The sequence below is a fragment of the Stenotrophomonas sp. BR163 genome (assembly GCF_047520985.2).
GTDB lineage: Bacteria > Pseudomonadota > Gammaproteobacteria > Xanthomonadales > Xanthomonadaceae > Stenotrophomonas > Stenotrophomonas sepilia.
Genome location: NZ_JAXBRE020000016.1, coordinates 53,713 through 97,016 on the forward strand (window position 1 = coordinate 53,713; position 43,304 = coordinate 97,016).

36 protein-coding genes and 1 riboswitch (1 of these 37 running past the window's edge) are annotated in these 43,304 nt (G+C 67.5%); of the genes, 20 read left to right on the forward strand and 16 right to left on the reverse strand.

Annotation, left to right across the window (positions count from 1 at the left end):
* A protein-coding gene (dcp, locus tag ACM0PY_RS14070) for a peptidyl-dipeptidase Dcp (RefSeq protein ID WP_134971942.1) crosses the window boundary here: on the forward strand, positions 1–1,916 show its 3' portion. Its footprint begins 241 nt before the window's first position; only the last 1,916 of its 2,157 coding nucleotides appear in the window; its start codon lies off the left edge, out of view; its stop codon occupies positions 1,914–1,916.
* A 117-nt stretch (positions 1,917–2,033) separates the two neighbouring features.
* Here dcp and ACM0PY_RS14075 read toward each other — a convergent pair whose 3' ends face one another.
* Together ACM0PY_RS14075 and ACM0PY_RS14080 are read right to left on the reverse strand one after the other, a co-directional pair.
* Positions 2,034–2,480, reverse strand: a complete 447-nt coding sequence (locus ACM0PY_RS14075; protein WP_004153636.1) for a 3-dehydroquinate dehydratase — start codon at positions 2,478–2,480, stop codon at positions 2,034–2,036.
* 3 nt (positions 2,481–2,483) lie between these two features.
* The gene (locus ACM0PY_RS14080) at positions 2,484–2,885 is read right to left on the reverse strand and encodes a hypothetical protein (protein ID WP_180884857.1); all 402 of its coding nucleotides are present in this window, start codon (positions 2,883–2,885) and stop codon (positions 2,484–2,486) included.
* Positions 2,886–3,160: 275 nt separating this feature from the next.
* Here ACM0PY_RS14080 and lepB point away from each other — a divergent pair, with 275 nt between their 5' ends.
* Together lepB and ACM0PY_RS14090 are read left to right on the forward strand one after the other, a co-directional pair.
* The gene (gene lepB, locus ACM0PY_RS14085) at positions 3,161–3,787 is read left to right on the forward strand and encodes a signal peptidase I (protein ID WP_005420745.1); all 627 of its coding nucleotides are present in this window, start codon (positions 3,161–3,163) and stop codon (positions 3,785–3,787) included.
* A gap of 125 nt (positions 3,788–3,912) precedes the next feature.
* Positions 3,913–5,169, forward strand: a complete 1,257-nt coding sequence (locus tag ACM0PY_RS14090; RefSeq protein WP_180884855.1) for an MFS transporter — start codon at positions 3,913–3,915, stop codon at positions 5,167–5,169.
* A 75-nt stretch (positions 5,170–5,244) separates the two neighbouring features.
* Here the strand turns inward: ACM0PY_RS14090 and ACM0PY_RS14095 are convergent, their stop codons facing one another.
* The gene (locus ACM0PY_RS14095) at positions 5,245–6,153 is read right to left on the reverse strand and encodes a LysR family transcriptional regulator (RefSeq protein WP_061480259.1); all 909 of its coding nucleotides are present in this window, start codon (positions 6,151–6,153) and stop codon (positions 5,245–5,247) included.
* A 315-nt stretch (positions 6,154–6,468) separates the two neighbouring features.
* Positions 6,469–7,437 carry a LysR family transcriptional regulator gene (locus ACM0PY_RS14100; protein ID WP_134971934.1) on the reverse strand — a complete coding sequence of 323 codons (969 nt, stop codon included), beginning with the start codon at positions 7,435–7,437 and terminating at the stop codon, positions 6,469–6,471.
* 110 nt (positions 7,438–7,547) lie between these two features.
* On the opposite strand from ACM0PY_RS14100, the gene aceB reads away from it, so the two are divergent.
* The 4 genes from aceB (at position 7,548) to ACM0PY_RS14120 (ending at position 14,520) form a co-directional block, all read left to right on the forward strand.
* On the forward strand, positions 7,548–9,170 hold the full coding sequence (gene aceB, locus ACM0PY_RS14105) for a malate synthase A (protein WP_180895501.1): 1,623 nt from the start codon (positions 7,548–7,550) through the stop codon (positions 9,168–9,170).
* A 64-nt stretch (positions 9,171–9,234) separates the two neighbouring features.
* Positions 9,235–10,536, forward strand: a complete 1,302-nt coding sequence (aceA, locus tag ACM0PY_RS14110) for an isocitrate lyase (RefSeq protein ID WP_065178398.1) — start codon at positions 9,235–9,237, stop codon at positions 10,534–10,536.
* Positions 10,537–10,973: 437 nt separating this feature from the next.
* Positions 10,974–12,014, forward strand: a complete 1,041-nt coding sequence (locus tag ACM0PY_RS14115; RefSeq protein WP_032954692.1) for a GGDEF domain-containing protein — start codon at positions 10,974–10,976, stop codon at positions 12,012–12,014.
* Between the two features lie 13 nt (positions 12,015–12,027).
* Positions 12,028–14,520, forward strand: a complete 2,493-nt coding sequence (locus ACM0PY_RS14120; RefSeq protein ID WP_235646825.1) for a putative peptide modification system cyclase — start codon at positions 12,028–12,030, stop codon at positions 14,518–14,520.
* Between the two features lie 7 nt (positions 14,521–14,527).
* On the opposite strand, the gene ACM0PY_RS14125 is transcribed toward ACM0PY_RS14120, so the two are convergent.
* Entirely contained in the window at positions 14,528–14,824 is a 297-nt protein-coding gene (locus tag ACM0PY_RS14125; protein WP_005420725.1) for an NHLP-related RiPP peptide, read from the reverse strand.
* 138 nt (positions 14,825–14,962) lie between these two features.
* Here ACM0PY_RS14125 and ACM0PY_RS14130 point away from each other — a divergent pair, with 138 nt between their 5' ends.
* Positions 14,963–16,129 carry a putative peptide maturation dehydrogenase gene (locus ACM0PY_RS14130; protein WP_005420721.1) on the forward strand — a complete coding sequence of 389 codons (1,167 nt, stop codon included), beginning with the start codon at positions 14,963–14,965 and terminating at the stop codon, positions 16,127–16,129.
* Between the two features lie 19 nt (positions 16,130–16,148).
* Here the strand turns inward: ACM0PY_RS14130 and ACM0PY_RS14135 are convergent, their stop codons facing one another.
* The 3 genes from ACM0PY_RS14135 to ACM0PY_RS14145 are packed head-to-tail and all read right to left on the reverse strand — an operon-like array spanning position 16,149 to position 20,957.
* The gene (locus ACM0PY_RS14135) at positions 16,149–18,164 is read right to left on the reverse strand and encodes an acetyl-CoA carboxylase biotin carboxylase subunit (RefSeq protein WP_414609435.1); all 2,016 of its coding nucleotides are present in this window, start codon (positions 18,162–18,164) and stop codon (positions 16,149–16,151) included.
* An 8-nt stretch (positions 18,165–18,172) separates the two neighbouring features.
* Positions 18,173–19,783, reverse strand: a complete 1,611-nt coding sequence (locus ACM0PY_RS14140) for a carboxyl transferase domain-containing protein (RefSeq protein ID WP_134969390.1) — start codon at positions 19,781–19,783, stop codon at positions 18,173–18,175.
* 10 nt (positions 19,784–19,793) lie between these two features.
* Complete coding sequence (locus tag ACM0PY_RS14145) at positions 19,794–20,957, reverse strand: isovaleryl-CoA dehydrogenase (protein WP_005420715.1); 1,164 nt, start codon at positions 20,955–20,957, stop codon at positions 19,794–19,796.
* A 158-nt stretch (positions 20,958–21,115) separates the two neighbouring features.
* Between ACM0PY_RS14145 and ACM0PY_RS14150 the strand changes: the two genes are divergently transcribed.
* The 3 genes from ACM0PY_RS14150 (at position 21,116) to ACM0PY_RS14160 (ending at position 24,104) form a co-directional block, all read left to right on the forward strand.
* A complete protein-coding gene (locus ACM0PY_RS14150; RefSeq protein ID WP_180884847.1) occupies positions 21,116–21,733 on the forward strand; it encodes a TetR/AcrR family transcriptional regulator in 618 nt (205 codons plus the stop codon).
* A 196-nt stretch (positions 21,734–21,929) separates the two neighbouring features.
* On the forward strand, positions 21,930–22,448 hold the full coding sequence (locus ACM0PY_RS14155; RefSeq protein ID WP_005407662.1) for a c-type cytochrome: 519 nt from the start codon (positions 21,930–21,932) through the stop codon (positions 22,446–22,448).
* Between the two features lie 210 nt (positions 22,449–22,658).
* The gene (locus ACM0PY_RS14160) at positions 22,659–24,104 is read left to right on the forward strand and encodes an ExeM/NucH family extracellular endonuclease (protein WP_180884845.1); all 1,446 of its coding nucleotides are present in this window, start codon (positions 22,659–22,661) and stop codon (positions 24,102–24,104) included.
* A 118-nt stretch (positions 24,105–24,222) separates the two neighbouring features.
* Here the strand turns inward: ACM0PY_RS14160 and ACM0PY_RS14165 are convergent, their stop codons facing one another.
* Complete coding sequence (locus tag ACM0PY_RS14165) at positions 24,223–25,080, reverse strand: EamA family transporter (RefSeq protein WP_180884843.1); 858 nt, start codon at positions 25,078–25,080, stop codon at positions 24,223–24,225.
* A gap of 43 nt (positions 25,081–25,123) precedes the next feature.
* Between ACM0PY_RS14165 and ACM0PY_RS14170 the strand changes: the two genes are divergently transcribed.
* The 4 genes from ACM0PY_RS14170 (at position 25,124) to ACM0PY_RS14185 (ending at position 31,073) form a co-directional block, all read left to right on the forward strand.
* On the forward strand, positions 25,124–25,795 hold the full coding sequence (locus ACM0PY_RS14170) for an alpha/beta hydrolase (protein ID WP_180884841.1): 672 nt from the start codon (positions 25,124–25,126) through the stop codon (positions 25,793–25,795).
* Positions 25,792–26,892, forward strand: coding sequence for a cell division protein ZapE (zapE, locus tag ACM0PY_RS14175; protein WP_065178408.1), 1,101 nt, complete (start codon positions 25,792–25,794; stop codon positions 26,890–26,892). Before ACM0PY_RS14170 ends, zapE begins: the two co-directional genes overlap by 4 nt.
* Positions 26,893–27,532: 640 nt before the next feature.
* Entirely contained in the window at positions 27,533–29,935 is a 2,403-nt protein-coding gene (locus ACM0PY_RS14180) for a ribonucleoside-diphosphate reductase subunit alpha (protein WP_111201773.1), read from the forward strand.
* A 118-nt stretch (positions 29,936–30,053) separates the two neighbouring features.
* Entirely contained in the window at positions 30,054–31,073 is a 1,020-nt protein-coding gene (locus tag ACM0PY_RS14185) for a ribonucleotide-diphosphate reductase subunit beta (RefSeq protein WP_005420683.1), read from the forward strand.
* Between the two features lie 139 nt (positions 31,074–31,212).
* Here ACM0PY_RS14185 and ACM0PY_RS14190 read toward each other — a convergent pair whose 3' ends face one another.
* Positions 31,213–31,848: a LysE family translocator gene (locus tag ACM0PY_RS14190; RefSeq protein ID WP_111201774.1), complete on the reverse strand. Its 636-nt coding sequence runs from the start codon at positions 31,846–31,848 to the stop codon at positions 31,213–31,215.
* Between the two features lie 89 nt (positions 31,849–31,937).
* On the opposite strand from ACM0PY_RS14190, the gene ACM0PY_RS14195 reads away from it, so the two are divergent.
* The 3 genes from ACM0PY_RS14195 (at position 31,938) to ACM0PY_RS14205 (ending at position 34,449) form a co-directional block, all read left to right on the forward strand.
* Positions 31,938–32,339 carry an acyl-CoA thioesterase gene (locus ACM0PY_RS14195; RefSeq protein ID WP_021203756.1) on the forward strand — a complete coding sequence of 134 codons (402 nt, stop codon included), beginning with the start codon at positions 31,938–31,940 and terminating at the stop codon, positions 32,337–32,339.
* Between the two features lie 43 nt (positions 32,340–32,382).
* Positions 32,383–33,189 (forward strand): NAD-dependent protein deacetylase, encoded by an 807-nt coding sequence (locus ACM0PY_RS14200; RefSeq protein ID WP_111201775.1) that lies wholly within the window; start codon positions 32,383–32,385, stop codon positions 33,187–33,189.
* Between the two features lie 159 nt (positions 33,190–33,348).
* Entirely contained in the window at positions 33,349–34,449 is a 1,101-nt protein-coding gene (locus tag ACM0PY_RS14205; RefSeq protein ID WP_111201776.1) for an NADH:flavin oxidoreductase/NADH oxidase, read from the forward strand.
* 3 nt (positions 34,450–34,452) lie between these two features.
* Here ACM0PY_RS14205 and ACM0PY_RS14210 read toward each other — a convergent pair whose 3' ends face one another.
* Positions 34,453–35,364: a LysR family transcriptional regulator gene (locus ACM0PY_RS14210; RefSeq protein WP_180884840.1), complete on the reverse strand. Its 912-nt coding sequence runs from the start codon at positions 35,362–35,364 to the stop codon at positions 34,453–34,455.
* A gap of 114 nt (positions 35,365–35,478) precedes the next feature.
* Here ACM0PY_RS14210 and purU point away from each other — a divergent pair, with 114 nt between their 5' ends.
* On the forward strand, positions 35,479–36,330 hold the full coding sequence (gene purU, locus ACM0PY_RS14215) for a formyltetrahydrofolate deformylase (protein WP_134972872.1): 852 nt from the start codon (positions 35,479–35,481) through the stop codon (positions 36,328–36,330).
* Positions 36,331–36,538: 208 nt separating this feature from the next.
* Here the strand turns inward: purU and pncA are convergent, their stop codons facing one another.
* From pncA to ACM0PY_RS14235, 4 genes are all read right to left on the reverse strand, one after another.
* Entirely contained in the window at positions 36,539–37,165 is a 627-nt protein-coding gene (gene pncA / locus ACM0PY_RS14220) for a bifunctional nicotinamidase/pyrazinamidase (RefSeq protein WP_180884838.1), read from the reverse strand.
* Between the two features lie 55 nt (positions 37,166–37,220).
* A complete protein-coding gene (locus ACM0PY_RS14225) occupies positions 37,221–37,892 on the reverse strand; it encodes an epoxyqueuosine reductase QueH (RefSeq protein ID WP_134956029.1) in 672 nt (223 codons plus the stop codon).
* A 139-nt stretch (positions 37,893–38,031) separates the two neighbouring features.
* Positions 38,032–38,245: riboswitch (cobalamin riboswitch) on the reverse strand.
* 93 nt (positions 38,246–38,338) lie between these two features.
* Positions 38,339–39,748, reverse strand: coding sequence for a nicotinate phosphoribosyltransferase (locus ACM0PY_RS14230; RefSeq protein ID WP_180884837.1), 1,410 nt, complete (start codon positions 39,746–39,748; stop codon positions 38,339–38,341).
* Positions 39,749–39,813: 65 nt separating this feature from the next.
* Positions 39,814–40,863, reverse strand: coding sequence for a bifunctional nicotinamide-nucleotide adenylyltransferase/Nudix hydroxylase (locus ACM0PY_RS14235; RefSeq protein ID WP_065178416.1), 1,050 nt, complete (start codon positions 40,861–40,863; stop codon positions 39,814–39,816).
* Positions 40,864–41,102: 239 nt separating this feature from the next.
* Between ACM0PY_RS14235 and ACM0PY_RS14240 the strand changes: the two genes are divergently transcribed.
* Positions 41,103–42,950 carry a patatin-like phospholipase family protein gene (locus ACM0PY_RS14240; RefSeq protein WP_180884835.1) on the forward strand — a complete coding sequence of 616 codons (1,848 nt, stop codon included), beginning with the start codon at positions 41,103–41,105 and terminating at the stop codon, positions 42,948–42,950.
* A 255-nt stretch (positions 42,951–43,205) separates the two neighbouring features.
* Here ACM0PY_RS14240 and ACM0PY_RS14245 read toward each other — a convergent pair.
* Positions 43,206–43,304: IS3 family transposase (locus ACM0PY_RS14245; protein ID WP_423171149.1), on the reverse strand; the 99-nt coding region annotated here is incomplete at its 5' end.

The following is a 43,304-nucleotide window of genomic DNA, read 5'->3' on the forward strand; positions in this document are numbered from 1 at the left end:
TGCGCAAGATCGCCGACAGCAGCGAGCCGGCCACCTTCGACAACACCATCGTGGCGATGGAGCGCAGCGGCGAGACCCTGACCCGCGTGTCGCGCATCTTCTTCGGCCTGGTCCAGGCCGACACCAACGATGCGCGCCAGAAGATCCAGGAAGAAGTGGCGCCGAAGCTGGCCGCGCACCAGGATGAGATCAACCTCGATCCGAAGCTGTTCGCGCGCGTGAAGTCGCTGTACGACCAGCGTGACACGCTGGAGCTGGACCCGGTGCAGAAGCGCCTGGTCGAGCACTATTACGATGGCCTGGTGCGCGCCGGTGCGCAGCTGTCCGACGCTGACAAGGCGACCCTGCGCAAGCTCAACGTGGAAGAGACCACGCTCTCCACCCAGTTCCACACCCGCCTGGTGGCCGCGACCGCCGCTGCGGCTGTTGTCGTTGACGACAAGGCCAGGCTGGCCGGCCTGGACGAGGGCGCGATCAACAATGCTGCGGCCGCCGCCAAGGACCGCAAGCTGGATGGCAAATTCCTGCTGCCGCTGCAGAACACCACCCAGCAGCCGGTGCTCGGCTCGCTGAGCGATCGCGACCAGCGTGCCGCCGTGCTGAAGGCCTCTGAAACCCGCGCCGAGCGCGGTGATGCCAACGACACCCGGCAGACCGTGCAGCGCCTGGCCCAGCTGCGTGCGCAGAAGGCCAAGCTGCTCGGCTTCGACACCTTCGCCGACTACCAGCTGGGCGACCAGATGGCCAAGACTCCGGCGGCCGCGCTCAAGCTGCTGACCGACACCGTGCCGGCCGCCACCGCCAAGGCGCGCGCCGAGGCCGGTGAGATCCAGAAGGTCATCGATGCGCAGAAGGGCGGATTCCAGGTCGCCGCTTCGGACTGGGACTTCTACGCCGAGCAGGTGCGCAAGGCCAAGTACGATCTGGACGAGTCGCAGATCAAGCCGTACTTCGAACTGGACAACGTGCTGCAGAACGGCGTCTTCTACGCCGCCACCCAGCTGTACGGCATCACCTTCAAGCCGCGCACCGACATTCCGACCTACAACCCGGACATGAAGGTGTACGAAGTGTTCGACAAGGACGGCACCTCGCTGGCCCTGTTCTACACCGACTACTTCAAGCGTGACAGCAAGTCCGGCGGCGCCTGGATGGACGTGTTCGTCGAGCAGGACGGCCTGACCGGTGCCAAGCCGGTGGTCTACAACGTCTGCAACTTCACCAAGCCGGCCGCCGGCCAGCCGGCGCTGATCAGCTTCGACGACGTCACCACCATGTTCCATGAGTTCGGCCATGCGCTGCACGGCATGTTCTCGAACGTGAAGTACCCGTCGATCGCCGGCACCGCCACCTCGCGTGACTTCGTCGAGTTCCCGTCGCAGTTCAACGAGCACTGGGCACTGGACCCGAAGGTGTTCGCCAACTACGCCAAGCACTACAAGACCGGCGAGGCGATGCCGCAGGAACTGGTCGACAAGATTCTCAAGGCGCGCAGCTTCAACCAGGGCTATGCGACCACCGAATACCTGTCGGCCGCGCTGCTCGACCTGGCCTGGCACACGCAGAAGGCCGACGCACCGCTGCAGGATGTCGGCGCCTTTGAAGCCAGCGCGCTGAAGAAGTTCAAGGTCGACCTGCCGCAGGTGCCGCCGCGTTACCGCACCACCTACTTCGACCATATCTGGGGTGGTGGTTACTCGGCCGGTTACTACGCCTACTTCTGGGCCGAAGTGCTGGACCATGACGCCTACCAGTGGTTCACCGAACACGGTGGCCTGACGGCGGCCAACGGCCAGGAGTTCCGCGACAAGATCCTCTCGCGCGGCAACAGCGTGGAGTTGTCGACCCTGTACCGCGATTTCCGCGGCAAGGACCCGTCGGTGGAACCGCTGCTGAAGTTCCGCGGGCTGAAATAAGAAAGCGAAAACGGCGGGGGCGACCCCGCCGTTTTTCTTTGTGTAGAGCCGAGCCCATGCTCGGCTGGCTTTTTCTGGAGACGCAGCCGAGCATGGGCTCGGCTCTACACAAGCGGATCACGTCCCCACGTGCACCCGGTTGGCCTGCTCGGCCAGGCCCAGGTGATCGAGCGCGATATCCAGCGCCAGCACATAACTCTGCGCGCCATACCCAGCAGCAATGCCCAGGCGCTGGCCGACACCGGCCGGCAGGCACGGTTCGGCCACTGCGCCGTCGTCATGCACCTCTACGTACGCGTTGTGCAGATAGGGCAGCAGCCGCTGCAGGCGCAGACTGTTGGCACACGCACCCGGATCGAGCAGCGTCACCTCGCCACGGCTGTGGTCGGCCACGCGCAGCGCATCGAGTAGTTCCTGTTCCGAACCGCAGGCGCGGATCGCCACGCTGGTGCCGGCGTCGATCGCGCGATGCACCAGCGACTTCAGGACCGGTGCCGGCAGCGGCATCGCGGTGCGGATCAGGGCGCCGGCCGCTTCCGGGCCGCGGATGATGAAGATCGACATGACTCAGCTCTCCTGCGCCAGGCGGCGGCCGACAATGGCCAGCGACAACGGGTAACCGGCCTGCTGGCTGCGCTGGTCGACCACCACGGCGGCGGGGCCGTGCTGCAGGCGCAGGCGTGCATCCAGACCAGGTTCGCTGGGCGCCTGCAACTCGATGTACTGCGCCGGCAGCCGTTCCAGCGCCGCCTGCAGCGCGCCACCTTCGGCCAGCCATTGCGCCTCGTCGGCGGCACCGACATCCAGCAGTACCCAGTCGGCCGAGCGCGCCTGCGGCTGGCACAGGCACCGGCGTACCTCGGACAGGCTGGCGCAGTCACTGCACAGCACGCGATGGCCGGCCAGCTGTGCCGGCAGTTGGGGACGCGGTGCCGACGAAGAGGCGTGGCGGATCACCAGGAGGGTCATACAACACCTTGCGGAATGCGCCGTGTGGCGCGGTGGGCACACGATGCGCGTGCTGCCCGTAAAGGTGCGATGCCCGCGGCCGCACCGGGGCGTAAAACCTGCGTAACCCTTCATGTAGAGCCGAGCCTACGCTCGGCTGCTCTGCGCCCCAGTCGGGCAACCTCGACGCTACAAAGAACAAGCCGAGCGTAGGCTCGGCTCTACAGGAGCGCGGCGCGGGAACCTCTTGCGCCCGGATGAGGTCTGATGCAGCCACCACCCAACCGAAGCCTGTCATGGATGCTGTTGCCCGTCCCCCCTTTTCCCAACGCGCCGTGGCCTGGCTGAAGAAGGAGGCATTGCCGCTGTTGGTGATGCTCGGCCTGCTCGCCGCCGCCCGCGATACCCTGGCCAACCATTACGTGGTGCCGAGTGGTTCGATGCAGCCGACCCTGCAGCCCGGCGACCGGGTGGTGGTGGACATGCGCGCCTACGGCCTGCGCCTGCCGTTCACCAACACGGAACTGATGGCGACCGGCACCCCGCAGCGTGGCGAGGTGGCGGTCTTCGACTCACCGGCCGACGGCACCCGCCTGATCAAGCGCGTCGCGGCGGTGGCCGGTGACCATGTGCAGATGCGCGAGGGCCATCTGAGCATCAACGGGCAGCCGCTGCAGATGGCCGACCTGCAGGACGTGGAAGCCTTCGGCGAGCGACGCGCCCGCCTTGATCTGGACATGGGCGGCGGTCCGGACATCGCCGACCTGGTGGTGCCGGCCGGCAAGGTGCTGGTGCTGGGTGACCACCGCGGCAACAGCTTCGATGGCCGCTTCTTCGGCTTCGTCGACGCCGACAAGCTCTACGGCCGCGCGGTGGCGGTGTACTACCGCCGGGGCGACGGCTTCGAGTGGCAGCGCCTGTAAGCTGAATTGATACTTTTCGTATATCAATCATGACCTATCAGGTTATGGATCGACTGGATAGACGGGCCTAGTCTGAGGCCCGTTCCCTCCCACGCTTGGCCGCACCCCACCGGCCCATCGATCCCATGACTGGCGAAACCGCGGCGGCCGTCGAACGCCGCCCCCCCACTGTCGATCCCAGCGCCGAGACCCGCATCCAGCAGGGCACACCGGCCTTTCGTCGCACCGCGCTGGCGCTGTTCCTGGCCGGCTTTTCCACCTTCGGTCTGCTGTACACGGTGCAGCCGCTGCTGCCTGAGTTCAGCCGTCACTTCGGCGTGTCCGCCGCCGGCAGCGCCATGTCGTTATCGCTGACCACCGGTACCCTGGCCGTAGCGATGCTGCTGGCCGGGTTGCTGTCCGATGCGGTCGGCCGCCGCCCATTGATGATCGTCGCGTTGCTGGCCTCGGCCATGCTGTCGCTGAGCTCGGCGCTGGTGGATGACTGGACCACGCTGCTGGTATTGCGCACGCTGCTCGGCCTGGCGCTGAGCGGCGTGCCGGCGGTGGCGATGACCTACCTGGTCGAGGAAATGGACAGCCGCGCGCTGGGCCTGGCGATGGGCCTGTACATCGGCGGCAACGCCATCGGTGGCATGAGCGGGCGCCTGCTGGCCGGCATCATCGCCGACCACTGGGGCTGGCGCTGGGGTATCGGCGTGGTCTCGATCATCGCGGTGGCCAGTACCGTGCTGCTGTGGCTGCAGCTGCCGCCGTCGCGCCACTTCCATCCCCGTCGTGACGGCCTGCGCCGGTTGCCGTCGCGCTGGCGCCTGCTGTTCGCCGACCCGGGCCTGCCGTGGCTGTTCGCCACCTCGTTCGTGCTGATGGGCGTGTTCGTCACCCTCTACAACTACCTGGGCTACCACCTGCTGGCGCCGCCGTACCACCTCAGCCAGACCGTGGTCGGCCTGATCTTCAGCGTCTATCTGGTGGGCACCTTCAGTTCGGCGTGGATGGGCCAGCAGGCAACGCGCTACGGGCGCGGCCGCATCCTGTCGATCTCGTTCGCGTTGATCGGCGCCGGCATCGCACTGCTGGCAATGCCGTGGCTGAGTGCGATGGCACTGGGTATCGCGCTGGTCACGTTCGGCTTCTTCGGCGGCCACTCGGTGGCCAGCAGCTGGGTTGGCAGCCGCGCCGGTACGATGCGCGCCGAAGCCTCGGCGATGTACCTGTTCGCCTACTACCTGGGATCCAGCGTGCTGGGCGGGGTCGGTGGCCTGGCCTATGCGGCCTGGGACTGGCGGGGGGTATGCGTGTTCGCTGCGGTGCTGACCCTGATCGGTGGTGGCATTGTCTGGGCGCTGCAGCAGCGCGCGCCGCAGCCGGTGACGGCGTGAACCAACGTGTACGGTAGTGCCGGCCCCTGTGGGGTTGCCGGCCAGCGGCCGGCACTACCCGGGTGGAGTGCACGCCTACCCCTCGGCGAACGCTCCGCGCAGCAGCGTGGCGAAATTGCGGATCAGCGGCGTTACCCGTTCGCGGTGCCAGGCCAGCTGCACTTCCGAATGCGCGCCAGCATCGGCCAGTGCCACGAAGCGCGATCCTTCCACGCGTATGTGATCGCATGAAGACGGCAGGATCGCCGCACCCAGGCCCGCAGCGGCCAGGCTGATCAAGGTCGATGCTTCACCGGCTTCCTGCACGATGCGCGGCGTGAAGCCCGCCGCTGCGCACAACGCGATCATGTGGTCGTGGATGCCCGCGCCGGCGCTGCGGCGGAACGCTACGAACGGCTCCTGCGCGAAGTCGCGCAGCGACAGCGTGCCCTGCTTCGACAGCCTGCGCAGGGCAGGGTGGTCGGCGTGCACGATCAGCGCCAGCGGGTCGACGAACAGGCTGTGCGCCACCAGTTCCGGCGGCAGCGCGCGCTTGCGGATGATGCCCACGTCCAGTGAACCGTCGAGCAGCGCGTCGATCTGCTGCAGCGTGTTCATCTCGCTCAGCTGCAGCCGCACCTGCGGGTACTGCTGACGGTAGCGCAGGATCGAACGCGGAATCTGCGGTGACAGTGGCGTGGCGCGAGTCAGACCGATATGCAGTTCACCCTGCTCACCACGCTGTGCACGCTGTACCTCGTCCACGGCCGTTTCCACCTGCTGCACGATGGCGCGTGCACGTTCCTGCAGCAGCTCGCCCGCAGGCGTCAGCTGCACGCGGCGATGGCTGCGCACGAACAGACGCGCGCCAATCAGTTCTTCCAGCTGGCGGATCTGCTGGCTGAGCGGCGGCTGTGACATGCCCAGCCGCTCCGCCGCCTGGCCGAAGTGCAGCGTATCGGCGACAGCGAGGAAGTAACGCAGGTGGCGCAGTTCGATGGACATGGGGCCAGTTTATTCATCGTCAGCCGGAAATGGGGTCAGAGCCCGTTGCGCAGCAACGGGATCCGACCCCGTGCCGACCAACGGTCGGCACCCACCATGGGAAGCATTTCCCACAGTTCGCAGAAAACGGTCGAAGGCGGGGTGGGTCCGGTTGCGGGGGCGTGAGCGCCATGGATGGCGCGACCGAGCCTCCATGGACGGATTTACGGCGTCCCCCGTAACCGGACCCACCCCGCCATCCCACGGAAAGCCCGCTGTCGCCGTTGCCGTTGCTTCGGCCTCTGCAGGTGCAGGGCGCAGCCCTGCCGAACACCCCTACCGCTCGGAATGCCCGCTCTGGTCGTAATCGCGCGGGCTGAACAACTCCGGCTGGATCAGCTCGATGAACGCCCGCGCCTGCGCCGACAACGCCTTGCCCCGGCGCACGATCACCCCGTAGCTGCGCTCGGGGAACCAGCGCTTCATCGATCGCGCCGCCAGCCGCTCGTGGTCGGCCTCGTTCAGGCACAGCGCCGGCACGATGGAAATGCCCATGCCCATCGCCACGTACTGCTTGATCACTTCCCAGCCGCCCACCTCCAGCGCCACGGTGTAGGCGATGCGGTGGCGCTGGAACACCTGGTCCACCAGCCGGTAGGTGATCTGCCGCTTCGGCGGCAGCACCAGTGGATAGCGCGCGATGTCGGCCAGCTCCAGCTCGCCGCCCTTGGCCAGCGGATGATCGTGCGGTGCGATCAGCACCTGCTCGAAGCGGTAGGCCGGGGCGTAGGTCAGGTCGGCCGGCACATCGGTCATCGAACCTATCGCCAGGTCGGCGGCATCCTCGCGCAGCAGGTCGGTGCCGTCGGCGCTGATCGCGTTGTGCAGGGTCAGGCGCACGTCCGGATGGTGCAGGCGGAAGCGTTCGACGATCTTCGGCAGCAGGTACAGGATGGTCGAACTGTTGGCGGCGATGTTGAGCTCGCCCGCGTCCAGGCCGCGCACCTTGTCGCGGAAGCGCGCCTCCAGCCCGTCCAGATTCTCCACCAGCGGCTGTGCCATCTCGTACAGCAGCTGGCCCTCGCGGCTGGGCACCAGGCGCCGCCCGCTGCGCTCGAACAATGGCACCCCCAGCTCCCGTTCCAACGCCTGCAACTGCAGGCTGATGGCCGGCTGGCTGACGAAAAGCGCCTCAGCCGCCCGTGAGACCGAGCCCAGGCGCACGGTCTGGCAGAACGCGCGCAGCGGCTTCAGCCGGTCGGATTTGTAGGAAAAACGCGGACTTGGCGGGGAGCGTGTGCTCATCGTGTAACGAGTATTAGCATAATTTATGTAAAACATTGCAAAAACTGTTTTGCCAAATACTGAGGCCGGGCGGCACCGTGGAGACGTTCCCCCACCGCTGGAGTCGCCCCATGTCCGCCCTCGCTTCCGCCGTTCCCACCCCCGCCACCAAGGCCACCCCCGGCATCGCCCTGGCGACCCGCGTGGCCGGCCAGGACACCGTGCTGCCGGCGCCGCTGCTGGCCCTGCTGGTGTCGCTGCACCGCGCGGTGGAACCGGGCCGGCAGGCGAGGCTGCAGGCCCGCCGTGAACGCCAGGCGTTCTTCGACCAGGGCGGCCTGCCGGACTTCCGTGAAGACACCACTGCGATCCGCAGCGGCGACTGGCGCGTTGCGCCGCTGCCGGCCGCGCTGCAGGACCGCCGCGTCGAGATCACCGGCCCGACCGACCCGAAGATGGTCATCAACGCGCTGAACTCCGGCGCCAAGGTGTTCATGGCCGACTTCGAGGATTCGACCTCGCCGACCTGGCGCAACCTGCTGGCCGGGCAGCAGTCGCTGGCTGCGGCGGTGCGCGGCGATCTGGAATACACCGCCCCAAATGGCAAGCACTACACGCTGCGCCCGTACGACGAACAGGCGGTGCTGATCGTGCGTCCGCGTGGCTGGCACCTGGACGAGAAGCACGTACGCGTCGACGGCCAGTTCCTCGCCGGTGGCCTGTTCGACGCAGCGGTGTTCGCCTTCCACAACGCCCGCTCCCTGCAGGCCAAGGATCGTGGCCCGTACTTCTACCTGCCCAAGCTGCAGAGCATGGAAGAGGCGGCGCTGTGGGAAACCGCGCTGTCGCACATCGAAGGGATGCTCGGCCTGCCGCACGGCCAGATCAAGGTGACCGTGCTGATCGAAACGCTGCCGGCGGTGTTCGAGATGGACGAGATCCTGCACGCGCTGCGTGATCGCATCGTCGGCCTGAACTGCGGGCGCTGGGACTACATCTTCTCGTACCTGAAGACCTTCCGCCGCCACGCCGACCGCGTGCTGCCCGAACGCGGCCAGGTGACCATGACCCAGCCGTTCCTGAAGGCCTATTCGGAACTGCTGATCCAGACCTGCCACCGCCGCGGTGCGCATGCGATGGGCGGCATGGCCGCGCAGATTCCGATCAACAACGATGCCGCCGCCAACGAACAGGCCATGGCCCGCGTTCGCGCCGACAAGCTGCGTGAAGTCAGCGCCGGCCACGACGGCACCTGGGTCGCGCATCCGGCGCTGATTCCGGTGGCGATGGCGATCTTCGACGAACACATGCCCGGTGCGAACCAGCACAGCGTGCTGCGCCAGGACGTGCGCGTCGGCCGCGATGAACTGATCGCGCGGCCGCCGGGCACCATCACCCGCGCCGGCTTCGAAGGCAACGTGGAAGTCTGCGTGCGTTACTTGGCGGCGTGGCTGGATGGCAACGGCTGTGTGCCGATCCATCACCTGATGGAGGACGCGGCCACCGCCGAGATCAGCCGCAGCCAGTTGTGGCAGTGGCTGCATACGCCGGGCCAGCAGCTGGACGATGGCACCGCGATCGACATGGCCCTGCTGGATTCCACCCTGTCGCAGCTGCCGGCACGGCTGGGCGATACCGCCGCGCTGCCCGGTGGCGCGCGCATCAGCGAGGCCATCGCCCTGCTCGGCGAACTGAGCCGCAGCGAAGAACTGACCGATTTCCTGACCCTGCCGGCCTACGCGCGCATCGATTGACTGCCGCGCGCTTCTACCGCCGTTTCCCTCCCCGCTGCACGCACGAACCGAACTGGAGAAAGACATGAGCAAGCTGCCCACTGCCGAACAGATCCAGCACGACTGGGATACCAACCCGCGTTGGGAAGGCATCCAGCGCAACTACAGCGCCACCGACGTGGTGCGCCTGCGCGGCACCGTCCACATCGAGCATTCGCTGGCCCGCCTGGGTGCCGAGAAGCTGTGGGCGTCGCTGCACGAGCGCGAGTTCGTCAACGCGCTGGGTGCACTGACCGGCAATCAGGCCATGCAGCAGGTCAAGGCCGGCCTGAAGGCGATCTACCTGTCCGGTTGGCAGGTGGCGGCCGACGCCAACCTGGCCGGCCAGATGTATCCGGACCAGTCGCTGTACCCGGCAGATTCGGTGCCGGCGGTGGTCAAGCGCATCAACAACACGCTGCTGCGCGCCGACCAGCTGCACCACGCCGAAGGCAAGGATGACATCGACTTCCTGCAGCCGATCGTGGCCGATGCTGAGGCCGGCTTCGGCGGCGTACTCAACGCCTTTGAACTGATGAAGGCGATGATCGAGGCCGGCGCCGCCGGCGTGCACTTCGAGGACCAGCTGGCCTCGGTCAAGAAGTGCGGGCACATGGGCGGCAAGGTGCTGGTGCCGACCCGCGAGGCGATCGAGAAGCTCAACGCCGCACGCCTGGCCGCCGACGTGATGGGCGTGCCGACCCTGCTGGTCGCGCGCACCGATGCCGAAGCTGCGGATCTGCTGACCAGTGACATCGACGGCAACGACAAGCCGTTCACCACCGGTGAGCGCACCGTCGAAGGTTTCTACAAGACCCGCAACGGCCTGGACCAGGCGATCAGCCGCGGCCTGGCCTATGCACCCTATGCCGACCTGGTGTGGTGCGAGACCGGCAAGCCGGACCTGGAGTTTGCACGCAAATTCGCCGAGGCGATCCACGCGAAGTTCCCGGGCAAGCTGCTGGCCTACAACTGCTCGCCCAGCTTCAACTGGAAGAAGAACCTGGACGACGCCACCATTGCCAAGTTCCAGCGCGAACTGGGCAGCTACGGCTACAAGTTCCAGTTCATCACCCTGGCCGGGTTCCATGCGTTGAACTACGGCATGTTCAATCTGGCCCACGGCTACGCGCGCCGCCAGATGAGTGCGTTCGTGGAACTGCAGGAAGCCGAGTTCGAAGCGGCCGAGCGCGGTTTCACTGCGGTCAAGCACCAGCGTGAGGTCGGTACCGGCTATTTCGATGCGGTGACCCAGGCGATCCAGCAGGGCCAGTCGTCGACCACCGCGCTGACCGGATCGACCGAGGAAGAGCAGTTCCACGGCGGGCGCAGCGAACGCGCGGCGTGATCCGGTGCGCGGCGTGATCCGGTAGTGCCGGCCGCTGGCCGGCAATCACAGGATGCTCCGGGCGCTGCGTGGCAGCCGGCCAGCGGCCGGCTCTACCGGGGCCTGGAAATCCGATCAGGGTGGCCAGGGAAGGGCCAGGCAACGCCGGCCGGTCGGGGGACCTGCCGGCGTTGTTGTATCGATGCAAGGGGGGCAGCCAGCGGGCAGCGTCAATCAGGCGCACCCCGGGTTCCGGCAACTTGGCCGAAACCCTGTGAAACCCGGCATCGAATTGATCCAGCAGGGGTTTTGCCCGGGCACCCGTGACCAGAACGGGCCACCACCGATCTTCACATCAATCAAGATCGGCAGAACGGTCAAAATGAGATAGGGCGCACACTTTAAAGCGGTGCTATGCTCCGCGGCTCACCAGGGGACGCTGGCGGCGGGTGCAGGGAATGACCGGCAGGGGTGCGGCCGAGAACAGTGATGTGACGACAGGTATCGCCCGGGTGGCGATGGCCGAGATCGTGCACGCGCTGTTGTCAGATGCCGAGGTGGCATTGTTTGCCAGATTCGCCCGCGCATGCAAGCTCCGTGCCGGACAGTGGCTGTTCCAGCGTGGCCACCGCGGCGAGCGCATGTATGTGATCCTCGAAGGCCAGATCGAACTGGACTTCGGCGAGGACCTGGTGATCAAGACACTCGGGCAGCATGAGTTCTTCGGAGAACTGGGCCTGCTGGTCGGCGACCACCTGCGCAGCGCCAGCGCGCGCGCGCTGGTCGACTGCGATGTGCTGGAACTGGGGCCGGCTGATTTCCACCGGCTGGTCGAATCCGATCCGGGCCTGGTGGCCTACTTCCTGCGCCGCACGATCATGCGCGTGCTGGCCAACGAACAGGCCCTGATCAGCCAGTTGCGCCGGCGCAACCACGATCTGGAAACCGCGCTGGACAACCTCTACATCACCACCCACCAGCTGACCCACACCCGCGAGCTGGTGCGTACCGATGAACTGACCGGTCTGCACAACCGCCGTGGCCTCACCCTGTACCTGCAGGAGTGCCGCGAGCGTGCCGAGGGGCCGCCGCAGGCGCTGCTGCTGATCGATTGCGACCGTTTCAAGCAGATCAACGACCGCCACGGCCACCAGGCCGGCGACCGCGTGCTGCAGAGCATGGGCAACATCCTGCGCTCGATGGCTGGCGAACAGGACCTGGCCTGCCGGCTTGGCGGTGATGAGTTCTGCCTGATGCTGCGCCGTGGCAACCGCGAGATCGTGCAGCACGCTGCCGAGTTCATCCTCAGCGCGGTGCACGGCCTGCTCGAGCGCAGCCATGGCACGCCGCATGTAAGCCTGGTCAGCATCGGAGCCAGCCTGCTGGATGCCGACGCGGACTGGAGCGAGTGGTATGCCAGCGCCGATCGGGCGCTGTACCGGGCCAAGCGTGATGGCGGCAACTGCCTGCGCTGGGTGGATGATCCGGACGGCCAATAGGGAGATGCAGGCGATGAATGGCGACAACGGAACGTCAGCCCCGCATAGCCCACAGCTACGCGCCCTGCTGTTCACTGATCTGTGTGATTCGCTGCAGCTGGTCGAGCGGATCGGCGACGTGGCGGCGGCGAGCCTGTTCCAGGAACACGACCGCCTGGTGCTGGTGCTGCAGCACCGCTGGAATGGCCAGCTGATCGATCGTTCGGACGGCCTGTTCATGCTGTTCGAGCGCGCCACCGATGCCCTGGGCTTCGCCCTGGACTACCAGCGCGAACTGCATGCGCTGGGCCAGCAGCGTGCGATTGAACTGCGCGCGCGTGCCGGCCTGCATGTGGGTGACGTGCTGACCTGGGAAAACAGTGCAGAGGCGGTCCGCGCCGGCGCCAAGTCGATGGAAGTGGAAGGCTTGGCCAAGCCGATGGCGGCGCGCCTGATGATGCTGGCGCGGCCCGGCCAGATCCTGTTGTCGGCGGTAGCCGAATCGCTGACCCGCCGTGCCACCGATGCGTTGGGCGAGCGCGGCACGCGCCTGTTGTGGAAGTCGCACGGGCGCTGGCGCTTCAAGGGCGTGCCGGTGGTACAGGAAGTGATCGAAGTGGGCGAGATCGGCTCCGCACCGCTGCGCATGCCGCGTGCCAATGCCAAGGCCCGCCGCGACCTGCCGTTGTGGCGGCAGCCGCTGGTGCTGGCCGCCGAAGGCCTGGTGCTGGCGGTGGCGGTGCTGGGCGGCTGGCTGCTGCTGCGGCCGGAACCGGCGATCGCGTTCGCCGAGCGCGACTGGGTGGTGCTCGGTGATGTCGACAATCTCACCGGCGACCCGATCTTCGACGACTCGATGCGGCACGCGATCCGGATCGCGCTGGAGCAGTCGCGCTACGTGAACGTGCTGTCGGAGGGCAAGATCCGCGAAAGCCTGGAAATGGCGCGGCTCTCGGGCGATACCCGGCTCAGCCGCGATACCGCAGCCAACGTGGCGGTGCGGGAAGGCGCGCGCGCCGTGCTGCTGCCGACGGTGCGGCAGAAGGTCGGTGGCTACGAGCTGGCCATCGATGTCGCCGCACCCGGCAGCGGCCAGGTGATCCAGACGTTCACCGCCACCGTGGATCGATCCGACCAGATGGTGTTCGCGGTGGACGACGTGGTCGGGCGCCTGCGTCGCGGACTGGGCGAATCGGTGGCGAGCCTGGAACAGTCGTTGCCGCTGCCGCGGGCATCGACCCAGGACCTGCGCGCACTGCGTGCATTCGCACTGGCAGAAAGTGCACTGGGCCAGCGGCGCTTCGAGGAGGCGCGCAACCTGTACCAGGCGGCGATCGATATCGATCCCGGTTTCGCACTGGCCTACATGGGCGTGGCCAAACTGCATGCGCGCGTCGAGGAAGGGCGGCGTGCACGCGAAGCCATGCAGCATGCGCTGGACCTGCAGGATCGGCTGCCGCCACGCGAGCGGCTGTACCTGAAGGCCTGGATGGCCGAGCTGGAGCCGGGTGGCTGGGCGCTGGAGCAATGGCGCACGCTGGCCAAGGTCTATCCGGATTCGTTCGCGGGGCTGTCCAACACCTCCTGGTACCTGCTGCAGGCCAACCAGTTCAGCGAGGCGGAACCCTATGCGCGTGCGGCCGCAGTACCGCAGGATCCGCTGCGGCTGTATCCGCTGGTCCACCTGGTGCGGATACAGATCGCTGCCAACCAACCGCAGCTCGCTGCCGAAACGCTGGCCCAGGCGCAGGTCCTGCGCGGCCGTGATGACGCCGATGAGACCGGTGTGGATGTGCTGGTGGCCCAGGGGCAGTACGCCAAGGCAGCGAAGCTGTTACCGCAGATCCATGCCAGCGATGCCCTGCAGCAGCGGATGAAGCTGCGTGCGCAGTTGTTGCTGGCGGCCGCGCAGCGCGATTGCGCGGCCATGCAGCAGGCGATACGCGAAGATGCAGCGGCGCCGACGCTGATCGATCTTCAGGTGCAGCAGCGCCTGCAGCACGCCAGCGTGGCGGCGCTGTGCCCGAGCGCTGACCGTGCCGGGCTGCAGGCCATTGCGGCGCTGCTGCAGCCGACGCTGCAGGAGCGTGATGATCCCATGCTGCATGCCCGTGGCCTGCAGTGGCTGGCACTGGTCCACCTGGCGCAGCGGCAGGGCCAGTTCGAACTGGCCAGGCGTTGGCTGGACGAGCAGCGGCCCCTGCTGCGCAGCCTGCGCAGTCCGGTCGCGGACCGCTGGCTACGCATCGTCAGCGCCATGGATGAGCTGCAGATGCAGCGCCCCGAGGCTGCCCGCGCCCTGATCGAGCCGATGCTGGATGGCAGCGAGCCGGTGCAGGCGCGCGTCGTGCTGCTGCTCGCGCTGCGTGCGCAGGGCGATGAAGCCGCCGTGCGCCGCCAGCAGGCCTGGCTGGCCCAGCATCGCGGCCAGGCCATTGCCGAGGTCACCGCCCTGCAGGTGTGGCAACCGCTGAACGTGTATGACGTCTCCACGTGGGCTACGCCGGCCACGGCCGGCGCGCCCTGATGGCGGGTCAGCCGTCGATGCGCTCGCCGACCTTGCCGGCTTCGAAGCAGAACACCACGGTCATGGCCGCCACCGACCCGGACAGGTGGGCCTGCAGCCCGTCACGCACTTGGCTCAGCTCCTCGACCGAGGCCAGGGTGCCGATCTTCATGCAGTCGTTCTCGCCAACGGCACCGTCCAGCCCGATCGAGGCCAGCGCCTTGGCTGGCGACGCGGTGAAGTGGCTGCGGAAGTCGTCATTGCCGATCAGGTGGTCAAGCAGGAGGCTGGCGTCTGCGGCGGAAAGGCGGGGATGGGTGCTCATGGGGATCGTCCGTAAGTGGAGTTTCTCGTATCGGCCGCGACAGCCTGCCATTGAGGGCCGCGCTGTGCACATCGCTAAAGTTGGCCGCGCCGCGGTCGTTGCTGCTATGCCGGTTGTGCGGCAGAAGGAAGGAAACCGATGCGCCTGCGCCGCTGCGCCAGCCTGATGTTCGAGCCCCGCGAGGCGGTCACCCTGGACCTGCGCGCGATGCTGGCCGGCCACGCCGAGATGGACAGCCAGATCAGCTGGGTGGCGCTGGCCGCGCATCTGGACCAGCCACTGCCGGTGGACGCCGAGGAGCGCCAGCTGCTGGGCGAGCTCAGCGCGCACCGCTGGAGCGAACCGCCCGCCGATGCTTCCCCGGCGATGCTGGCCCGCCTGGTCGAGCAGGGCCTGCTGCTGACCGACCCGCCGAGCGAGGTGGGGCACCAGCTGCGCGACGAGGCGCTGCGGCGCAGCCAGTGGTGGCCGCTGGCTGCACTGGCCCATCGCCATGCACGCTGGCAGGCCGTGGACAGCGTGGAGGACATGCGCCGGCAGGGGTTGGACACCGCTGCCGGCCTGCGCCAGCGCCTCGGGCCGCCGCCGCCGGTGGTGCAGCCCATGCAGGGCGACTACCAGCCGCTGCCGCGCAGCGAAGAGGCCGCGTTCGACGCACTGCTGGCGCGCCGCACCACCTGCCGCAATTTCGACCCGCAGCGCGCGCTGCCGCTGCCGTTGCTGGCCCAGGTGCTGCAGCGCACGCTGATGGCGCACGCGGTGCAGAAGGTCGAGCGCGATACCGAGTTCCTGAAGAAGAACGTGCCTTCCGGTGGCGGCCTGCATCCCACCGAAGGCTTCCTGCTGGTGCAGAACGTGGAAGGACTGGCACCGGGCCTGTACCACTACCACCCGGTGCAGCACGCCGTGCTGCCGCTGCCCTCGCCACCGCCGCAGGCACTGCCGGCGCTGGCGCGGCGGATGCTGTCCGGGCAGGCGTGGTTCGCCGATGCGCCGGCGCTGCTGGTGCTGGCGCCGCGCTATGACCGCTGCTTCTGGAAGTACCGCAACCACGCCAAGGCGCATCGTGCGGTGACGCTGGACGTCGGCCACATCTCGCAGCTGCTGTACCTGTGCGCGACCGAGCGCGGCCTGGCCGCCTTCGTCACCGCAGCCATCAACGATGCCGATGTCGATCGTGCCTTCGGCTTCGATGGCATCGGCCAGAGCGCGATGGCCATCTGCGGCCTGGGCTGGCGCAGTGCCACACTGGACACGGCAGAATTCGATCCCGCTGGTCGGGTGACGGCGGGCGACGACCGCTGAGCGACCGTCGCCCCGGCGTTCACGCCGCTTCGAAGTCCACCAGCACCGCGCCGTCGTTGACCTGGTCACCGGCCTTGGCGCGGTAGCCCTTCACCGTGCCGTCGGCCGGCGCCTGCAGGGTGTGCTCCATCTTCATCGCTTCCAGCACCACCAGCGGCGTGCCGCGCTTGACCTCGGTACCGGCGGCGACCAGCGTGGCCACGATCTTCCCGGGCATCGGTGCCAGCAGGCTGCCGGCATCGGCCACGGCGTGGTCCGATTCGCTCACCGGATCATGCAGGGTGAAACGGTGCTGGCCGTCGGTGCCGAACAGGTACAGCTGGTCACCGTCGCGCAGCAGCTGCAGTGTCCAGCGGCGCCCACCCAGCTGCACCGCCAGCCCCCGCACATCGGCGGTGCCGATCACCTGCACGGGTGCCGCGTCATCGCACTGCACGCGCCAGCCATCGGCCTGCGCCCACACCTTCAGCGAGTGCCGGCATTCGCCCTGCTGCAGCGGCAGCACGCGCGGCGCGGGCGCGCCAAGGCGCCAGCCGTCCTGCGCCTGCCACGGCGAATGCGGGTCGCGCGCATCGCTGGCTGCACCTGCAGTAGTGGCCACGGCGGCCACCGCCGCTAGCAGCCACAGCGCATCATCGCTGTCACCCACCCGGCCCAATGCGGCCTGCTCGCGCTCGATCAGCGCGGTATCCAGCTTGGCATGGGTAAACGAATCGGTGTTCACCAGGCGGCGCAGGAAACCGGCATTGGTGGTCACGCCCACCACCTGGCAGTCGGCCAGGGCCTGGCTCATGCGGCGCAGCGCGGCGTCGCGGTCCACGTCCCAGACGATCAGCTTGGCAATCATGGGATCGTAGTACGGCGTGATGCTGTCGCCTTCCTCGACACCGGTATCCACGCGCACATGAGTCGACGGCGCCGGCAGGCGCAGGCGGCGCAGGAGGCCGGTGGACGGCAGGAAACCACGGTCGGCGTCTTCGGCATACAGCCGCGCCTCGATGGCGTGGCCGTGGATCGCCAGCTGCTCCTGGCGCAGCGGCAGCGGCTGGCCCGAGGCTACGCGCAGCTGCCACTCCACCAGGTCGGTGCCGGTGATGTACTCGGTCACCGGGTGCTCGACCTGCAGGCGGGTGTTCATCTCCATGAAGTAGAAATCGCCGTCCGGGCCGGCGATGAATTCCACCGTGCCGGCACCGACGTAGCCCACCGCGCGCGCGGCATCGACCGCGGCCTTGCCCATCGCAGCACGACGTTCGGGGCTCATGCCCGGGGCGGGCGCTTCTTCCAGCACCTTCTGGTGGCGGCGCTGCACCGAGCAATCGCGCTCGAACAGGTAGACCGCCTCACCGTGGCTGTCGCCGAACACCTGGATCTCGATATGGCGCGGGCGCTCGACGTACTTCTCGACCAGCACATGGTCGTTGCCGAATGCCGAGGCGGCCTCGCGCTGGCAGCTGGCCAGTGCATCGACGAAGTCCTCGCTGCGTTCGACCATGCGCATGCCCTTGCCACCGCCACCGGCGCTGGCCTTGATCAGTACCGGGTAGCCGATGGCATCGGCCTGCGCGCGCAGGAACGTCGGCTCCTGCTGGTCGCCGTGGTAGCCCGGCGTCAGTGGCACACCGGCCTTGGCCATCAACGCCTTGGCCGCGCTCTTGTCACCCATCGCGCGGATCGCGCTGGCCGGCGGCCCGATGAAGGTGACGCCGGCGGCGGCGCAGGCATCGGCGAAGTCGGCATTCTCGGACAGGAAGCCGTAACCGGGGTGGATCGCCTGCGCGCCGGTCAGGCGTGCGGCGTCGAGCAGGGCGTCGCCGCGCAGGTAGCTCTCACGCGCGGCGGCCGGGCCGATGTGGATGGCCTCGTCGGCCAGGCGTACGTGGCGTGCGTTGCGGTCGGCATCGGAATATACCGCCACGGTGGCGATGCCGAGGCGGCGGCAGGTGGCGATGACGCGGCAGGCGATTTCCCCGCGGTTGGCGATCAGGACTTTGGTGAACATGGCAACGGGCTTCATGGGAGCGTGCTCGGTCATGGCACGGGTTACATGCGGAACACGCCGAAGCGCGTCTGCTGCGGGGCGGCGTTGAGGCTGGCCGACAGCGCCAGGGCCAGTACCCGGCGGGTGTCGGCCGGATCGATCACGCCGTCGTCCCACAGGCGCGCGCTGGCGTAGTACGGGTGGCCCTGCTGCTCGAACTGGTCGCGGATCGGCGCCTTGAACGCGTCTTCCTCCGCTGCCGGCCACTGGCCGCCCTTGGCCTCGATGCCATCGCGCTTGACCGTGGCCAGCACGCTGGCGGCCTGTTCGCCACCCATCACGCCGATGCGCGCGTTCGGCCACATCCACAGGAAGTTCGGCGAGTATGCACGGCCGCACATGCCGTAGTTGCCGGCACCGAACGAGCCACCGATCACCACGGTGAACTTGGGTACCTTGGCGCAGGCCACTGCCATCACCAGCTTGGCCCCGTCCTTGGCGATACCACCCTGTTCGTACTTTCGACCGACCATGAAACCGGTGATGTTCTGCAGGAACACCAGCGGGATGTTGCGCTGGGTGCATAGCTCGATGAAGTGCGCACCCTTCAGCGCCGACTCGGAGAACAGGATGCCGTTGTTGGCGATGATGCCGATCGGGTAGCCGTTCAGATGGGCGAAGCCGGTGACCAGCGTTGCGCCGTAGCGCGGCTTGAATTCGTCGAAGCGTGAGCCATCGACCAGCCGCGCGATCACTTCGCGTACGTCGTAGGGCTTGCGCGTATCGGCCGGGATCACCCCGTACAGTTCGTGTGCCGGCAGCAGCGGTTCCTCGGACGCCTGCACCGCCATCGCCGGTTCCGGCTTGCGCCAGTTGAGCTGGGCGATGATCGCGCGCACCCGTGCCAGCGCCTGCAGATCGTTGTCGGCCATGTGGTCAGCCACGCCGGAGATGCGCGTGTGCACATCGGCGCCGCCGAGTTCCTCGGCCGTCACCACTTCGCCGGTGGCCGCCTTCACCAGCGGCGGGCCGCCGAGGAAGATCGTGCCCTGCTCGCGCACGATCACCGTCTCGTCGCTCATCGCTGGCACATAGGCACCACCAGCGGTGCAGCTGCCCATCACGCAGGCGATCTGCGGAATGCCCTGCGCCGACAGGTTGGCCTGGTTGTAGAAGATGCGGCCGAAATGGTCACGGTCGGGAAAGACTTCGTCCTGCAGTGGCAGGAACGCACCACCGGAATCGACCAGGTAGATGCACGGCAGGTGGTTCTGCTCGGCGATCTCCTGCGCGCGCAGGTGCTTCTTCACCGTCATCGGGTAGTAGGTGCCGCCCTTGACCGTGGCATCGTTGGCCACGATCACGCATTCCACGCCACTGACGCGGCCGATGCCGGCCACTACGCCAGCGGCCGGCACGGCGTCTTCGTACATGCCGTGCGCGGCCAGCGGCGCGATTTCCAGGAAGGCGCTGCCGGGGTCGAGCAGCGCGTCGATGCGGTCACGCACCAGCAGCTTGCCGCGCGCGGTGTGCTTGGCGCGTGCGGCTTCGCTGCCACCCAGCGCGGTGCGGGCGAGGGTGGCATGCAGGTCGTCGACCACGGCCTGCATGGCCGCGCGGTTGCTTTCAAACGTTTCGCTGCCCGGTTGCAGCTGGGTGCTCAATACGGTCATCGCAGTGGCCTTACAGGGTGCGCTGGAACAGTTCGCGGCCGATCAGCATGCGGCGGATCTCGGACGTGCCGGCGCCGATCTCATACAGCTTGGCATCGCGCCACAAGCGGCCGGTCGGGTATTCGTTGATGTAGCCGTTGCCGCCCAGGATCTGGATCGCCTGGCCGGTCAGCCAGGTGGCCTTCTCGGCGGCGTACAGGATGGCACCGGCGGCGTCCTGGCGGGTGGTGCGGCCCTGGTCGCAGGCACGTGCCACGGCATAGACATACGCGCGGCAGGCACCCAGGCCCACGTACATGTCGGCGATCTTGGCCTGGATCAGCTGGAAGCTGCCGATCGGCTCGCCGAACTGGTGGCGCTCGTGCACGTACGGCATCACCACGTCCATCGCCGCAGCCATCAGGCCCAGCGGGCCACCGGACAGCACCACGCGCTCGTAGTCCAGGCCGGACATCAGCACGCGCACGCCACCGCCAACCTGGCCCAGCACGTTCTCTTCAGGAATCTCGCAATCCTGGAACACCAGCTCGCAGGTGGGCGAAGAACGCATGCCCAGCTTGTCCAGCTTCTGCGCGGTGGAGAAGCCCTTCATGCCCTTCTCGACCAGGAACGCGGTGATGCCCTTGGCACCGGCGTCCATGTCGGTCTTGGCGTAGACCACCAGCACGTCGGCGTCCGGGCCGTTGGTGATCCACATCTTGTTGCCGTTGAGCACGTAGCGGTCGCCGCGCTTGTCCGCACGCAGCTTCATCGACACCACGTCCGAACCGGCGCCCGGTTCGCTCATCGCCAGCGCGCCCACCTTGGCGCCGCTGCACAGGTCGGGCAGGAAGCGCTGCTTCTGTTCCTCGTTGCCGTTCTTGCGCAGCTGGTTCACGCACAGATTGGAATGCGCGCCATAGGACAGGCCGATGCCGCCGGACGCGCGCGAGATCTCTTCCATCGCCACCACGTGGGCCAGGTAACCCATGCCGGTGCCGCCGTATGCTTCTTCCACGGTGAGGCCCAGCAGCCCCTGTTCGCCCAGCTTCGGCCACAGCGCCAGCGGGAACTGGTTGCTGGCATCGGCCTCGGCGGCCAGCGGAGCGACCTCGGCGGCGGCAAAATGGGCCACGCTCTGGCGCAGCAGGTCGATGTCTTCGCCAAGATCGAAGTTCAGGGATGGCACGTGCATTGTGGTGGCTCCACGGCGGGATGGCAGGAATGGACGCACCCGGCGGGGGAGTGGGGGGCGGTCTGCAGGACCGCCACCCACACGGGCGATGGCCCCAGCGTAGCGGGGTTCGGGTAAGAAGTGAATACGAATTCAAAAATTGAAACTAGAATCAGAACATGGCTTATAAACGCTCTGCATTGATGGAAGAACGCCTGGCGGGCGCCCGAGAACGGATCCTGCTGGCCACCCGCGCGCTGGTCGCCACTGGCGGCTGGCGCAATGCCCCGGTGACTGCGGTGGCAACCCAGGCGGGGGTGTCCACCGGCCTGATCTACCGGCATTTCCCGTCCAAGGCAGAGCTGTTCGTGGAAGTCCTCAATGCCGCCGTGGCCCACGAGGTCGCGATCATGGAGCGGATCGCCAGTGGCCCGGAGGCGGCCAGCGAGCGGCTGCGGCTGGCGATCACTGCCTTCGTCCGCCGTGCCCTGGCCGGGCCGGGGCTCGCGCACGCCTTCATCGTCGAACCGGTCGACCCGGATGTGGAAGCCGAGCGCATGCGCGGTCGTCGCGCCTTCGGCGACGTGTTCCTGCGGCTGGTGGAGGAGGGCGTGGCGGCCGGTGAGCTGCCTGCGCAGGACGCGCATGTGGCCGCCGCCTGCCTGGTGGGTGCCTTCACCGAAGCGATGGTCGGCCCGACCGCACCCAGCCGCGCAGCGCACCGCGACGAAGACGCGCTGGTGGATGCGATCTGCAGCTTCTGCCTGCGCGCGATCGGCGCCCCGGCAATCCGGTAGCGCCGGTCGCTGGCTGGCTTCTGTTGCTGGGGTCAGATCCCTTTTGCGGCGCAAAAGGGACCTGACCCCAGCCCCCGGCATGCTGCGCCGCATCAGCAGTGACGCCTGTTGTCGCACGCAAAGTGCGTTCTATACTCGGCCCATCACGCAGTCGCTCAGCCGTGGTCCAACGACTATCAGCCAGGGGTAACGAAGAGTGCGGAATTACGATCTGGAGTTCCTGAAACGCTTCTCCATGGTGATCGCGCTGCTGGCGACCATCACCCTCGGCCTCATCCTCCTTGCTGCCTACATCCACACCCGGATTCCGCCCGAGGTGTCGCCGACCGCGGCCAAACGCACCGAACAGCGCATCTCGCCGACCGGTGCAGTCTATGCCGGCAGCACCGGCGCCGCCGCGCAGGCTGCCGCCAAGGCCGCCGCGCTGGCCAAGGCCGCGTCGCAGGTGGCCTACGGCGGCACCAAGGATGGCAAGGTGATCTTCGACAACCTGTGCACCGCCTGCCACACCACCGGCGTGGGCATGGCACCGACGCTGGACCATTCGCACTGGGACAAGCGCATCGCGCAGGGCAAGGACACGCTCTACAAGCACGCCATCGAGGGCTATACCGGCCCCGACGGCGGCATCATGCCGCCCAAGGGCGGCAACCCGGCCCTGACCGAGGAGCAGATCCACGCCACCGTGGACTGGATGCTGGGCAACCTGAAGTAACCGCCGCAACGCGCCGCTTCCTGTAGAGCCGAGCCCACGCTCGGCTGCTCTGCGCACGGTGTGGCCAGGCGCAGCCGAGCGTGGGCTCGGCTCTACCACCTACCAAGCTTTGCCCACCGAGGCCTGATCGCTCATATGCCCCCGCTGCGCAGGCGGCGTTTCGCATTTCAGGGTTAGTCTGTGCGCCCTCTTCCAAGGAATCGCCCGTCGATGCGCCGCCGTTCCCTCGCCCTTGCCCTGTCCCTGCTGCTGCCGGCCAGCGCCTTTGCCCAGGCCCAGCCGCAGGTCGCGCCGGTCGCGGCGCCCGCCGCCGCGCGCAGCAGCGCCACCGTGGTGCTGACCGCCGCGCCGGCCGACTGGCGCGCGCTGGATGGCCAGCGGGTGCGCATCGCCGCACCGCTGACCCTGGCCGGTACCGACGGCCTGGAGCGCTTCGGCCAGCTCACCGTAGCCTTCGATGGTCGCCTCTGGCAGCCGACCGAAGTGGCCGCGCCGGGCACCGCCGGCTACGAGCAGGTGATGGCCGACAACCAGCGCCGCCGCCTGGTGCTGGAAGATGGCAGTGATGCCCGAGACCCCGCCAGCGTGGCGTACCTGCCGGGCAGCCCGGTGCTGCGCACCGGCATGCAGCTGCGCGACGTGCAGGGCATCGTGCGCATGGACGCGCAGGGCCATCCGCGCCTGCAGGTCGAAGGTGTGCTGAAACTGCCGGAACTGAAGCGCCCGGCGGTGCCGACGGTGCCGGGCAGCCTGCACGTGGCGGCCTTCAACCTGGAGAACTTCTTCAACGGTGACGGCCAGGGCGGCGGCTTCCCGACCCTGCGCGGCGCCCGCACGCTGGACGAGCACAAGGCGCAGGTGGCCAAGCTGGTCGCCACGGTCAACGCGCTGGGCGCCGACGTCGCCGCGCTGATGGAGCTGGAGAACGACGGCTACGGCCCGCAGTCGGCCATCGCCGAACTGGTCGATGCGCTCAACCGTGACCGCGGTGCGCAGGGCGACTGGCGCTTCGTCGATGCCGGCAACGGCCCCGGCGACAACCCGATCCGGGTCGGCATCATCTACCGCAGCTCACGCCTGCAGCCGGTCGGCACGCCGGCCACGTTGACCGGCGGCCCGTTCGTCGAGCACAGCCGCGTGCCACTGGCGCAGGCCTTCCAGGGCAAGCAGGGCGCGCCGTTCGTTGTGGTGGCCAATCACTTCAAGTCGAAGGGCTGCCGCGACGCAAGCGGCGCCGACGCCGATCGCAACGACAACCAGGGCTGCTGGAACGCCACCCGCGTGGCCTCGGCGCAGCAGCTGCATGCCTGGCTGCAGACGGATCCGACCGGTACCGGTACAAAGGACGCGGTACTGCTCGGCGATTTCAATGCCTACGCGATGGAAGATCCGATCCGCACCCTGCACGACCTGGGCTGGCAGGACGCGTTCAAGGTCGCCAAGGCCGAGCATCCCTACAGCTACGTCTACAACGGCTACACCGGCCGCCTCGACCACGCGCTGCTGAGCCCGGGCATGGCCAGGCGCCTGCGCGGCGCCGCCGAATGGCACAGCAACGCCGACGAGCAGGACGCCAGCGGTTACCAGGGCCGCAACGTGCAGGGCCCGTGGCGCAGCTCCGACCACGACCCGCTGCTGCTGGGTTTCGACAAATAACCCTCAACGCCGGGGTCGGAGCCCATTCCGTGGGAATGGGATCCGACCCCGGGGCAATGGTCGCGTCAGGGGTCGGATCCCATTCCCACGGAATGGGATCTGACCCCGATGCACATGCTCACCCCCAGGCGATCAAGCCGATCGCCAGCACCGCCAGCGCCAAACCGGCACGGTTCCACTTCGTGGTGGCCTCGCCGAAGGCGAACACGCCCACCAGTGCACCCAGCACCACCACGCCGATGTTCATGCCGGCGAACACGGTGGCCGGGTTGTCCGGCATCGACTGGTGCGCATGCACATAGAACAGGATGTTGCTGCCATTGAGCAGGCCCAGCAGCGCACCCGCGCCGAGGTTGCGCCAGGCCAGCTGGCTGCGGCCACTGACATGCCGCCACAGCTGCAGGGCCAGCATCAGCACGAAGGCCACGCTGAAGCTGGCCAGCACCGCCGCCATCGACGGCGTGCCCGACAGCGCCACCTGCTTGAGCAGCACGTCCACCACCGCAAACCCACCCCATACGCCCAGCAGCCAGCCCCAGCCGCCGGGCGAGGACGCCACCGCCGGGCCGCGCGGGCGCAGGCTGATCGCCACCATGGCGACCAGGCCCAGCGCCAGGCCGACCAGCTTCCACGGCGTCGCGCTCTGGCCGAAGAACAGGAAGGCGGCAGCCAGTGACAGCAGTAGCGACAGGCGCTGCGCCACATCGCTGCGCACGATGCCGGCCACCGCCACTGCGCGGCCCAGCACCAGGAAGATCGAGGGCAGCACCACCGCCAGCGCCAGCAATGACAGCCACGGCGCATGCGGCGCGCGCAGCGCATCCAGCGGCGGCTGCAGCACCACCGCGGTGAGCGTTGCCGCCACCAGATAGTTCCAGGTGACCATCTGCGCAACATCCAGTTGGCGGCGTCCGGCCACCTTCAACAACACCGAGACCAGCACGCTGCAGATCACGGCCAAAGACAGGTAGAGCATGGGGCGGGCACAGGGCAGGGGCGGGGGACGGTATCATGGTGCCATGCACAAGCCCTCGTTCCCCGTCACCCCCGGCGAAACCGCCTGTCTCCAACTGGATGGCCCGGCCGGCCCGCTGGAAGTGGTCGTCGACCTGCCCAAGGCCGATGTGCCGGTGCAGCCGATCGTGGCCATTGTCTGCCATCCGCTGTCCACCGAAGGCGGCACCCTGCACAACAAGGTGGTCACCATGACCGCCACCACCCTGCGCGAGCTGGGCATCGCCACGGTGCGCTTCAACTTCCGCAGCGTCGGCGCTTCGGCCGGCACCTTCGATGGCGGCGTGGGCGAGCAGGATGACCTGAAGGCGGTCGCCGCCTGGGTGCGCAGCCAGCGCCCGCACGACCGGCTGTGGCTGGCCGGTTTCAGCTTCGGTTCGTTCGTGTCGCTGAAGGCGGCTGCCGCGCTGCAGCCGGAGGCGCTGATCTCGATCGCGCCACCGGCCGGCCGCTGGGACTTCGATGGCATCGTACCGCCGGCGCGGTGGCTGGTGATCCAGGGCGAGCAGGACGAGATCGTCGACCCGCAGGCTGTCTACCAGTGGCTGGACACGCTGGAGTTCCCGCATGAGCTGGTGCGCATGCCCGAGACCAGCCACTTCTTCCACCGCAAGCTGATCGACCTGCGCGGCGCGCTGACCCACGGCGTGAAGCATTGGCTGGGCGCGGCGGCATGAGTGCAACCGAGTTGACCCCGTCGCAGCGGTACGCGGAAGGGGTCGCCCGTGGTGACTGGCAGGACGACCCGGCCCAGCATGCAGCGCTGGCCGAGCTGGACCGCATCCACCTGGGCCTGCTGGACAGTGCTGAGGACGGCTGGCTGGACCGCCTGTCCTCGTTCTGGAAGAAGCCCGAGCCGGTCAAGGGCCTGTACTTCTGGGGCGGCGTCGGCCGCGGCAAGACCTTCCTGGTCGACCTGTTCTACGACGGGCTGCCGATCAAGCAGAAGTACCGCACGCATTTCCATCGCTTCATGCGCAGCGTCCACGAGCGTCTGCGCGAGCACCAGGGGCAGAGCGACCCGCTGGCGAAGATCGCCCAGGAGTGGCGCAGCAACCTGCGCGTGCTGGTGCTGGACGAGTTCTTCGTCACCGACATCGGTGATGCGATGCTGCTGGCGCGGCTGCTGGAGCGCCTGTTCGCCGAGGGCGTGACCCTGGTCACCACCTCCAACACCGCAGTGGAGAACCTGTACCTCAACGGCCTGCAGCGCGAGAGCTTCCTGCCGGCCATCGGCCTGTTGCAGCGCTTCTGCGTGGAGCTGTACGCCGAAGGCACCGAGGACTACCGGATGCGCGCGCTGACCCGCTCGCCGGTGTACCGCGCACCGTTGGCCGCAGACAGCGACGACTGGCTGGCCACGCGCTGGAGCGAACTGAGCGGCGGCCAACCGGCCAGGCCCGGCAACATCGAGATCGAGGGCCGCAAGATTCCGGTCCGCGGCCGCGGCAAGAGCATCGCCTGGTTCGATTTCGCCGCGCTGTGCGAGGGCCCGCGCGGGCCCTCGGACTACATCGAGATCGCGCACGAGTTCAACACGGTGCTGCTGGGCGGCATTCCGGCCTTCGATCGCCTGAACGAAGATGCCGCGCGCCGCTTCGTCAACCTGATCGACGAGCTGTACGACCGCCACGTCAATCTGGTCTGCACCGCCAGCACCTCGCCGGTCGAGCTGTACACCGGCCAGCGCCTGCAGGGCGCGTTCGAGCGCACCGCCTCGCGCCTGATCGAGATGCAGAGCGCTGAGTACCTGGGCACCCCGCACCGGGCGTGAGGGTAGTGCCGTTTGTAGAGCCGGGCCCACGCTCGGCTGCTTTTCGGCACATCATTCAAAAGCAGCCGAGCGTGGGCTCGGCTCTACAACAGCACGGCGCGGCTATCGGGTGGGCGCAACGGCGTTTCCCTGCGGCCACTCCTCCGGCCCGGCCGACACATGCGGCCTTGCGTCGCTGCCCGGCGGGTGATCCCGACGTCCACCGGATGCCCACCACCTATCCACAGGGTTGTCCCTAGCCAGTTTCATCACTGTCATGTGAAGCTGTCATTGTTCCGTTTCCGCAGCGCGTTGTACCACCGCAATGACGCCTTTCGGGCTTGACTGCGCAGCCCGTTCCGGCAGGTCTGAAGCGTCTGATCAGGGCGCCGATGGCACGATCCTTGCGGCGCAAGGGATTGCCGAATTTCACTACATTTGGCGTTGACGGACCCCACTACCCCCACTATCTTGTGGCCGTCGGTCGCAGCAACCCCAGGTCTGGGGGCTGGCAGCAATACCTCCCGCGATCGTCAACGGCAGTGGCAGGCGCAGGGTCTCATCCCCTGCGACGCCGTCCTGCCATCCTGGGCCGTCATGTCCCGGGCTGCGTCACCCCGATGCATCGAGCACCCCCAATCACGCCAAGAGGACATACGCCGTGAGCACCGAATCCAGCGCCACCATCGAGAAGGAAAGCGAATTCCTGTTGACGTCGCCGCCGACGGCCAACGCGATGAGTGTGACCAAGCGCAACGGGACCACCGAGCTGGTGGACCTGAACAAGATCGTGCGCGCGGTGCAGCGTTCCTCCGAAGGCCTGCACGCCGTTGACCCGATGCGCGTGGCCACCCGCACCATTTCCGGCCTGTACAACGGCGCCACCACCCGCGAGCTGGACGAACTGTCCATCCGCACCGCCGCCCTGCTGATCGGTGAAGAGCCCGAGTACGGCCGCCTCGCTGCGCGCCTGCTGGCCAACTACATCGCCAAGGAAGTCTCGGGCCAGGAAATCTACGCCTTCTCGCAGTCGGTCAGCCGCGGCCATGAAGTCGGCCTGATCAACGACCGCCTGCTGAACTTCGTGCAGACCAATGCACGCAAGCTCAACGACGCCATCGACGGCGCGCTGGACCTGAACTTCGATTACTTCGGCCTGCGTACCCTGTACGACCGTTACCTGCTGCGCCATCCGCACACCCGCAAGGTGATCGAGACCCCGCAGCAGTTCTTCCTGCGCATCGCCAGCGCGCTGAGCGAGGACGTGTCCGAGACCCTGGCGCTGTACAAGCGCATGGGCAACCTGGACTACCTGCCGTCCAGCCCGACCCTGTTCAACTCCGGCACCACCCACGAGCAGCTGTCCTCGTGCTTCCTGCTGGACTCGCCGCAGGACTCGCTGGAGTCGATCTATGCCAAGTACGGCGACATCGCCCAGCTGTCGAAGTTCTCCGGCGGCATCGGCGTCAGCTACACCCGCGTGCGTTCGCGTGGCTCGCTGATCAAGTCGACCAACGGCCACTCCAACGGCATCGTGCCGTGGCTGAAGACCATGGATTCGTCCGTGGCCGCGGTGAACCAGGGCGGCAAGCGCAAGGGCGCAGCCTGCGTGTACCTGGAAACCTGGCACGCCGACATCGAGGACTTCCTCGAACTGCGTGACAACACCGGTGACGAAGCCCGCCGTGCGCACAACCTGAACCTGGCCAACTGGGTGCCGGACCTGTTCATGAAGCGCGTCGAGGCCGACCAGGAATGGTCGCTGTTCGATCCGCGCGTCGTGCCGGAGTTCACCGACCTGTTTGGCGAAGCCTTCGAGGCTGCCTACCTGCAGGCCGAAGCCCAGGGCAAGGCCAACCGCACCATCTCCGCGCGCAAGCTGTACGCCCGCATGATGCGTACGCTGGCCGAGACCGGCAACGGCTGGATGACCTTCAAGGACAAGTGCAACCGCGCCAGCAACCAGACCCTGCGTCCGGGCAACGTGATCCACCTGTCCAACCTGTGCACCGAAATCCTGGAAGTCACTTCCAACGATGAAACCGCAGTGTGCAACCTGGGTTCGATCAACCTGGGCAACCACTTCGACGAGCACAACGAGTTCGACTTCGAGAAGCTGGCCGAGACCGTGCGCCTGGCCGTGCGCCAGCTCGACCGCGTCATCGACCTGAACTTCTACCCGATCGAAACCGCCCGCCGCGCCAACCTGCGCTGGCGTCCGGTCGGCCTGGGCTGCATGGGCCTGCAGGATGTGTTCTTCCGCAAGCGCCTGCCGTTCGACAGCGCCGAAGCCCGCGCGCTGTCGAAGAAGATCGCCGAAGCGATCTACTTCCACGCGCTGGAAACCTCCTGCGAGCTGGCCCAGGAACGCGGCAAGCACCCGTCGTTCAACGACACCCGTGCCGCCAGCGGCGAACTGCAGTTCGACGCCTGGAACGTGGTGCCGGAAGACACTGCGCGCTGGGATGCCCTGCGTGAGCGCATCAAGGAACACGGCCTGCGCAACTCGCTGATGATCGCGATCGCGCCGACCGCGACCATCGCCTCGATCGCCGGTTGCTACGAGTGCGTCGAGCCGCAGGTGTCCAACCTGTTCAAGCGCGAGACCCTGTCCGGTGACTTCCTGCAGGTCAACCGCTACCTGGTCAACGAGCTGAAGAAGCTGGGCCTGTGGACGCCGGAAATGCGCGATGCCATCAAGCTGGCCGAGGGTTCCATCGCCGGTCTGCCGCAGATCCCGGAAGCGCTGCGCGAGGTCTACCGCACCGCGTGGGAACTGCCGATGCGTTCGCTGATCGACATGGCCGCCGAGCGTGGCGCCTTCATCGACCAGTCGGCCTCGCTCAACCTGTTCATGGAAAGCCCGAACATCGGCGCGATGTCCTCCATGTACATGTACGCCTGGAAGCAGGGCATCAAGACCACCTACTACCTGCGTTCGCGCCCGGCCACCAAGATCGCCAAGACCACGGTGAGTGCCGCCGCACCGGCCAAGGTGTTCAGCCCGGACGAAGCCATCGCCTGCTCGCTGGAAAACCCGGAAGCCTGCGAGGCCTGCCAGTAACAGCGGCACCGCCGCGCGGTAGTGCCGGCCGCTGGCCGGCAACCCCGGCCAACGATCATCACCCACGGTAGCACCGGGCCATGCCCGGTGGCTCACCCAGGAATTCAAGGAAACACCCATGGCCGACAAGCCCAAGCAGATGCTGCTCGATCCCGGTTTTGAACTGACCCTGCGCCCGATGCGCTACCCGCAGTTCTATGACATGTACCGGAATGCGATCAAGAACACCTGGACGGTGGAAGAGATCAACTTCCAGATCGACATCACCGACCTGCACAGCAAGATGTCGCCGGGTGAGCGCCACCTGATCCATCGCCTGGTCGCGTTCTTCGCCACCGGCGATTCGATCGTGTCCAACAACCTGGTGCTGAACCTGTACCAGCACCTCAATGCGCCGGAAGCGCGCATGTACCTGTCGCGCCAGCTTTATGAAGAAGCGCTGCACGTGCAGTTCTACCTGACCCTGCTCGACAACTACCTGCCGGATCCGGAAGAGCGCGCCAAGGCGTTCTCGGCGGTGGAGAACATCGACTCGATCAAGAAGAAGGCCGATTTCTGCTTCAAGTGGATCGACTCGATCCAGGACCTGACCCGCATCGAGACCCGCGAACAGCGTCGCCAGTTCCTGCTCAACCAGATCTGCTTCGCCGCCTGCATCGAAGGCCTGTTCTTCTTCGCTGCGTTCGCCTACGTGTACTACTTCCGTTCGCGCGGCCTGCTGCCGGGCCTGGCCTCGGGCACCAACTGGGTGTTCCGCGACGAAAGCGCGCACATGGAGTTCGCCTTCGAATCGGTGCGCGTGGTGCGTGAGGAAGAGCCGGACCTGTTCGACGACGAGATGAAGCAGCAGGTCTACGACATGTTGGCCGAAGCCATCGAATGCGAAGTGCAGTTCGCCGAGGACGTGCTGTCCGGCGGCGTGGCCGGCATCTCGACCCGTGACATGCGCCAGTACCTGCAGCACTGTGCCGATCAGCACTTCGCCAAGCTGGGCATGGAAAAGAAGTACAACGTGCGCAACCCGCTGCCGTTCATGGAACTGCAGGACGTGCAGGAACTGACCAACTTCTTCGAACGCCGCGTCTCGGCCTACCAGGTCGGCGTGCAGGGCGAAGTCGCCTTCGACATGAACTTCTGATCGAACCGGTCAGGCCTGTTGCAACGAAAGACCCCGGCCAATGCCGGGGTTTTTTGTTGCGCGCCTGGCTTTTGTAGAGTCGAGCCGTGCTCGACTGCTGTTCGCAAGAAAGTCGAGCATGGCTCGACTCTACAAAGCGCTAGCGCCGTCCTTCCACCGCCATGCGCACCGCCAGCCCGGCCAGCACCGTACCCATCAGCCAGCGCTGCACGCTCTGCCAGGTGGGGCGCGCGGCCAGGAAGCCGGCGATGCTGCCGGCGGCCAGCGCGATCAGGCCGTTCACGCTGACGCTGACCAGGATCTGGGTGCAGCCCAGCACGATCGACTGCATCAGCACACTGCCTTCGCTGTCCGGATGCAGGAACTGCGGCAGCAGCGACAGGTACATCACCGCCACTTTCGGGTTCAGCAGATTGGTCAGCAAGCCCATCGTGAACAGTCTGCGCGGGCTGTCCTGCGGCAGCTCGCGCACCGCGAACGGCGAACGGCCGCCGGGCTTCAGTGCCTGCCACGCCAGGTACAGCAGGTACAGCGCGCCACCGATGCGCAGCGCCTCATAGGCGAACGGCACGGTCATCAGCAGGGCGGTGATGCCCAGTGCCGCGCACAGCATGTAGAACACGAAGCCCAGCGCCACCCCGCCCAGCGAGATCAGCCCGGCGAGCGGCCCTTGGCAGATCGAGCGCGAGATGACGTAGATCATGTTCGGCCCGGGCGTGAGCACCATGGCCAGCGAAACCAGCGCAAAGGCCAGCAGGTCGGAAAGTGCGGGCATGGGCGGTCCTGGCAGTGGGCGTGGCGCAGTGTAGCGTCGCCTGCACGGGGCCTGGCTTAAAATTGACGGACCCCACACCGAAGCCCCCCATGACCCCGATCCCCGAGACCGTGCCGCCCACCGAAGTGCGCATGGCCGAAATCGTCTTCCCCAACCACACCAACCACCTCGGCACCCTGTTCGGTGGCCAGGCATTGGCGTGGATGGACAAGGCCGCCTTCCTGGCCGCCGCCCGCTATTCGCGCCGCACCGTGGTGACCGCGCGCAGCGACCAGGTCGACTTCAAGCTGCCGATCCGCATCGGCCAGATGGTGGAAACCATCGGCCGCATCGTCGAAGTCGGGCGCAGCTCGATGAAGGTCGAGGTGGAACTGGTCGCCGAGGACCTGCACAGCGGTGAGCGCAAGCTGTGTACCCGCGGCCACTTCGTGATGATCGCGCTGGACGAGGACGGCCACCCGATCGCGGTGCCGCCGCTGCCGGCCGCCTGAGCCGGCGCTTGCACGGGCGCTGCGGCGCCCCCATCTGGCAGCCATGACCTCGCCGCTGACCGACTTCATCGACCGCGCCCAGCGCCTGTTCGTGCTGACCGGCGCCGGTTGCAGCACCGCCTCGGGCATTCCCGACTATCGCGATACCGACGGCCAGTGGAAACGCACGCCGCCGGTGACCTACCAGGCGTTCATGGGCGAAGCGGGTACCCGCCAGCGCTACTGGGCGCGCAGCCTGCTGGGCTGGCCGCGCTTCGGCCTGGCCCGGCCCAACGGTACCCACCAGGCCCTGGCCGCACTGGAAATCAGCGGCAAGCTGCAGCTGCTGCTGACCCAGAACGTGGACGGCCTGCACCAGCGCGCCGGCAGCCACAAGGTGATCGACCTGCATGGCCGCCTGGACCGGGTGCGCTGCATGAGCTGTGAGCGCCGCAGTGGCCGCGAGGATTTCCAGCAGCGGCTGCTGGAGGCCAATCCGGGCTGGGATGCGCTGGATGCCGGTATCGCGCCCGATGGCGATGCCGATCTGGAGACCGATTTCTCCACGTTCGTGGTGCCCGATTGTCCGTACTGCGGCGGCCTGCTGAAGCCGGATGTGGTGTTCTTCGGCGAGAACGTGCCGCGTGAACGGGTGGCGGCGGTGCACGATCACCTGCAGCAGGCCGACGCCGTGCTGGTGGTGGGCTCGTCACTGATGGTCTATTCCGGCTTCCGCTTCGTGCAGGCGGCCGCGAAGGCAGGGTTGCCGGTAGCGGCGCTGAACCGAGGCCGCACCCGAGCCGACGACCTGCTGTTGTTCAAGGATGAGCGGGACTGCGCTGAAGCGCTGGCCACGTGGGCTGCGCGCTGAGCCGAGCACGGGCTCGGCTCTACCAGGGGCGAGGGCTTCTGTAGAGCCGGGCGCACGCTCGGCTGCTGCAGGTCACGCGAAACAGCGATCCATCCAGATGGTTGATCCGCGAGCCGCGCAGCGGTGCAATACGCACCCCCTACGTCGTTCATCACCGTCTTGAGCCAGCTGTTCTCGCCGATCTCGTTCGGCCCTCTGACCCTGTCCAACCGCATCGTCATCGCGCCGATGTGCCAGTACTCCGCCGAAGACGGTCGCGCCAGCGACTGGCACGCCATGCACCTGGGCAACCTGGCGCAGTCCGGCGCCGGCCTGCTGATCCTAGAAGCCACTGCGGTCGAGCCGCGCGGCCGCATCAGCTGGGCCGACCTGGGCCTGTGGGACGACGGCACCGAGGCCGCGCTGGCACAGGTGCTGGCCAGCGTCCGCCGCTGGTCGCCGATGCCGCTGGGCATCCAGTTGGGCCACGCCGGCCGCAAGGCCTCGGTGAACCGCCCGTGGGACGGCGGCGGCCAGCTACCGGCCGATGATGCGCGTGGCTGGGCCACGGTCGCGCCGTCGCCGCTGCCGTTCCATGCCGCCGATCCGGCACCGCAGGAACTGGACGAGGCCGGCATCGCCGAGGTGATCGCCGCCTTCGCCGCCAGTGCGGTGCGCGCCGAGCGCCTGGGCTTCGAGCTGATCGAGCTGCATGCCGCGCACGGCTACCTGCTGCACCAGTTCCTGTCGCCGCTGAGCAACCGCCGCACCGATGGCTATGGCGGCTCGCTGCCGAACCGCCTGCGCCTGCTCGTGGAAGTGTTCGACGCGGTGCGTGCGGCGGTATCGGACAGGATCGCCGTGGGCGTGCGCATTTCCGCCAGCGACTGGGTCGAGGGTGGCTGGGATCTGGTGCAGAGCGAAGCGCTGGCCCAGGTGCTGGACGCGCGCGGCTGCAACTTCCTGCACGTTTCCAGCGGTGGCCTGGACGAGCGCCAGAAGATCACCGTCGGCCCGGGCTACCAGGTGCCGTTTGCCGCGGCGATCAAGGCCAAGGTACGCATGCCGGTGATCGCGGTGGGCATGATCACCGAACCGGAGCAGGCCGAATCGATCCTGCGCCATCGCCACGCCGATGCGGTAGCGCTGGCACGCGGCATCCTCTACGACCCGCGCTGGCCGTGGCACGCTGCTGCCGCATTGCGCGACAGCGTGGAACCGGCGCCGCAGTACCTGCGCTGCGAGCCGCGCGAGGCGCGTGGCGTGTTCAAGGCGCGCTGAGGCTCACACCCTCCAGGCCGGCGCCATGCCGGCCTGCAGGTGCTCGAACAGCGCGCGGATCTTGGCGGTGAAATCGCGGCGGTCGCTGACGCAGAAGTAGACCTCCATCGGTTCCGGGCGCCACGCGGTGTCGGCGCCGAACACCGCCTGCAGGCGGCCATCGCGCAGGTACGGCTCGGCCACGAATGCGGCGAGCCGGGTGATGCCGGCACCGGTCGCCGCCAGCGTCGCCAGCGCATCGATGTCATCGCAGACCATGCTCGGTGGCAGCGCGGCGTCCACGCGCTGGCTGTCCTTCAGCAGGCCCCAGCGCAGCGGCCGGCCATCGGTGGGGAAGCGGTGCAGCAGCCCGCGATGGCGACCCAGTTCGGCGGGTTCCTGCGGCGTGCCATGGGCCTGCAGGTAGGCTGGCGCGGCACAGAACACGAACGGCACGCGCGCCAGCTGCCGTGCGACGACGCCGTCTTCCAGCTGCGGGCCGATGCGGATGCTGGCATCCACCGCCTCTGGACCATGCTGCACGGCGCGGTCGGTCAGGCGCAGCTCCAGCTGCAGTTGCGGGTAGCGCTGCTGCAGTGACGGCAGCAGCGGTGCCAGCACGTGGCGGCCGAACGCGCTGCTGCTGGCGATGCGCAGGGGCCCGGCCGGTTCGATATCACCGGCAGTGACCCTCGCCTGCGCGCGCGCCAGGTCGCCCTCGATATGGCGCACCTGCGCCAGGTACAGCGCGCCGGCCTCGCTGAGGGCGAGTTGGCGCGTACTCCGGTTCAGCAGCCTTACGCCCAGATGCGCCTCCAGCCGGTGGATGTTCTGGCCGACTGCGGTAGCGCTGATGCCAAGGATGCGGGCCGCGGCGGCAATGCTGCCGGTCTCTGCGGTGCGGGTGAAGCTGCGGATCAATTGCAACAGGTTCATGGCCGACCAGCTTGCCACGGTGATGGCCAAGTATCGCTTGGGACTGAACCAAGCGGTTCGGTTGCATCGGTGATCATCCGGCTGCTGGGCAGGAAGCTGCCCTACACTGTGGCGATGCGCCCCGACTCCATCCTCACCCTGTCCTGCCCCGACCGTACCGGCATCGTCTACCGTGTGTCCGGCCTGTTGTTCGACCACGGCTGCAACATCCTCGACGCCCAGCAGTTCGGTGACGAGGAGAGCGGCCGCTTCTTCCTGCGCGTGCATTTCGACCGCGACGCCGGCCTGCCGCTGGAGACCGTGCATGCCGCGATGGCCAAACTTGCCGAAGGCTTCGGCATGGACTGGCAGCTGCATGACGGCCGCCGCCGGGCACGCCTGCTGGTGCTGGTCAGCAAGCAGGGGCATTGCCTCAACGACCTGCTGTTCCGCGTCCACAGCGGCCAGCTGAAGGTTGACATCGCGGCAGTGGCGTCCAACCACGCCGACTTCGCGCCATTGGCCGCGTCCTACCAGGTACCGTTCCACCACCTGCCGGTGACCTCCGATACGCGTGCGGTGCAGGAGCAGCAGATCATCGACCTGGTCGAGCGTGAGCGCATCGACCTGGTGGTGCTGGCGCGCTACATGCAGATCCTGTCACCCACGCTGTGCCGCGCGCTGGCCGGCCGTGCGATCAACATCCATCACAGCTTCCTGCCCAGCTTCAAGGGCGCTCAGCCGTATCATCAGGCGCACGCGCGCGGGGTCAAGATCATCGGTGCCACCGCGCACTACGTCACCGAGGATCTGGACGAAGGCCCGATCATCGAACAGGACGTGGCCCGCGTCGACCACGCCATGGCGCCGCGCGAGCTGGTGCGGCTGGGCAGCGACACCGAATCGCTGGTGCTGGCGCGCGCCGTTCGCCGCCATGTGGAGCACCGCATCCTGCTCAATGGGCATCGCACGGTGGTGTTCCGGTAATCGCCCATCCCGCGTCCGCCGGGCATGGCCCGGCACTACCGAATCCTGATTTCATCCAATGAAAAGCCCCCGGTTCGGCCGTCCCGCGATCTGTAGGGGGGGCGTAGTTAGGGGGCTGGATGAATCGATTGTGTTGTTGTGGGCAGGAGCGCGCAAGCGGCATAAGCGACGTGCGCGGTAGCGCCGGGCCATGCCCGGCGGTCACGCCTCAGACGATCGCGATCCCCGCCTTGCCCAGCGCTTCGCGCACCATCGCGTCGTTGGCTTCGGTCACCGGCCGGGTCAGGTCCCACAGGAACTTCACCCGGAAGCCGGATTTGACCGCGTCCTGCGCGCTCCACAGCACGCAGTAGTCGCGTGCCAGGCCGCACACGTGCACTTCGCGGATGCGGCGCTCATGCAGCCAGCCGGCCAGGCCGGTGGCCGGGCGTTCGCCATCGGGGCCATGGTTCTCGCGGAAGGCGCTGTACGAATCCACCTGTGGGCGGGTGCCCTTGCGCAGGATCAGGTCGGCCACGGTCCAGTCCACGCCCGGGTGCAGCGCGGCGCCATCGCTGCCCTGCACGCAATGGTCGGGCCACAGGGTCTGTGGCTGCGCGTGCAGCAGGATGGTCTCGAACGGTCGCTTACCGGGGTGCTGGCTGGCGAACGAGGCGTGGTCGGCCGGGTGCCAGTCCTGGGTCGCCACCACGGTGCGGTAGCAGCGCTGCGCCAACAGATGGGCAATCGGTGCCACCAGCGCATCGCCCTGGTCGCAGGCCAGCGCACCGCCAGGCATGAAGTCCGGCTGCAGGTCGATCACCAGCAGGGCGACATCGGCGGGCAGGGCGGTCATGGCAGATCCACTACATCAGAAGGGGCGACCAGCGTGGCCGCCCCGGCGGCACAGGTCAATCGCCCTGCGGCGCCTCAGCGTCCTGCCCGTAGTACAGCAGGCCGATCCGGATCCGCTCGCGGCCGTTCTCACGGCGATGGCGGTTGGCATCGCGCAGCGAGTACACGCAGCCGCAGTACTCCTGCTGGTAGAACTGCTCGCGCTTGCTGATTTCGATCATGCGGCTGGCACCGCCGCCCTTGCGCCAGTTGTAGTCCCAGTACTGCAGGCCCTCGTAGCGCGAGGCGGCGCGGATGCCGCAGTCATTGATCTGCGCCATGTTCTTCCAGCGCGAGATGCCCAGCGACGAGCTGATGGTGTCGTAGCCGTGTTCATGCGCGTACAGCGCAGTGCGCTCGAAACGCATGTCGAAGCACATCGTGCAGCGGATGCCGCGCTCGGGTTCGTTTTCCATGCCGCGTGCACGCCTGAACCAGTTGTCGGTGTCGTAGTCGCAGTCGATGAACGGAATGCCGTGCTGTTCGGCGAAGCGGATGTTCTCCTGCTTGCGCAGCTCGTACTCCTTCACCGGGTGGATGTTGGGGTTGTAGAAGAAGATCGCGTAGTCGATCCCGGAGGCGGTGATCGCCTCCATCACTTCGCCCGAACAGGGCGCGCAGCACGAATGCAGCAGCAGGCGCTTGCCATCGGCGGGCAGGGTCAGGGTGGGGCGTTGGAACTCGGTCATCGTGGCGTGCGTCAGGGCGTGGGAGCGGTCTGGTCGGTTACCGTGAACAGGACGCGCGCGGCCACGCCGCCTGCACATGCAGGCTGGTGATGGCCCCGGCACCCTCCCCGCGGAGAGTCCAGGTCGAATCAGGGGACGGTCGTGTCCCCCGGCCGGGGCCGGTATTCGGGCTGATGGACACGGGCCGCAGCCCACCTACTCCCTGCCGCTTCCCAGGCGCGAGCCCAGTGCTGTTGGCAGGATTCGTTTCCATTCACCGCTGCGGGGCAGCTCCGGAATGGGCGCACGAAGCGCCTTCACCGGATTCCCGTTTAACTCCCTGCCGCCATCCAGCCACGGCAGGGATACCTTCGGCGTGTGCAAGGTGGACCTGTTGGTGGCGCCGGTCAAGAGCGCAGGGTCGGAGCCCGTTGCGTGGCAACGGGCGCTGGCCCCGGGATACGCGGTCAATGCCCCGCCGCAGCCCGCGCGCGGATCTCATCCAAGCGCTGGTCGTGCAGCAGGCGCCCGTTCTCCCACACGGTCACCATCGCATCCTCGAAGCCGGTCGGCAGCGTCTCGTCACCGCTGGGAGGCAACGCCACCGTGTGCAGGCTGCCGTCATCCAGGCGCCGCAGCAGGCGCATGCGGCCACGCTTGCTGGTCTTGCCGGCATCGGTGACCGGGTCCTTGTAGACGTCGATCCACGCACCGTCGACCCGTGCCGCCGAGCACTTCAGCGCGAACTTCTGCGTGTCGCGGTCCAGTCGTTGCAGCAGGGCGCCGCCCATGCCGAAGGCCACGTTGTCGGCCGAATAGCCGTCGCCGGTGATGCGCTGCAGGATGGCGCGGATCGTATCCGGGTTGATGCCATCGCCCTGGATCACCCGCACGTGGTTGAGTACGCGGTAGCCCTTGCCGTTGAGGGTGTGGCCGAACGCTTCATCCAGCCGGCGCAGGCTTTCGGCCACCACGTCCACCGGGTCACCCGAGTCGGGGCGGATGACCAGGGTGGCGCCCGAAGCGATCACTTCATCACACAGCGTCGTGCCCCAGTGTTCACTGATCGCGCGGTAGATGTCATAGCTGTCCGACACCACTGCCACGATCGCGCCCGGCTTGCCGAACTGGCGCAGCATGTTGCGGTAGGCGTCCACTTCGCGCTCGCGGCCCCAGCTGGTGATGGTGCTGTGCTCGGCGGCAGGAATCGAGTAACCGGCCATTGGCGCGTGATAGTGCGCGCGGGCCAGGCACAGGGCCGATACGGTGTCGGTGCCGAGGAAGTTGACCAGGTGTGCGGCACCGCCCAGCGCGGCCGATTCGAGGCTCGATACACCGCGGGCGCCGAAGTCGTGCAGCTTGAACGGCAGCTGCCCCTGCGGATCGTCGCTGGTCTGCTGCAGGAACGCAGCAATGGTCTGCCGTGCATGCCAGCTGATGGTGGCCACGGTGACCGGGTACCACACGCGCAGCAGCAGTGTCTCCAGGTACGACGGCACCCAGAATGCAGCCGGGTCGGTCGACTCGACGGTCATCAGTGCCTGGTGGGTGGGTACCACGCTGCCCTCGGGCACGGCACGGATGCGCACCGGCAGGTGGCCGCCGCGCCGATCGACGATATCGCGCCAGCCGGCTTCGTTGAACGGCTCGCCATGGGCGGCGAATACCGCAGCAGCGTCGTCGATGTCGGCGTGGGTGACCGGCCGTGCCAGGGCGTCCTTGAGGATCGCCTGCAGGCCGAAGAACACCGTGCGATCGTGCAGGCCGCCACGTGATTCCACGTAGAAGAACGTGGCATCGGTACCCGGCGGGTACTGCAGCCAATGGCTGGCCTTGTAGCTGTCGGTGTTGAGGAGAAGGTTATCGAGGTAGTGCATGACGGAAGCTCCTTCGCGTCGAGTGACACCAGCGGTCTATCCGCCGGTGGGGAGAGCCGGGCAGGTCAGCCGCGGCCGAGGAAATACTCCAGGATGTGCAGGTGGTCTTCGAACAATTGCGGGCCCATGTCCAACGCCTCACTCACCGGTATCCAGCGCGCCTTGTCGGCGTCGTCGCCACCGCGCACCGGCGGCAGGTCGCCGGCCGGGAATTCGAAGTGGAAACCGTGGGTGATGGTGCGGCCGCGCTGGCTGCGGTCGGGGTGGTCGAATACCTGCTGGCCCTTCAGCGAACCCTTCAGCACCGGCAGCGGAATCTTCAGACGGGTTTCCTCGCGCAGTTCGCGCAGGCAACTGTCCAGCAGGCTCTGCTCCTGGCCAACGAAACCGCCGGGCAGCGCCCACAGGCCCTTGCCGGGCTCCGAACGGCGCCGTACCAGCAGCACGTGGCCCGAATGCACCACCACCGCATCGGTGGTGACGAAGGTGGGCGCGTAGGGCGCATCCTTCCAGGCGGCCTTGTACTGTTCGATGAAGCGGTACTCGGCCACCAGCTGGGCATACGCAGGCGCGCTTTTGCGGAACGCCTCGAGCATGTCGTACACCGGCGCCGGCACATTGCCACGCAGCATCAGCAGCGCGCCGTGGAAGTCGACGTCGCCGGCTTCGAACAGGTAGCGCCGCAGCTCGGTGGCCGACAGGGTGGCGGTGTGCTGCACGTCCACCAGCGGCCATTGCGGGAACTCCCGCAGGTAGTAGCTGGAGGCATCCTTGTCCATGCCGATCAGGCCCACCTTTGCATCGGCGGCGGCACCGTCGTTGCGCAGGGCGTCGGCCACCTGGCGCTGCACATTGGCGATCCACTGTGCTTCGTTGTACAGGTGGTCACGCAGCGGGCGGATCAGCAGGCGGTCGGTGTGGCCATCGAGGGCGGCCTGGATCATCACGGCGCGTTCGGCCACGGTCCAGGGATTGCGGAGGCTGCGGGGGGTATCGGCAGAGCCGACCAGGAAGATCAGCTTGCGGGCCCGGCTCAGGGCCAGGCGGGCAACGGCGGCGTGGCCGTTGTGGAAGGGCTCGAATCGCCCGATGAAGACGAGATAGTCGAATTCCATGAGAATCCCTCATGTCGTTGTGGCAGCCGCGGGTCTGTCCCTTGGCTTGCTGCAGATGCTACGCCGATGGTGGAGCCGGTCAAGCCTGCAGGCCTGCCATCTGCTGAACGCCGCAGATTCCTGCCCGGACTGCGGTGGTGTTCTCAGGCCCTGAGAAGCCGCTGCGCCATACTGGCATCCACGCGGCGGACGGTAGGCTCGGGGGCAAGACGGTGGCGGACAAGTACTGCGATCTGGTCATGAAAGGCGGCATCACCAGCGGCATCGTGTACCCCAACGCGGTACTGGCACTGGCACGCGAGTATCGGTTCAAGAGCATCGGCGGCACCTCTGCCGGCGCCATCGCTGCGGCGGTGGCGGCTGCGGCGGCATACGGTGATCGGCGCCAGCAGGCCGGCGAGCACCTGCCCGGTGATGCCGGTTATGGCGGGCTGTCGGCGGTGTCGGCGCAGTTGTCGCGGCGGGGGTTCATCTACAGCCTGTTCCAACCGGCGCGGGGCGCGCGCGCGGCCTATCGGCTGCTGGTGGTGCTGACCGGCAATGCAGGCCTGCCGCACAAGCTGCTGTGCCTGGCGGTGGCGGTATTCGAGATCGCGCCGCTGGAAGTGCTGGTGTCGCTGGCGCTGCTGCTCGGTCTGGGCGGGTGGGGCGGTGGCTGGAGCGGCGTGGCCGCGACGCTGCTGCCGTCGCTGCTGTGCGCCTACGGTGCAGGCGTGGCCGGAGCCGCGCTGCGCGTGGCGCGCGTGGCCCGGCGCAACCTGCTGGGCCTGTGCAGTGGCCTCGGTCGCGATGCACGTAAACCGGCATTGACCGAGTGGCTGCATGAATGCCTGCAGCAGTTGTCCGGCAAGCCGCTGGATGCACCGCTGACCTTTGCCGACCTGCATGACGCGCCGCGCTATGCCGGCGAACCGGACAGCCCGCATGCGATCAGCCTGCAGATGATCACCACCTGCGTATCGCACAACGAACCACGCACACTGCCGCTGGGCGGCGCGCAGTTCTGGTTCCTGCGCGAGGAATTCGAGCAGTTGTTCCCCGCCAGCGTGGTGCAGTGGCTGGTGACGCAGGCCGGCCCGCCGCTGGAGGTGGAAGGGCGCCGGTACTACCACCTGCCGCAGGGTCCGAAGCTGCCGGTGCTGGTGGCCACGCGCATGAGCCTGAGCTTCCCGTTGCTGATCAGCGCGGTGCCGCTGCATGAGCCCTCGCGCCGCGAACGCCGCTGCGAACCCACTGCACCTGCCGCCGATCAGGAACACAACGTGGCCGACAGCATGGAAGGGCTGACCAGCGCCGGGCAGACCTGCGGCCCGGTGATCACCGCGTTCCGCATCTGCTGGTTCTCCGATGGCGGCATCAGCAGCAACTTCCCGATCCATCTGTTTGATGCCGCGCTACCGCGCTGGCCGACCTTCGCCATCAACCTGGTCTACCCGCAGCATGCCGAGGACGTGGGCCGCGGCAGTGATGTCCGACAGGCGCTGGAACGTGCCGTGTTCCTGCCCACCGAAAACCGCCACGGATGGCAACGGCATTACCAGTCCATTGCCACGCCGCTCGCCGCAGCCGAGCTGGGGCGCTTCCTGTTCGCAGTCGTGGCGACCATGCAGAACTGGCGTGACCTGCTGCAGGCGCGCGCGCCGGGTTACCGCGACCGTATCGTGCACGTCAGCCTGCAGGGCGACGAAGGCGGCATGAACCTGGACATGCCGCAGGAGGTGCTGACCCGCATCGCCGACAAGGGCAGCCTGGCGGGTGCGCGCTTCTGTTCGTTCTCGTTCGGGAACCACTACTGGATCCGCTGGCGCAACCTGGCCTCGGCCTATCAGCGCTACACGTTGGAAGTGGCGCGTACCGACGACCCGGCGCAGCAGGTGCTGGCCTACCGCGCGGCGTACTCGATGGTTGCCCGTGGCGAGCCGGCACCGCCGTCGTACAAGCTGGGCTCGGAAGACAAGCGTCGCGGCTCGCAGCAGCTGTGGGCGCAGATGGTCGAGCAGGGCCGCGCCTGGGAAGACCTTGGCCCGGACCTGACCGACGGCGCACCGCGCCCGCTGCCGCAGATGAAGGTGACGCCGATCTACTGACCCGGTAGTAGATCCACGCCATGCGTGGATGAACGTCCATCGAAATCGAATATTTCGAACATTCATCGAAGAGCATCCACGCATGGCGTGGATCTACCGTGTCGACCAAGGTCGACACCTACCAGAGCAATACGTCGTTCCGACAGATGGAAGGAAACTGTCGAAGGCGGGGTGGTGTCGGATTGCGGGGTGTCCGCGGCATGGATGCCGCGGCCAAGCCCCCAGGGTGAAGTGACCCCCGAGACTTGGACGGGGTCAGGCGGCCGATTGGGCCTGCTCCCGGTACTTTACCGGGCTTAGCCCCTTCAATTTCAATCTGATTCGCTCTTGGTTGTAGTACTTGATGTACTCCAC

Bases quoted from the DNA above. Each gene is read 5' to 3' on its own strand.
- ACM0PY_RS14235 (WP_065178416.1), bottom strand. From the start codon at position 40,863: ATGGAATTCGACTATCTCGTCTTCATCGGGCGATTCGAGCCCTTCCAC.
- ACM0PY_RS14210 (WP_180884840.1), bottom strand. From the start codon at position 35,364: ATGAACCTGTTGCAATTGATCCGCAGCTTCACCCGCACCGCAGAGACC.
- aceB (WP_180895501.1), top strand. From the start codon at position 7,548: ATGTCCGCCCTCGCTTCCGCCGTTCCCACCCCCGCCACCAAGGCCACC.
- ACM0PY_RS14130 (WP_005420721.1), top strand. From the start codon at position 14,963: ATGCGCCTGCGCCGCTGCGCCAGCCTGATGTTCGAGCCCCGCGAGGCG.
- ACM0PY_RS14185 (WP_005420683.1), top strand. From the start codon at position 30,054: ATGGCCGACAAGCCCAAGCAGATGCTGCTCGATCCCGGTTTTGAACTG.
- ACM0PY_RS14225 (WP_134956029.1), bottom strand. From the start codon at position 37,892: ATGACCGAGTTCCAACGCCCCACCCTGACCCTGCCCGCCGATGGCAAG.
- ACM0PY_RS14145 (WP_005420715.1), bottom strand. From the start codon at position 20,957: ATGCACGTGCCATCCCTGAACTTCGATCTTGGCGAAGACATCGACCTG.
- ACM0PY_RS14230 (WP_180884837.1), bottom strand. From the start codon at position 39,748: ATGCACTACCTCGATAACCTTCTCCTCAACACCGACAGCTACAAGGCC.
- ACM0PY_RS14100 (WP_134971934.1), bottom strand. From the start codon at position 7,437: ATGAGCACACGCTCCCCGCCAAGTCCGCGTTTTTCCTACAAATCCGAC.
- pncA (WP_180884838.1), bottom strand. From the start codon at position 37,165: ATGACCGCCCTGCCCGCCGATGTCGCCCTGCTGGTGATCGACCTGCAG.
- ACM0PY_RS14200 (WP_111201775.1), top strand. From the start codon at position 32,383: ATGACCTCGCCGCTGACCGACTTCATCGACCGCGCCCAGCGCCTGTTC.
- ACM0PY_RS14150 (WP_180884847.1), top strand. From the start codon at position 21,116: ATGGCTTATAAACGCTCTGCATTGATGGAAGAACGCCTGGCGGGCGCC.
- ACM0PY_RS14095 (WP_061480259.1), bottom strand. From the start codon at position 6,153: ATGTCCATCGAACTGCGCCACCTGCGTTACTTCCTCGCTGTCGCCGAT.
- ACM0PY_RS14080 (WP_180884857.1), bottom strand. From the start codon at position 2,885: ATGACCCTCCTGGTGATCCGCCACGCCTCTTCGTCGGCACCGCGTCCC.
- ACM0PY_RS14195 (WP_021203756.1), top strand. From the start codon at position 31,938: ATGACCCCGATCCCCGAGACCGTGCCGCCCACCGAAGTGCGCATGGCC.
- ACM0PY_RS14125 (WP_005420725.1), bottom strand. From the start codon at position 14,824: ATGAGCACCCATCCCCGCCTTTCCGCCGCAGACGCCAGCCTCCTGCTT.
- ACM0PY_RS14170 (WP_180884841.1), top strand. From the start codon at position 25,124: ATGCACAAGCCCTCGTTCCCCGTCACCCCCGGCGAAACCGCCTGTCTC.
- ACM0PY_RS14120 (WP_235646825.1), top strand. From the start codon at position 12,028: ATGAATGGCGACAACGGAACGTCAGCCCCGCATAGCCCACAGCTACGC.
- ACM0PY_RS14135 (WP_414609435.1), bottom strand. From the start codon at position 18,164: ATGACCGAGCACGCTCCCATGAAGCCCGTTGCCATGTTCACCAAAGTC.
- ACM0PY_RS14160 (WP_180884845.1), top strand. From the start codon at position 22,659: ATGCGCCGCCGTTCCCTCGCCCTTGCCCTGTCCCTGCTGCTGCCGGCC.
- zapE (WP_065178408.1), top strand. From the start codon at position 25,792: ATGAGTGCAACCGAGTTGACCCCGTCGCAGCGGTACGCGGAAGGGGTC.
- ACM0PY_RS14090 (WP_180884855.1), top strand. From the start codon at position 3,913: ATGACTGGCGAAACCGCGGCGGCCGTCGAACGCCGCCCCCCCACTGTC.
- ACM0PY_RS14140 (WP_134969390.1), bottom strand. From the start codon at position 19,783: ATGACCGTATTGAGCACCCAGCTGCAACCGGGCAGCGAAACGTTTGAA.
- ACM0PY_RS14115 (WP_032954692.1), top strand. From the start codon at position 10,974: ATGACCGGCAGGGGTGCGGCCGAGAACAGTGATGTGACGACAGGTATC.
- aceA (WP_065178398.1), top strand. From the start codon at position 9,235: ATGAGCAAGCTGCCCACTGCCGAACAGATCCAGCACGACTGGGATACC.
- ACM0PY_RS14165 (WP_180884843.1), bottom strand. From the start codon at position 25,080: ATGCTCTACCTGTCTTTGGCCGTGATCTGCAGCGTGCTGGTCTCGGTG.
- ACM0PY_RS14240 (WP_180884835.1), top strand. From the start codon at position 41,103: ATGAAAGGCGGCATCACCAGCGGCATCGTGTACCCCAACGCGGTACTG.
- ACM0PY_RS14075 (WP_004153636.1), bottom strand. From the start codon at position 2,480: ATGTCGATCTTCATCATCCGCGGCCCGGAAGCGGCCGGCGCCCTGATC.
- purU (WP_134972872.1), top strand. From the start codon at position 35,479: ATGCGCCCCGACTCCATCCTCACCCTGTCCTGCCCCGACCGTACCGGC.
- lepB (WP_005420745.1), top strand. From the start codon at position 3,161: ATGGATGCTGTTGCCCGTCCCCCCTTTTCCCAACGCGCCGTGGCCTGG.
- ACM0PY_RS14190 (WP_111201774.1), bottom strand. From the start codon at position 31,848: ATGCCCGCACTTTCCGACCTGCTGGCCTTTGCGCTGGTTTCGCTGGCC.